The sequence below is a fragment of the Thermodesulfobacteriota bacterium genome (genome assembly GCA_035559815.1).
GTDB lineage: Bacteria > Desulfobacterota_D > UBA1144 > Nemesobacterales > CSP1-2 > DATMAT01.
The window spans coordinates 1-41,881 of the sequence record DATMAT010000031.1; the positions used below are offsets into that span (position 1 = coordinate 1).

The window sequence follows — 41,881 nt, forward strand, 5'->3', positions numbered from 1 at the left end:
TTCTCGTATCTTCAAAATAGCATTAAAAAACCAATCTGCTGAAGAATGATATGTCCATTTTTATCCGGCACATGTTAATCCCTTTACCACTTCTACTTTTTGTTCACTACCTCTACCCGTGCAGCTATCTGTCAAATTGTCATTTCGAATGTTCATATCGATGTCATTCCGAACGAATGTGAGGAATCTTTTGTGTTTTAAGATTTCTCCTTTCAGTCGAAATGACAGGTGGCAGAGTAGGGCTGAACAGTGTGGAAGTCGAGATAAATGCAGTTGAAGTCCAGGTGTCAGAATCCTAATTTGACATTCTTAGTATGTGCTTCTCACCTGTCATCGTTACAAACCCGTGAAGCCACTACCCTTGTCATTACCACATGTTACCCGATTAATACTTTCCGGTACGAGTTTAAATAGGAATCCCCCAATCTGTCATTCCCGCGCAAGCGGGAATCCAGTTTTTCAAAAAATGGGTCCCGATTAAGCTTGTCCCTGCACGTTATCCGATTAATACTTTCGGATACAAGCTTTAGCGGGGAACATTCGGGAATGACGGGTGAGTGAATCACCGATTGGTCCCCTGGTTTAACCGGGGGGACGGGGATGACATGGGGGGAGGAGCCCCGACTTGGTCTCCTGGTTTGACTGGGAGATAATCAATCAGAACCATTTATAGATGAGAATGCTTGAAGTAGTATTTACTCGATATCAATACATCTGCAGCTTGCAGAAAGTTTTTCATTTTTTATACAGTTCTGGTTACAATATTAAATATGTTATTTACGGTCGAAAATTAAAAACACCATGGTTATTTCTCCAAGAATAAAGAGAATATCCTGGGGTAGAATAGAGGTAGAAGGTAACGAGAAGCCATTCAAAGATGCCAAACTCTTTCCCGGAGGCTCCAGGGAATGGGATTGGAACGAAACCGGTACCCGTCATGTGCCGGGCATCCAACCCGCCGATGTAGAAGAATTGCTGGAGCACGGCGCTACTGAAGTGATACTTTCAAAAGGTGTGTACGAGCAACTCCAAGTTTGTCCGGAGACCCTGGAGATGCTCAAGCAAAGAGGTATCACCACACATGTATTGCAAACCGAAGAAGCAGTTAGGCTCTACAACGAGCTAAGGGAAAAGAAGAGAGTAGGTGGGCTATTTCATTCAACATGCTGACGCTTTAGGGGAAAGCTTGAATTATATTGACATACACATTTCCGACGGTTATTTTGTGTATGATATTTCGATACTGGAGATACCGAATGAAACGCACAAATATTGTCATCGATGAGTCATTGGTAAAAAAAGCGCTCAAGGCTACCGGACTCAAGACACGCAGAGAGTTGGTTGATTACGCCTTGCGTGAACTAATCCGTCGAGAATCCCAGAAAGACATTCTGGAATTAAAAGGAAAGGTTACATGGCAAGGTGATATCAAGGCTATGCGTAAAGGCCGAATATCCTAATGACTCTTGTAGATACTACAGTATGGATTGACCTATTCGCAGGCCGTAATACACCTCAGGTGTCTTCTTTTGAGTCATTGATAGTAAATAGAGAAGATATATGTTTATGCGGTGTTATTCTTACCGAGGTACTACAGGGAATCAGAGACGAGAAAGAATATCTAAAGACAGAATCGGTACTTTCAAACCTAATATATCTACCCATGGAACATGGTACGTTTCTTCTTGCCGCTGGCATATATAGGTCACTTCGATCAAAGGGTATCACAATTAGAAATTCCATTGACTGCATGATAGCGGCGGTTTGTATTGAAAATAAAATACCAATTCTACACAACGATAAGGATTTCGATCTGATTGCTAGAGAGTTTGATCTGGAGGTTTTAAAGGTATGATTCAACTAAATCTAATATTTCAACCTCCTATGCCCGAAATCTTGAGTGGCTTGCTCATACTGCTACTATTAGAGCTTCAAAATGTTCTTCCGGAATAGGTAAACCGTCTTCTTCAAGCGCCGAAATATATCCCTGAATCGCTTCTTTGATATTGGCGATAACTTCTTCTTTGCTTTTCCCTTGGCTTACACATCCAGGAAGGCTAGGACACTCCGCTACCCAATAGCCATCTTCACCGGGATAGATGATTGCTTGTCTCTTTGTTCAACTCATTCGGCAAGTCATTTTTAGAACTTAAATGATATCTTGGGTTATTTGTATTCCCCAACAAAAACAGAATATGAGAAAGCTTTTCGTTATTACTTTGTTTATAGTAGGGGTTTGGTTAGTCCTACGGGCTTTTCAGTCCTGGGAAGAGGCGTATTGTTCTAAATTATTTCTTGACAAGGTTTTCCGGGAGATTGTTTCTATGCTAGGTCTTGACTATTCGCCCTATGCTACTAAGGAAAAAATCATCGACGAGAGATTGCTTGGCTTAAGAAATAATATAGCTCATGGTAAATACCTTACGATAGATCTTAGGGATTACTTAGAACTGCATAGCGAAGTTATAACCATGCTGAACACTTTTAGAAATCAGATTGACAACTCAGCCAATACTCAATCTTATCTCCGAAGATGAAAGACTTAGGTAAGGAAATATTGTAAGCCCGTTTTACCAAAAGTATACAAAAGACTTCTACAACTATGACCCCGATTCCACAATCTTGCTCTTTGATAACCCTCCACACATTAGCTAAACTAAAGATTCACAATTCAATCCCAAAAGAGGAAAAGAGATGAGCAAGTATCCGAAAGGACTGGAGATGTTTATTGACTACCGGTTTATAGATGCGGTATTCCAGCGGAGGTCGAGGAGATTCGGGCTGGGGATGGAGATTGACAAAGGGCCTCTCAAGTATCAATCCAAGCATAATTCCGTCCCGCTTACCGAGCTTGAAGAGGCACTGCTGGTCTGGACTGGGCTGGGAATAAAGAGCATAAACCTTTCCGACTTTCCGCCACACGTGGGGCTCGACCTGGAGATGCAATTTACCAGTAAAACCATACCGGCACTCGGCGACGTTCATAGGACGGAGCTATTCTACACGAACGATAACGGCACGTACATGATTAAAATGCACGACAAAAAACCAGACGACTTTAAAGGCCTGGAAGGGTTGAGTCGAGAAGAAAGGGTAGAAAGAATACTGGAGCTATTCAAGGAATCGAGGATAACCCTCGAAGATAAGCGCGCACATCTGCCCAACCGTCCGCCTGGTATCGCCGCACATAATCTATGGAATGTCAATAAACCGGGCACGACCGTGTTCATGCCGGTGACAGACCTCTCCGCTTGCATCATAAACCTCTACTTTTTCTACATGAGACCGGACCACCGGTTTAACTTTGTCGACGAACTCCACGGAATGAGGCCGCCCGGAACTGCCGGATGGCTCAAAAAGGGATTAATAGACGAAGGGAAGAGGATGCCGCTCATCGAGGCGGAATTGAGATTTGCCAATGGCTATATCGCTGAGCAGGCCTTCATGGGCCAGAACATGGTGCTGGCACTACAGGCTCTTGGCCTAGGCGGTTGGCTTTTCAGCGGATTTGCCAGCATGTTCATGCTTGGTGGGACGCCCTTTTTTAGGGGACTGGGCTTTAGGTTTATAACCCCGAAGATTAAGGGTGAAACCGGAAACCCTAATCCGGTGGCGGTGGGTAAAGACGGTCTATTTGAAGCGTTTTGCCCTCCCTACTACAAAGATATGGGTGAGGCGGTGGAAGCGCTTAACGATTTAAAATGGAGCAACTGGGCATCGCATAAAATGCCCTACAAAAATCCGGAAGGGGTGATGCAGGAGATCGAAAGGCCAAGCAAAGAGGAAATCCAAATCGTGAAGGATATCTGCAACTACGTGTATGACACCTACGGTAGATTCCCCGCTTTCTCAGACCCGATGTTCTTGCGGTTCATGGTTCAGGCCCATCATCTCGACCTTGATTTTTATGACCAGTTTTACCCGGAGGGCGCTTATACGGAGAACCACAAAAATCACTTCAAGCTCTGGCACCCGGAAATCCCCGACCCGTTTGAGAAATAAAAGAATTTTCAACCACTAAGGCACCGCGGCACAAAGGAAGAATATGCATCGTAAAAAAGTGGTTTCAAGAAAAAGTTCAGGAATCAGAATACAGGAGTTAAAATGGTTTTTTTTCTGACTCCTAACTTCTCTATTCTATATTTCAACTTCGTGTCTTAGTGTTGTCTGGACAAAGCTCGACACAGGTTTTGTGGTTAAATGTTTTCAAATGAAAAAGGTTTATATAACGGCCAATCTTCCCGGAAAATCAGTGGAGGATTTGAAGAGAGATTACAAAGTGGAGGTATTTTCGGAGGAACGCTCGCCGACTGAGGAGGAGATACTCCGGGGCGCAAGGGATGCTCACGCCTTGGTGGCTATGGTTACAGATAGAATTGATAGCACCGTTATCGACTCATGTCCAAGTCTCTTAGTTATTTCCAATTGCGGTGTTGGATACGAGAACATAGACGTAGACCATGCTACCAAAAGAGGGATCTTGGTGACAAATACGCCTGGGGTTCTCACCGAAACTACTGCAGACTTGGCTTGGGCGTTGATTTTCTCCGTTGCCCGAAGAATTATATCCGGAGATTCGTTTGTGCGGGAAGGTCGGTTTGTAGGCTGGAGGCCAACCCTTTTTTTGGGCGTTGATGTTCATGGAAAAACCCTGGGCATCTACGGCATGGGACGTATCGGCACGGCTATAGCCAGGAGGGCTAAGGGTTTTGACATGCGAGTTATTTACCACAATAGGAAGAGAAACGAAGAATCGGAAAAAGAAAGCGGAGCTATTTACGTTGATTTTCCTACTCTTTTGAGAGAGTCCGATTTTGTGGCCATTGCTGCACCCCTGAACGAAGGTAGCAGAGGTCGTTTTGGGCTCGATGAATTTAGACAAATGAAAAGAACTGCCGTACTGGTGAATGTAGGGCGGGGTCAGATCGTGAAGGAAAAGGAGCTGGCATTGGCCCTTGAGGAGAGAATCATCTGGGGGGCAGGACTCGATGTCTACGAGAGAGAGCCGGCTGTGGAAGAGAAACTTTTGAAACTGCGAAATGTGGTCCTTCTTCCTCATCTGGGGAGTGCTTCCCTTGAAACAAGGGAAAGGATGGCCAGCATGGCTGTAGAAAATGTGGTTCAAGCGCTGAGTGGTGAAGCCCCTCGAAATCTGGTTAACCCCGAGGTTCTTGATACGAGGTAGGGGCAACTCGGCGAGTCGCCTCTACAATTTATTTATCCGGTTGATGAGAGGCTGGGAAGGGGATTCTTGCCGCCGGTCAGCTTTTGCATTGTCTTGAAGACATCGCTTTCCTGAAACTCGGAGGGATTTATGGGGTCTGTGTATTCGTCCTCGAATTGTCGGTCATAAGAAATTATAAAAGCCTTTGCCTTGGCTATCTGGGTCCTCATAGGTTCCTGGTCCAGCTTTCCCAGCACTAGCTCGACGAACTGTTTTCCCTTTTCATCTCCGTAGAGTCTTATAGCCTCTTCCATTATTTTCTGATGTACGTCCGGTTCTACCTTTTTCAGCTCCTCTACGTTCTGCTCTATGGGTTCATATATGGAAATTAGCTTTTTGCACAGCTCCCTTATGGTTTTCATGTTTTCGTGGATCACATCTATTTTCTCCATCACATCGGGGAGGTCCTTCTCGTCGACATCGGAAAGGTCAAAACCTTTGTAGTTGCTGGGGTTATCATAGTCGAAATCATCCCTGGCCATTGTGCGTCCTCCTTATGGAGAATTCACTATACCGTACATTCTAATCATGATGAAAAACATTTCAACTGGTTTTGATTCGACCTTGAAATTATATAGGATCCTGGAAAACATGGTTTTTGGGCGAGGCTGAAGCTAAAAATTATTCCGGACACGTCTGGAATCTCCATTTGGTGGAAATAGGAAGGCTAATATTAAGATAATTAAAATAGACCAGGCCCTGTAGGTCCTTACGACAAAGTTATTGGATGGCTTTTCTCATAGCCTCTACCGGGGCGTCTATTCCCGTCCATATCTTGAAGCTTTCTACTCCTTGATATAAAAGCATACTGAGTCCTCCGGAGACCTTGTGACCAAGCTCCTTTGCTCTTTTGATAAGCTCGGTCTGGCGAGGCTTATAAACTAAGTCATATACCTTCGAGTCTTTGGGCAGGAACTCGAGGGGTATATCGAATAGACTGCTACCCTCCATTCCGGCAGAAGTGGCGTTAACCAGGAGGTTAGTGCTACCCAGACAGCTTTCGACCATCTGCTTATCCTCGGGGGAAATAGCCTCGATCATCGTGTCTTTGAAGTGCTTTTTGAACTCGGATACCAGTTTTTTTGCTTTGTCGAAGGTCCGGTTTATCAGGTAAACATGGGATGCGTCATTCATGCATAGCGCCGAAAGCACAGCTCGCCCCGCTCCCCCGGCTCCCAATACAGTCACACTCAAACCCTTTGGATGAAGCCCTAGATCCTCCTTTATCGCCCTAAGAAATCCTCCCACATCTGTGTTATACCCTTTCAGCTTTCCGTTATCGTTCTTCACTGTATTGACGGCGCCGGTAAGTGCCACCTCGGGAGAGATTTGATCTAGGAAAAAGGTCATGCTTTCCTTGTGGGGAATGGTGATGTTCACCCCGGCGATTCCCAGGGACTTGATTGCGCGAGCGGCAGACTCAAGGTCCTTAGGCTGTATATCGAAAGCAACGTATACGCAGTCTAGATCAAGCGCCTGGAAAGCACAGTTGTGCATTATCGGGGAAAGGCTATGGTTTACCGGATGACCAAAGATACCATAGACCTTGGTAGTTGCTTTTATGCTCAAATATCGTCCCCCTTAGCCTCGAAGTATACCACTAACATTCGAGAAAAGTCTAAGTTTACAGTATCTGAAGCAGGGCTAAAAGATTCGCTGCCTTTCGTATCAGCCCGCAAGGCGGCCTAATTCCAAACCTCAGCGGGCTATAGACCGACCGTGCTCTTTTTATCAAAAATCTCTTTCGCCTTCTCCACGTCCTTTCTAATCTCTGCAACCAGAGCATCGACGCTTTCGAACCGTCTTTCGTCTCTCAATCTTTCTAAGAACTCCAGTCTCATGGTTTTTCCGTAAACGTCGCCACTGAAATCAAGTAGGTGAGTTTCTATGAGTAGCTGGTTAGCATCGAAGGTGGGGCGGATACCGACGTTGGTTATGCTCTTGAAGATTTTCTCGTCAATGTACGCCCAGGTAACGTAAACTCCTCTTTTAGGAAGAAGCTCCCAGTCGGTATCTAGGTTGGCGGTGGGGAAGCCGAGCACCCTTCCCCTCTTTTCTCCCTCTTTTATTCTGCCCTCGATAAAGAAATTTCTGCCAAGGAATCTTCCCGCTTTTTCCACCTTTCCGTTTTCGATCAAATCCCTAATAACGGTGCTGCTGACCGGTTCGTTGTCCAGGGAAACGGGTTCCACTATTTTGGTCTCGAAGCCATGGGTCCTGCCCAGCGATTCCAGCAAATCGATGTTGCCTTCTCTTTTCCTGCCGAAAAAAAAGTCCGGACCCACGAATATAGTCCTAACACGCAACTTTCTTACTAGGGTGTCTCTCACAAAATCCTTGGCGGATATTTGGGCAAACTCTTTGGTGAAATTAAAGCATACGGTTATGTCTACTCCTTCTTTCTCCAGGAGTTTCAGTCTTTCTCTCAGGGGGACTATGAGCGGCATGGCTGTTCCGCGGAGCACCTTCTGGGGATGAGGGTGAAAAGTGACAACACAGGAATGAAGACCCTTTTCCCGGGCCTCATTTTTCAGGAGCCCGATGATTTTCTTATGTCCTACGTGAACCCCATCGAAGATTCCGATGGTTACGGATGTAGGAAATTCAAGCGGTTCTTCGGGGTTGAAAATTATCTTCATATCCTGAGTTTCTTGAATCCTTCGATTGCTTTCTCCTCTCCGAGTACGAAGAGTACATCACCGGCCATGATTTTATCCTCCGGACGCGGGACTATGGAAACCTCTTTTCCTTCCGCGGTTTTTCTGTTTATCCAGACCACGGTTATGCCATACTTTGACCTTATGTGGGCTTCTTGGAGGGTCTTATCACATAGTTCCTTTGGGGCTTTCATTTCCACTAAGGCGTAGCCCTCGTGGAGGTTTATCTGTTCAAAAACATGTGGGGTACTCAATTTGTCTGCCAGTCTCAGGGCTGCTTCCCTTTCTGGGAATATAACTTCTGTTGCCCCAATTTTTTCGACTATTCTAGCGTGGTCCTGAGAAATTGCTTTGACGATTATTCTTGTTATTCCGATGTCGCGTATATGTAAGGTAGCCAGCACGCTTGCATCTATCCTGCTTTCTCCCAGGCTTATTACCGCTGCATCAATCGACCCCAGGCCGATTTGGTCCAGTGCCTCTCTTTCAGAAACATCTGCTACTACCGCTTCGGAAACATAATCCTTGGCCTCAGCAACCCTTTTTTCATCGATGTCGATGGCAATAACTTCCTGGCCTTTTTCAAAAAGTCTTCTTGCCAAATAAGACCCGAAATTGCCCAGCCCGCAAACTAGAAATCTGGCTCTCTTCATCCAACCATGACTCTTTCTTCTGCGTATTTAAAACGAACTGGCTTTTCTCCTCCGACTGCCAGGGCGATGGCAAGTGGTCCCACCCTTCCGATAAGCATAGTGAAGATTACCACAATTTTACCAAAAGTTGAGAGCTTTGCGGTAAGCCCGAGGGAGAGCCCCACTGTTCCAAAAGCAGATACGATTTCAAAAAGCGCATCCATATAGATACCGGGCATTTTAGTATAGGAGATTGCCCAACTTTCTGATGCAGTCAGCACTACTGACATGAAAATTATCACCAGTGAACTTGCCGTGACCACGGCAATACCCTTGGATACAAGGTCTCGGGGTATTGTTCTATTAGAAAGAAAAACCTCTTCTCTTCCCAAGGAGCGGTCTTTGATGAAAGCGAGCAGCACGGCGAGGGTTGAAGTTTTTATACCGCCGCCGCATGAGCCCGGAGATGCACCGATAAACATTAAAATAATCATGATGAAAAGCGTAGAGCTTGAGAATAGGGTGAGGTCTATGGTGTTAAATCCGGTCGTCCTGGCAGTAGCAGATTGAAAAATAGAAATGAGAATTTTCTCTTTTAGCGGCATTTCTTTCAAAGCTCCATTCCATTCAAGCCCCAGGATGGCTACCCCGCCGCCCACTAGGAGAACTACGCTTAGTAAAAGTACGATCCGGGAATGAAGGGAGATTTGCGGAATTTTTTTCAAAAAGTAGAGTCTCAAGTCGCGGACAACCAAAAAACCTATACCGCCGGTCACTAGGACGAAGATCAGAACCAGGTTTACTCCGGTATGATTCTTATATCCGATGAAGCTATCCGGGTAAAAGGAGAAGCCAGCATTGCAGAAAGCAGCCACCGAATGGAAAAGAGCGGTAAAAAAACCACCTTCCGGAATAAACATGAAAAGAAAGAGCGCTCCTACAAGTTCGACCAGTAATGTAAATAGAACAATCTCGAATAACAGTGTTCTGAAGTTGGTCACCCCGAAATGGGCGAAGGAGTCACGTATCACTGCTCTATTCTTCAAGCTCAGTCTGCCGGTGAGTACGGAAGTAAAAACGGCGCCGTAGGTAGCAATACCCAGCCCTCCTACCTGAATCAGTAGAAGAATCACTATCTTCCCAAAATCGGTAAATTTAGTGCCGGTGTCTACCACAATTAGTCCAGTAACACACACTGCAGACGTGGCCGTAAAAAGGGCATCGACGAAGGATATTCCGCCATGGGTGGCGATAGGGAGTTTGAGTAGAACTCCCCCGATGACACATGCGGCGGCGAATGTTAGGACGACAAGCTGTGTGGGATTAAGTTCTTTAAGCCGGTCTTTCTGTTCGGGCATCTAATAAATTGGGGGATATTATACCATTTTCAGTCGTTCAAATGCTTTGGTTTAATGCGGGAAGGTTTATTTAATAATCTTGGATTAGCGGAAATAGATTGTGCTTTCGGAAATTGGGCTTAACGTTGGCGTTACTTTCTCCAGAACGCCGGGGCAAAAAGAACCAGGATGGTGAATAGTTCAAGCCTTCCCAGAAGCATAAGCAGCGAGAGGACGATTTTGGACAAGGAGGTTAGGCCGGCGTAGTTGAGAGTGGGGCCTACTTGCTCCAGCCCTGGTCCTACGTTCCCAATGGTTGCCGCACAGGCCGAAATTGCGGTAACTATAGAGGCCCCTTCAGCCATGATAAGCAAGGTTCCGATTAGAAAGACCACCAAGTAAAGCAAAAAGAATCCGGTTGCACTGGATACCGCTTCTTCGCTGACTGCTTTTTTCCCTAGCCTTATCGGTAGGACCGCCTTTGGATAAATCAACTTGTGAATTTCTCTGTAGCATTTTTTCAAAAGAATCATGATGCGTATGTTTTTGATAGCACCGGAGGTCGACCCGGCACAACCTCCCAGAAACATCAGTATCAGAAGAAGCCATTTGGAGAAGGAAGGCCACAGGTCAAAATTATCCGTGGCAAAGCCGGTGGTGGTTCCTATCGATACTACTTGGAACGAAGCGGCTCTCAGAGCATCGAGAAAGTCCGGATTCATTCTCATCCATAGCTCTAACGTCACGAGGATAATTGCGCCGATGGTTAAAAACAGATAGAACCCAAATTCGGGGTCCCGGATAAGCTTCTTGTAGTCTCCTCTCAAGAGTCCGTAATGAAGGACGAAATTCATCCCGGCGATAAACATAAAAAAAATGACCACAATCTCGATGTAGGGGTTTCCAAAGGCACCGATGCTCAGGTTCTTAGTCGAGTATCCGCCCGTAGACATGGTGGAGAAGGTGTGGACGATGGAATCGTAGACCGACATCCCGGCCAAGAAAAGCAACAAAGCCTGGATGGCCGAAAACAGCAGATACACAACCCACAGTTTTTTTGCCGTCTCCGTAATCCGCGGCGTCAGCTTTTCGGTAGTAGGACCGGGAACCTCCAGGGACATAAGCTGCATCCCGCCCACCGCTAACCGGGGAAGAATGGCGATTCCCAGGATTATGATGCCCATTCCGCCAAGCCATTGGGTGAGGTTTCGCCAGAACAAGATTCCGTGCGGGAATAATTCGATGTCCCTCATGACACTAGCTCCGGTGGTAGTGAATCCGGATACCGATTCAAAAAAGGCGTCAACCGGATTTTCGAAAACGCCGTAGACAACATAAGGAATAGCCCCAAAAATGCTGGCGGACAACCAGCACAGGCTGGCGATGAGAAAGGCCTCCCTTCTCTCCAGTTCCTCGAAATCCTCGGATGTTTTAGTCAGAATCTCCAAGGTCAGTCCAAATACGGAGGTTATAATGGCAGAAATCAGAAAGGTCTCTAGGTCGTCCTCCCCGTAGATGAGGGAACAAACCGCCGGGACCAGCATAAGCAGTCCCAAAAATTTTAGAAAGTGGCCTATGGGATTGAGGGAAAGTTTTATGTTCACTAGCCGAGAATCTTCTCTACGTTTTTTACTGCCTCGGGAAGAGAGAAAACAATTAGCCTGTCCCCTAGAAGCGGTTTGTAGTCTCCCCGGGGTATGATTACTTCGCTCCCACGAGAGACAATTCCGACTATGGCCCCATGTGGAAATCCTGCTTTTTGAAGCGGACAGTCGAGGATTTTTGTATTCTTGGTTACTTCAAATTCCAGCACTTCTGCTTTTCCTTCTTCGACTAGAGCTACGTGAGTAACCCCCCCGATTCTTAGATGGCTCAAAATTTCGTTAGCGGTGGCAAGCCTCACGCTCACCGCCCTGTCCACGCCGATCGCCTCGATTACCTCTATGTACTCGGGCTTGGTGTAGAGAACAGTAGCCTTCTTAGCCCCCAGATTCTTGGCCAGGAGTGCGCTGAATACATTATCCTCGTCATCACCGGTGAGGGCGATGAAGTAATCGGCGGAAGCGACGCCGGCTTCTTTGAGCGTTTCGCTGTCTGTGGCATCGCCATTGAATACTAACACGCTCGGTAGATCTTCGGCGATTCTCCTGGCCTGGTTAGGGTCATTCTCGATTAACCTCACGGAAATCTCATGCTCACAAAGGTTCATCGCCACTTTACTACCGATTTTTCCACCGCCTACTATGACCACCGATTCTACTTTTTCCTCTCTCACTCCAAGAAGTTCCTTGAGTCTTTGAAGGACCGACGGGACTCCAAAGGCAAAAACGTAGTCTCCTGCCTTTAACCTGGTTTCCCCGGTGGGTATGGTAATCTTTCCGTTTCTGGATACTGCCACGAATATCCAGGATTTAGCCGGGCCCAGCTCGGCTAGCTTCTTTCCGATTATCGGGGCGGATTCTTCTATCTTTAGCTTCAGCATCTGAATCTTGCCCATGGCAAACGTTTCCGTCTTCCAGGCGAAAGGTGCACTGATGAGGCCGGTAATTTTCTCGGCAACTATAGACCCGGTATTGACGATTAGTATCTCCGGCCTTTTGAGAAGAGCCGGATACTCCAGGTATCTGGGGTCGTCAATCCGGGCAATGACCCTTTGGATCCCGTGAGAGTGGGAAAAAAGGGCGGAAAGGATATTGGTTCGGTCATCTCCGGAGACGCAAATTACTATATCAGCCTTCTCTATCTCCGCTTCTTTCAAGACGGCCGGGTTGTCTCCGTCGCCCTGAATGGTAAGAACGTCGAGTGTTTCTTTAATCCGCTCGACCGTGTCCCTCTCTTTCTCGATGACCACGATGTCGTGTTCCTGAGAGAGACTTTTTGCCAGAAAGGACCCGATTTGACCGGCTCCTATGATTACAATGCGCATTCAAGAATTCCTGTATTAAATAATGGGTATGGTGTTATGGAGTAGTAAGTTTAACAACTCTATCCCACTTTACAAAATGCTTTCTTTGCCTGGAATGGTTTGAATTCGTTCTATATGGGGCAATAAAAGATCGCCCTCGCTTTCTAGCTCCTAGCCTTGGCGGCGGCCCTAAGCTGAATGAGCTTCAAAACCCCTAGAATTATTATTCCAACTGAAATTAGCTGAGCCTGAGAAAGTCCGGGAATAAAGCTGGGACTGGTATTTCGGATGAATTCTATGAGAAATCTTTCAATTCCCAGTAAGATAAACATGACTGAGGAGAGCCAGCCATTAGGTCTCTCTTTCTTACGAATCTTCCAGATAAAGAGGAATAAACCAATCATTAGGAGGGTGTCATATACCTGGGTGGGATGAACCCTTTCCATGGTTGGGGGCGCACCATGGGGAAAAGCCATAGCCCAGGGCAGGTCTGACGGGGTTCCGTAATCGTCGCCCACCAGAAAGCAGCCGACCCTGCCGACAGCGTATGCCAATATGAGCCCGGGGGCCAGGGAGTCCGTGACTGCCCAGTAGCTTACTTTTTTTTTCCATACAACGAGCCCGATCAGCAAGAGGGCCCCGATCAACCCTCCATAGAAGGTGAGTCCTGAGGAGAGATACTGGACGGGGTCAGCTACCAGTTCGGATAAAGTTACATTCTGTAGGAGGAAAAGGACCTTTCCCCCGCCTATTCCTCCTAATACACAGGCGAGGAGTAGCAAATCAGCCAGGTTCCCGTTTAGTCCCCTCCGCTTGAGTTCTATCTCACCTAACCAGTAACCAACCAGGAAGGCAAGGAGTACCATGACGGAGTAGGAGGAGATTACCACGTCTCCTATTCTAAAAAGCACCGGGTACATATATCTTCTCGACTCCGCTTTTTATTTTGAGGAGTTTAAAGCTAACACGGTTTGAATGGAGCTGCAAATGGATTTGTTTTCTTATGGCTAAAGCCAACCACTCTGATAAACAGCACTTAGTCGGTTCATGTAGACAGCACAGCCTTTCCCGCTTTCGCCATTCCCTATTACCAATCCACATCCATTATGCGGAGCCTAACCTCTTTTTTTCCATTCCAGGTGTTGAACTCCGGAGTGAAAACAACGTCAACCTTATGGGGAAGGGTAACCGGCTCTTTGAGGTTAAACCAGATGGCATCAAAAAATCTCCCATTCTGTCTTAGCTTAAGGCCCAGGTGTTTATCTTTATAGTTTCGTTGGGAAACTACGTCGACCGATTGTGCCAAAAGGAGCGGCTCATGATTTCCAATCCCAAAAGGGGCGAGTAGACCGAGCTCGGAGACCACCGAATCGTTGATATCGGCTAGATTCACCAGACAATCGATCTTGAGCTTCGATACAAAGTCACCGTCTGATTTTTGAACCGCTTTTTCAAACAGGGCCCTTAACTTATCGATGTTTTCCTCTTTGATGGAGATACCTGCGGCCAACTCATGCCCACCGAATTTCTGGAATAGTTCCCCGCACTCGGAAAGCGCCGAATAGATATTTATTCCCTCGACGCTCCTGCCCGACCCTTTGCCGATTCCATCATCGCCGACGGCAATGAGAATGGCCGGCCTTTGGTATCTTTCCACGATTCTCGATGCCACTATGCCTATTACTCCGGGGTGCCAATTTGGAGACGACAGAACCAGGGAGTTAGAATTGAGAAGGCTGGGATTAGACTCGATTTGTGAAACAGCATCGATAAAAATCTCCTCTTCGATATCCTGCCTCTTTGAGTTTTCCTGGTTGAGTTTTTTGGCCAGCTCCCTGGCCCGTTCCAAATCCGAAGCGATCAAAAGCTCAACGGCGGCTCTGGCGCTGTTTAATCTTCCCGAGGCGTTCACCCTGGGGCCGAGTTTGAAGCCGAGATCATAAGAATCTACCGCTTCCTTGATGCCGCTAGCCTCCTTCAGTGCCATAATCCCCGGGCGCTTGGGGTTTAACATCCTCTTTATTCCCTCTTTCACCAGGATGCGGTTTACGTTTGTAAGAGGCGCGCAGTCGGCTACCGTTCCTAGGGCAACTAGGTCTAGGTAATCCCCCAGGTTGGGCTCGGTTCCTTTGAAAAAACCGGAATCCCTGAGGGCTCTTCTCAAAGCTATGGCCAGGTTGTAGACCACTCCGACGCCGGTAACCTCCTTCCCGGGATAGGCACATCCGGATTGGTGCGGATTCAAGACCGAAACGGCGTCGGGAATTAGTTCCGGTGGTTCGTGATGGTCAGTAACGATGAAATCGATTCCTAATTTTTTGGCCTCTTCTACCTCTTTCCAGGCGGTAATGCCACAATCACCCGAGATTATCAAGGAGACCTCTTCCGCCTTGAGTTTGTGAATGGCCTCCGTGTTAACACCATATCCCTCTTTTATCCGGTCCGGGTTATAGTAGGTGACGCTGGCGCCTAGATTACCGAGAAAGGTATATAGTAGAGCGGTAGCGGTAACGCCGTCGACATCGTAGTCTCCATAAATGGCAATCTTCTCTTTTTTCTCTACGGCCGATTTTAATCTTTCTACTGCCTTGTCCATACCCTTCATGAGATAAGGTGAAGGGAGGTCAAAGAGGCTGCTTTTGATGAAGAGCTCTGCCTCCGCTTCGTTCTCTACTCCGCGGTTAATCAAAACCTGAGCGGTGAGAGGAGATATTCCGAGGGTCTTGGTAATTTTCTCTCTGAGCTTGGGATTTTCTTTTTCTAAAACCCAGTTTTTTTTCATTTGTTAATATCTAGCCACGAATATTCACGAATCAGCACTGATGCAACAATCCCAGACTTCGTCGAGAGCTCAATCGAACGATGCATGATCCGTGATTAAAGAAAATTTTCTATCCTGCATCGTGTATCGTGCATCTCGATCGCTTTCATTCGTATCAATTCGTGGTTTACTCGCTTTTCCTCTTCAGGTGGCTCACCAGCCCTCTCAATCCCAGCAGGTAACTATCCACCCCGAATCCGGATATTACCCCAATGGCCACGCCGGAAATAAAAGACTTCTGTCTGAACTCCTCTCGTTTAAAAATGTTTGAAATATGAACCTCCGCTGTGGGTATGCCGGTAGAGGTAATGGCGTCTCTAATGGCGATGCTGGTATGGGTATAAGCGCCTGGATTAATAACTATTCCATTCAATTTTCCCATCCCTTCCTGAATTTTGCTTACTATATCGCCCTCAGAGTTTGACTGGAAGAAATCAATACCAATGCCCAATACCTTTGCCTCTTTCTGGAGAAGGTTGTTGATTTCATCCAGGTTTGTCGTGCCGTATACTTCCGGCTCTCGTTTTCCGAGAAGGTTGAGATTGGGTCCGTGTATTACCAGGATCTTCATTTTTTAGTCCTCGATGATGCATTTAAATCATTAATTAACATAGGCCTGGTGCAAAGACAAACTATGTAAGATGCAAGATTCATGATGCATGATGAAAAGATGTATTTTATATCGTGCATCCTGTATCCTGCATCATTCATTTCTTGTTCACAAAACCGGCTTTTTCACTCAACAAATATGCTTTTGCCCTTTTCAATTTTCTCTCCAAAGAATCATTCGTCCGGTCGCGCTCTAATAGTTTTTCGTAAACCCCCGCGGCATCGGCATAAAACCCCTGGCTCATGTAAAGATCGGCCATGGTTTCGGTGTATATTTCTGCCTGCAGGAGGTTCGGAAAAGACTCTTCACCATCCTGGTCGCCGATGGATTCTGGTTCATCTGTTGATTCTATCTCCCCAGTGAGAGAGATCTCTCGTTCAAGTTCTTCGATGACCAACTTTAATTCATCGTCCCCGGGAATGTAAAACGAAATGGACTGGGCAATACCAAGGGCTTTATGCGGTTCGCCCTCGTCCCGGTAGATTTGTATGAGAATCTTACCCGCCGCCACATTATCCGGGGCGGACTGCAGCACCTCTCCCATCTCCTTTTTGGCTTGGTTTATCATTCCTCGGTCAAGATGTATCTTTCCTAAAAGGAACTTTGCGGTGACGTTGTCCGGGTTCCGTCTCAAACCTTCCACCAGGATATCGGTGGCCCGGTCAAATTGCGACCTTTTTATCAAGATTTCTGCCAGGAAGACGAAGGCGGCAGAGGAGGGATTTTCGATCAAAAGTTTCTCGTACTTTTCTTTGAGATAATTTAATTCTTCTTCGTTAGACTCTCTCACTTTGCTCATAATACCCTTAGTTGATAATAATGTAAATTATGAGTATTAGACAGGAAAGTAATCTAGGGAAAAACTTCTATATTTTTATCATCTCAGGTAATTTTTCTTCTTATCATGCTGATTAGAAAATCAAGTTCCCCTATCCTTAAAAGCTTTGTTAAAGCGAGGTAAGTTGCCATAGAAGCGAAGAACGAGGTAGTGAACACCACGAGTTTCTGAGTGGAAATACCGCTTTGCTCCCATTCAGAAAAAGTAGAAATCTTCCAAGCCAATGCCCCCATTATCAGTGATGCAAATGCAATTTTAATGCAGTATATCAAGGTGTTTTTTAATTCTATCTTTCCCATGCGTTTATTCAGCGCGAAAAACAAAAGAGAAAAGTTAAAGATTGAGGAAACGGAGCTTGCAAGAGCGAGCCCAGTGTGATTGAGTCCAAGCGTAAACCCGAGAATATATCCAAATGCGGCGTTGACTATGAAGGCAAAGAAGGCAAACAGAACTGGGGTCCTAGTATCCTGCATGGCGTAGAAAGCCGGGGCTGTTATCCTTACCCCCGCTACCGCCCAGAGCCCTAGGCTATATCCGAGAAGAGCTTGAGAAGTGAAAATAGTAGCTTCATGCGTGAATTCCCCCCTTTGATAGAGGAGGTTGCATATAGGGACTCTAAGGGCTATAAGCCCGGTAAGAGCAGGAGCTATTAAAAAAAGCATAAATCTTAGTGCGAATGAATAACTTTCCCTAAATCTTTCTACTTCTCCTTTTGATACCTGGGAAGAGAGACTAGGAAGAAGGACCGTGGCGATAGATACGGCGATGATTCCCAGGGGAAATTCCATCAGTCTTTCTGAATAGTAGAGGTAGGAGACGGTTCCCTCCGGAAGGTGTGATCCATACTGTGTGCTTATTAAGATGTTCAGATTATAGACAGCAACTCCAAAAAGTTGAGGGGCCATTAGGAAGGCTATTTTTTTCACTGCCGGATGTCGCAGGTTTTTCGTAAAGCTATGTATAAAACCAGTACTCCTCAGAAAAGGAATCTGGAAAATATATTGTATAGCCCCTCCGATAATAACTCCTATAGCTAGAGAAAAAATCGGAATGCTGAGGCTTTGATGAAGGAGAAAAATTACGGAGATGCTCCCTATATTGAAAGCCACTTGGGCAAAAGCTGGGGCGAAAAAACGTTTTAGCGAATTTAGTATCCCCATGGATAGTGCGGTGAGAGATGCGAAGAAGATATAAGGAAACATTACTCGATTAAGGTCTACTGCGAGGTTAAAAGTCTCACCTTTAAAACCGGATGCAAAAAGTTTGATTATGAATGGAGAGAGCACCACTCCGAGAAAAGAAACCAGGATTAAAACCATGAAAAGAAGCGTGAACGTAGCGTCAGACACCCTTTTAGCTTCTTCTCTACCGTTTTTCTCCAGGTATTCAGTGAATACAGGGATGAAGGATATGGTAAGGGAACCTTCAGCAAGAAGCCTGCGTAGAAGATTCGGAATTCTAAAAGCTACATAGTATGCGTCGGTATCTGCTTTTGCTCCAAAGAAATAGGCTATTACCATGTCCCTTAGGTAGCCGGTTATTCGGCTGAGCAGTGTTATGAATCCTACGACCCCTGCGGAACGAGTGATTTCCTCTTCATGCTTCATCGAGGCGTGTAGTTTATATCAAGACTATAAGCAATCAAGAAAGAGAGAATTTAGCCAGCATGTCTCTTTTGCTGATTTCGCCGTACAATCGGTGAGTTGGATGCATAAACTGGTAAAATATTAATCCGTCCTTGAGTTAAACAGTCGGATTGATAAAGACGGTAGGAATAATATCGCTTAAACAGTGAGTATTGCCTCTAACACGGTGAAGTTGCATTATCTTGCACTAGAAGAGATGGTTAGAATTAAAGCAAATGTAATATGATGTAGGGAACGCATATATTTCGACGGAGTTTATCCTGAGGAATTATGTTAAAAAGGGGTTAAGTATAAACGGTTCCCTTCTTATAATTAACACAATACATAAGGAGGGAACAGTCATGGAGAAAGTCGAAGGGCTCAGTACAGGTATATGTTCCTTACATTTTACTAAGCTCATCGACGAGCACATTCCGTTTCTCAAAATGGCTCTTTGATTTCCCTTTGTCAAAAGGGTTACGATGAACGAGTTGAGTAATCAGAATTAGATAAGTAATAAAGAGGCCAGGTTAATGGAATATTCAATAGCTGAAAGAAAGCCAGGCGTTTGGTTTGTCGATTTGAAGGTAGGGGGCGAGAGGGAATATACCGGAGCATATATCGTTGCCACGGGAAATGAAGTTGCCTTCGTGGAAGTAGGGCCTTCGACCACAGCGGATAGTATGCTTAAGGCGCTCGATGAAATCGGATACCGTCCTGAAAATGTTAAATACCTACTACCCACCCACGTTCATCTGGACCACGCCGGCGCTGCCGGGGCCCTGGTGAAGCATCTTCCGAGCGCTTATGTTATTTCACATAAAAGGGCAGTTCCTCATATGGTTGACCCGGAATCGACGCTGTGGAGGGCAGCGAATAAGGTCCTGGGATTTGTGGCGGAGATCTACGGAAAGCCAGAACCAGTCCCGCCAGAAAAAATTATTCCGGTCGAGGACGAAATCGGAATCTATGTAGGGAAACTCCATTTGAAGATTATTTCAACGCCGGGACATGCCAGCCATCATCTCTCCGTCTTTCTCCTTCAACATAGCATTGTTTTCACCGGGGATGCTGCCGGCATATACGTGCCAAGCCTCGATGTGGTGCTTCCGGCTACGCCGCCGCCTTTTAGACTGGGCCAAGCGCTAAGATCCATCGAGGCTATGATTTCGCTCGGACCCAAGCTGGTTGCTTATACCCATTTCGACCTCTCCGCAGACGGAGAAAGAAACCTGAAGAAGCATTACTATCAACTTATCCATTGGTATGAAACTGCGAAGAAAGCCGTTACGAATGGGATGAATGATCCCGATGACTTTTTTGATCTGATTGCAGAACGGGACTACGACCTGAAGAAGTTCCTTTTAAATTCGCATAATCTGGATGGTCTAAGACGAGGTGTGGAGACTAGTTTAAGAGGATTTATGCTGATGGTGGAGGAGGAAAGAACGGAGGGTCAAGCCCTTGAGAGACAGGTGGAATCGAGCTAGAGAAGGTATTAGAATCAAGGTTGTATAATCAAAAGCCCGATTCTACTTCTTCAAACTCAATCTCCCTCTTCAGGTTTCTTAGGACCTCCCTAGTTTCCTCCACCAGGTCATCGGTGGGAATAATTTTAATTATCCCGAGCTCTACATTCTCGGTCCTAACCCATGCCAGGTGTGAATAGGTTCCGAGGATTGACTGAAGGTAAACTGTGTCGCTAGGGTCAAGAAGCTTTATGTATATGGTAGCCATGCTATAGAATAACTCCCGGCGATAATCAGTCAACACTTTAATTACTAAGGTCTTATAGATGGTTACATTATATACTTAAAGCGAACTGTGTTCATTTCAGGGCAATTTTAGTGACACCATATTTTTTGAATTTCATACCCATAGCCCGGATATCCAAAATTCTATGAGATAATAAAAGGTGCAAAAAGACAGAGTGATTGGGGTGTGATGATTAATGACCAGTCGAAAATCGGGAGGGGAAGCTACGCTTTATTTGTTTTTATTTGGTTACAATCCTGTGAATACGCTTGTCTTAGCCCCCTCCCATATAAAAAATTAAAAAATTTCACAAAGTTACTTGACAAAGTTTACACGTTTTTATATAGTGGTTTAAAGTGGCATAAAGTGGCATAATAAGGCGTCTGAGAGCATGTAATGTTCCGCGGCAGATATGAACACACCATGACCGATAAAGGGCGAATTAGCGTGCCTTCAAAGTTTAGAGAGGTCCTGAAAGAAAAGTACGATGATGAAACCCTGGTGATAACCAACTTTGACAAGTGCTTAGCCGCCTATCCGGTAAAGGAATGGAATGAGATAGAAAAAAAAGCGGCAGAACTACCCCAGTTCAGACAAGAGGTGATTTCTTTCCTTAGATATTTGATGGGTTCGGCCATCGATTGCCAGATAGATGGGTCTGGTAGGGTGCTTATACCTCAAGCTCTAAGAAACCACGCCCAGATTAAACGAGATGTTGTTATGATCGGCATGCTCAGCCGGTTTGAGATATGGTCGAGAGAGCTTTGGGAAGAAGAGGAATCCAAGAAGGCTTACGAGGAGTTCAAGAGGAGTAGGGAAATCTTGGCGGGTCAGCGATTATGAACATTGAGAAGGCGGTGTTGGAGATAAAAAATCCGGTACACAAGCCGGTGATGGTGAAGGAAGCGGTAGAGTTCTTGCGTCCTTATCCTGGTGGTATATACGTAGATGCCACTCTGGGGCTGGGAGGGCATACCGAGGCGATTCTAAAATACTCCGAGTATAGGGCCAAGATCATAGGATTCGATATCGACGATGAATCACTTTCCCTATCCAAAAAAAGACTATCCGGCTCTGCCGGTCAAGTCGTGTTTGTGAACAGGAACTACTCGGAGATCCAAGAGGTGCTCGAGTCGATGGGGGTGGATGAGCTGGACGGAATAGTGGCTGACCTGGGGATGTCTTCATTCCATATAGAGGCAAGCGGTAGAGGATTCAGCTTTCTCAAGGACGAGCCGCTCGACATGAGAATGGATGCCAGATTGAGATTCACCGCTAGCGACTTAGTCAATGAAATGGATGAGGAGGAGATTTCCAGGATTCTTAGCACATACGGCGAAGAGAAATGGTCTAAAAGAATAGCCCGGGAGATACTTAGATTCCGCCGAGGGGCGGCTATAAAAACGTCTGCTCAGCTTGCGGATATAGTTTCCGGTGCCATCCCGAAACAGTTTCATCCCCAAAACATTCACCCGGCAACCAAGACCTTTCAAGCGTTTCGTATAGCAGTCAACAATGAACTGGAAAACCTGGAACGCTTCTTACAAGAGGCCGTTCCCTTGGTTAAGGTCGGCGGAAGAATAGTCATAATCTCTTTTCATTCCCTGGAAGACAGGCTGGTAAAAAACACGTTCAAGAAGCTATCGTCGCCTTGCATTTGCCCCCCCGGTCTGCCCAGATGCGGATGCGGAAGAAAAAGTATCCTCAAGATAATTACCCGTTCCCCGGTCATGGCCGGGGTAGAAGAATTACTGGATAACCCGAGGGCAAGGAGCGCAAAATTAAGAGTAGGAGAGAGGATATAAGCCATGGCCCTGGCCAGGACTATTAGAGTAAGAGGGAATTCAACTTTAGAGAGGGTGGTATTTTCCACGAGGTTTCTGGTGGCGATTATATTGGTCATGGTTCTGGCTATTGCCTACATAACCATCAAGGTCGAGGCGACAAGAATGGGTTATGAGATTTCAGCCAGTAAGAGGGAAGAAGAAAAATTACTCAAAGAAAACCTTCTTCTCACCGCCGAGCTAATGAGGCTGAAATCGCCTCAAAGGGTCGAGGGTCTGGCGCATGAGCTCGGTTTTAAGTTTCCCACTCCGGAAGACCTTATATATATAGAAGAGAATACCTTAATCGGGGAGAGCAAATGACAGGAAGGAAAAGCTCCAAAAAGAGGATATCGTTGGCCAGGGACTTGACGAAACCAATGTGGAAAATCTCGATTGTCGGCGGGATGCTGCTCATACTTTTTACTGCAGTATCGGTCAGGGCTTTAAAGCTCCAGGTGCTCAGCACGGATAAGGCCTTTGAACTGGCCAGAAAGCAACACACCGGCCTTTTCACCCTCCTTCCCCGTCGAGGGAGGATACTGGACATAAATAAGAAGGAACTGGCCATAAACGTAGATGCGGTATCCAGTTATGTGCATCCGGGGAATGTGAAAGACCCGAAGCAGTTTTCTCTAGTGCTTTCAAAGTTGGTAAAGCGCCCCCAAAAAGAAGTACTCAATATGCTGCTTTCCCAAAAACCGTTTGTTTGGATAACCAGGCTGGGCGAGCCGGAGCTGATTTCTAAGCTAAAAAGCGCTAATTTAGACGGTATAGGTTTTGTAGATGAGCCCAAAAGGGTTTATCCGAACGGCCACCTGGCCGGGCAGGTCCTAGGTTTTACCAATATCGACTCAAAGGGGATAGAGGGAATCGAGTATGAATTCGAGAGTTTACTCGCCGGCAGCCCGGGCAGAATTACCGTGAAGAGGGATGCCCGAGGAAGGCATATAATCAGCACTCCCACCGATGTCGAAGCCAGCGTTTCCGGCTACGACATCATCCTCCACCTGGACTCACAAATTCAATACATAGTGGAGAAGGAGCTTAAGGAAGGCATAAAAAAGGCATCGGCAGAAAAAGGGATGGCTCTTCTCATGGACCCGGAGACCGGTGCGATACTGGCAATGGCTTCATATCCTTTTTTCGACCCAAACGAATTCAATAAGTACAGCGGGGACTCCAGGAGGAACCTGCCGATTTGGTACTCGTTCGAGCCGGGTTCGACCATCAAGATGTTTTTGGCCGCTGCCGCCCTGGAGGACAAGAAGGTCAATCTGTCGTCAAAGTTTGATTGCGAGAATGGCAAGAGAAAGGTGGGACCTTACTTTATAAACGATGTTCACCCCTACGGGGTGTTGAATGTGGCCCAAATCGTGGAGTTGTCTAGCAATGTATGCGCCTCTAAGATAGCCGAGACCCTGGGCAAGGACCGGTTCCATGCCTATCTTAGGTCTTTCGGGTTTGGGGAAAAGACAGAAATCGACCTGCCCGGAGAATCAACCGGAAGACTGGCCAGCCCCAAGAAATGGGGGCCGGTTGAACTGGCCACGCTCTCCTTTGGTCAGGGGATCTCGGTTACCGCTATCCAACTGGCGTCGGCACTGTCGGCCATCGCCAACGGAGGCTACCTTTTGAAACCGCGTGTGGTCAAAGAAATAGTGAGTCCGGACGGCAAGGTGGTAAAGGGAAATGAGCCAGAAGTGGTCGGCCGGGTTATATCATACGATACTGCCGAGACCATCAAGGGAATTTTGGAAGGGGTTGTGGAGAATGGCACGGGTAAACAGGCTTCGATTCCCGGCTATCGGGTAGCCGGAAAGACCGGTACGGCCCAGATTCCCAACCCGGAAACCGGAGGGTATTATTCTAACCGCTACCTGTCTTCTTTCATCGGTTTTGCCCCGGTTGATGACCCTAAGATAACACTGGTCATAGTGGTGGAGAACCCTAAAACCAGCAACTACGGCGGGGTTGTAGCCGCTCCGATATTCAGGGCAATTACGGAGAAGGTTCTTTTCTACAAGGGGATTCCTCCTCAAAAAGGCTTCGTAGAAGCAAAGATAATGCCCGATCTTCGCGGTAAGAGCGCAAGGGATATTCTCAGATGGGCGGAAAAAGAGGGGCTCAAGGTTAAGTTAACCGGAAGCGGATATGTCAAGGACCAAAAACCGCGGGCCGGAGAAAGGATAAAGGCGGACACGGTTTGCTCCGTAGAGTTAAGGCAGACGATATAATAAGCTGGTATATAATTTGATCCCTCGGGCCATAGGATAAACCTGTTTTCATGCACGGCTGAGCAGTTAGATGATTTTGAGAGACCTGGTCAAAGGAGCAGAGATAAAGGAGATTCTGGGCGGTGATAATCTGGAAATTTCCGGTATAACTTACAACTCTGAAGAGGTCCGCGACCGGTTTCTCTTCGTCGCTATAAGAGGGGAGAAGGCAGACGGGCATACCTACATAGGCTCGGCTGTAAAAAACGGGGCAGGGGCGATACTGTTGGAGAAGGTTCCAGAGAATAGCTTTGGTAGCGTCTCGATAGTTCGAGTGCCGGATACGAAGTCTGCACTTGCCACTATCTCTGCAAACTACTACCGCCATCCCACAAAGGGGCTTACTCTAGTGGGCGTAACCGGAACTAATGGAAAAACAACTGTAAGTTATCTCTTGGAATCAATTTGGGAGGCGGAAGGAAAAAGCTCAGGGGTGGTGGGAACGATTGAATACCGCTACATGGGAAAGAAAACCCCAGCGCCCATGACTACTCCTGAATCCCTGGACCTGATGAAGTTGTTGAAGGATATGAAAGACTCCGGGACGGAGTATGTGGTGATGGAGGTTTCTTCCCATGCCCTGGATAGAAAAAGGGTGTCAGCCTGCCACTTTGATGCGGCTATATTCACGAACCTTACTCAGGATCATCTCGATTATCATGTAAACATGGAAAATTATTTTGAGGCAAAAAAAAGATTGTTCACGGAGGTTCTAGAGGCAAGCGAGAAGAGGAAGAAGTTTGCTATAATAAATCTCGACGATGCATATGGAGCGAGAATAGCCAAGTGCTCGGCCGGAGAAGTAATATCCTTCTCCACTAAATCTAGCTCTGCGGCTGTTCATGCGGAGAGGGCGACTATCAATGAGCAGGGGATTTGGGCCGATGTAAATACACCCTGGGGAAGAATTGAGCTTCATTCAAAACTCTTTGGTATTCATAACCTCTCTAATATGCTGGCGGCGTCCGCCACTGCGCTTTCTCTGGGAGCATCGCCTTCATCCGTGGAAAGTGGGGTTTCGAGAATAATCTCGGTCCCGGGAAGGCTGGATAGGGTGGAGAATACAAAGGGAATAAACGTGCTCGTAGACTATGCCCACACCCCGGATGCACTCAAGAATGTGTTATCGGCGGTCAGGCCGCTTACGCCCGGTAGCCTCATACTGGTCTTCGGCTGCGGTGGAGATAGAGACCCGCTAAAAAGACCGGTGATGGGAAGAATAGGAAGGGAGCTTTCCGATGTGCTCATTGTAACCTCGGACAACCCGCGCACCGAGTCTCCTGACAGCATTATAGACCAGATAGAAAGAGGGGTTTTTGAAGCGGTCGACGCTCGAAAAAGCTATTTCCGGGTCACGGACAGGCGTCAGGCCATAGAGAAGGCCATTAGAATTGCCCAGAGGGGTGACACGGTGCTCATAGCGGGAAAAGGGCATGAGGATTATCAGATTTTGGGGACAAAAAAAATCCACTTCGATGATAAGGAAGTGGCGAGGGGAATACTATCGGAGATAGATAAGGAAGAATGCTTAAACTAAACTGGGTCTTGAGTTCTATAAATGGAGAACTTGTAGATAGGCAAAATTCTCCATCTCTACCCAAATTGGAGAATTTATCCTTTTCCGGGGTCTCCACCGATTCCAGAAGGATAAGAAAGGACGAACTCTTCTTTGCTCTTAGCGGGGATAACTTTGATGGTCACGACTTTGTCTCCGAGGCTTTAGATAAAGGGGCAAAAGGCGCGGTGGTGGAAAGGATAGTTGGGGGTATAAAGACAAATGGGAAAGTGCTCATAAAAGTTCCCTCTACACTCAGGGCTTTCGGAGACCTCGCCTCGGCGTGGAGAAGGAGCTTCGTTGACCTAAAGCTGGCCGCTATCACCGGCTCTAACGGTAAGACAACCACCAAGGAGATGGCCTGGAGCATCCTCTCGGTCAAATTCTGTGTGCTCAAGAACACGGACAATTTGAACAACCTGGTCGGCCTTCCCATGACCCTACTGAGAATTGCCGAGAGCCACGAGGCCGCCGTGGTAGAACTCGGAATGAATGAGTTTGGCGAGATACAAAGACTGGCGGAGATTGCACTCCCGGACACCGGGGCGATCACCAACATTGGCCGAGCCCATTTGGAGAAGCTAGGGGGAATAGAGGGCGTGGCCAAAGCAAAAGGAGAACTGGTAGAGGCATTCACCGAGCACAACACATTTGTAGTGAATATGGACGACCCCTGGGTTCGAAAAATTGCCGAAGGTGCCAGGTGTAAGAAGATTACATTCGGAGTAAATTCCCCGGGAGTGGACATCTCCGCCAAAAACATTAGCCCGGTTGATTTTTCGGCAATCAGGTTCAATATGATCGTCGGTGAGAGTGACTTCCCGGTGAGAATAAGGGGAATAGGGCTCCATAACGTGATGAATGCGCTCTGCGCCGCGGGAGTGGGTTTGTCTTTAGGGTGTAGCCCTGATGAAATTCAGGCCGGACTGGAAAGATTCACCCCGGCCTACATGAGGCTTGAGGTTATGGATACCCCGTTTGGTTTCAAGATCATAAACGACGCCTACAATGCCAACCCCGACTCGATGAGGAGAGGAATAGAGGAACTGGCCAGGCTCAGGGGAAAAGGCAGGGCAATAGCAGTGCTCGGAGACATGCTGGAACTCGGGGAAATGAGCGAGAACGAGCACGTGGCCTTGGGACAGTTTCTTGCGGAAAAGGAGCTGGACTTCGTTATCACCCGGGGTAGATATGGAACGGATATTCTTCGTGGAGTTGATGGTAAAATCGAAGGAACATTTGTGGAAAGTCATGAGGAGGCGGCAGAGGTGCTTATAAGGATGGCTAAGCCCGGCGACTTGGTGTTGATAAAGGGCTCGCGAGGGATGAGGATGGAAGACATAATTAGGAGGCTTTTTGAGAGGTAGCTCACGATATGCTTTATTTTCTCTACTTGCTGAAAGGGGATTTTATATTATTCAACGTTTTCAAATACATTACGTTTCGCTCTTTTGGAGCGGGTGTAACCGCTTTTTTGATAAGCATCGTCCTGGGAAAGGCATTCATAGATTTTTTGAGTAAAAAGCAGTTCAAGGAGAACATCCGTTCAGACGGTCCTCCTGGTCATCAATCTAAAGCCGGCACTCCAACTATGGGAGGGGTGTTTATAGTTATAGCCATAGCCGCCTCGACACTTCTTTGGGCCAACCTGACCAGTGAAGTGGTATGGTTCGTGCTGGCTTTCACCGTCGGCTATGGAGCGATTGGTTTTACCGATGACTGGTTAAAGCTATCGCGCGGGAGAGGGATGCGGGCAAAGGTCAAGTTCTTCTTGCAGATTGTCCTGGCGGTCATCTTTGTCTTGTTATTGATAATGGAGAAGAAGGGATTCACCATGTCGCTCCGGGTTGACCAGATTGCCTATTACCCGTTTACTTCGGTGGTTTTTCCTTTTTTCAAAAAAGGGGTTTTAATGCTCGGGTGGTTCTACATACCGTTTGCAATTTTGGTCCTGGTAGGTGCATCGAACGCGGTGAACCTTACCGATGGTCTCGATGGTCTGGCTATCGGCGCGATATCCGTTACCGCAGCAACCTACATAGTTTTCGCTTATCTTTCCGGACACGTAGAATTTTCGAGATACCTGCAAATTCCCTATATCTCAGAAGGGGGAGAGCTGGCGGTCTTTCTAGCGGCGGTAGGGGGTGCCTGTCTCGGATTTCTCTGGTACAACTCCCATCCCGCTCAGGTATTCATGGGTGATGTTGGCTCGCTGGCATTGGGGGCGGCTATCGGCTCAGTTGCGCTCATAATTAAGCAGGAAATCCTACTGATCTTGGTGGGTGGTCTTTTCGTTATGGAGACCGTTTCGGTAATTATTCAGGTGCTTTCCTTCAAGCTGACTGGCAAGAGGGTTTTCCGCATGGCTCCGTTGCATCATCATTTTGAGTTGAACGGCTGGCCTGAATCGAAGGTGGTCATAAGGTTCTGGATAATTTCTCTGGTGCTTTCTCTGGTGGCGCTTTCTACCCTGAAGCTCAGATAGACTTTGCTGGTGTTTAGGCCTCCTGATGGGGGCCTTAAAATCTTGACTAAGAGGATAAGGGGAAAACCAAATCCATATAAGTGGGAGCATCTAACCCCGAAGGCGGGAGATGGAGGATATTTATCTAGTCAGGGAGTCGAGTTGAATAAAATATTACGGAGCTCAAAGACGTAGATGGAATTAGATGGAAGAAAAGTAGTGGTTGTTGGTCTGGGCAAAACTGGTATTGAAACCGTCAGATTCTTGCTCAAAAAAGGCGGAGAGATAAGGGCAAGCGACATTAACCATCTGCAAAAGCTCTCCCAGGATGTAAAGGCGTTCATGGAATCTGGGGTAAGAATAGAATCCGGCGGACACCAAGAGGAAACCTTTTTGTGGGCTGACACCATAGTGCTCAGCCCGGGCGTACCATTTAATATTCCACCGGTTAAGAAAGCCTTGGCCAAGGGCATAGAGGTTATGAGCGAATTGGAGCTTGCCTCCAGGTTTATCAAGAAACCGATAATTGGAATAACCGGCTCTAACGGAAAGACCACCACTTCGACCCTCGTGGCCCGGATTCTAGGAGCATCCGGGAAAAGGGTATTTCTTGGCGGAAATATCGGCACCCCTTTAATTCAAATTGCCGGGGAGGATGAAGGATTTGACCTTCTGGTGCTCGAACTAAGCAGCTTCCAGCTTCAAGGCGTGTCCACGTTTAGACCACACATAGGAATACTCCTTAATATATCTCCTAATCATCTCGATCATCATGAGAGTTTTGAAGAGTATGTGAACGCCAAGCTCATGCTCTTTTCTAACCAGGGCCCGGATGACTGGGCAATATATAATCTTGATGACCCGGTGGTAGAGACCAGCTCTTTAAATAAATTAAAGTCCAGAAAGATTCCTTTTGCAAAAACACCTGCCGAGGGCGGGGTATTTTTTGACGGCAACTGTGTCCGGTTCATGGGTGAAATCTACGACATAAAAGGCATGAAACTTCCGGGGATTCATAACGTCGAGAATGCCATGGCTGCCATAGCATCGACCCGGGTCTTAGGGTGCAAGCCGGGGTTGATAGAGCGGGAGATATTGGAATTTGTTCCCCTTCCTCATAGGATTGAATTCGTCCGTGAGGTTAAGGGGGCAAGGTTTTACAACGATTCGAAATCAACCAGCCCTGGAGCCACACTCAAGGCACTGGAAAGTTTTTCTTACCCCATAATTCTCATAGCCGGTGGAAAGGATAAGGGGGTTAGCTATGGGATTCTCCGGGATGAAATCAAGAGAAAGGTAAAGCTACTCATACTTTTTGGTGAGTCCCGGTCGAGAATGAAAAGAGAACTGGGAGAAGTGGTTAACACTGTCCTGGCCAGTTCACTTGATGAGGCAGTAGAATTGGCGGTTAAGAACATGGGTGAAGGGGATACCGTTCTTTTTTCACCCGGTTGTTCCAGCTTCGATATGTTTAGCTCCTACGAAGAAAGAGGAGGGAGATTCAAGCAGATTGTCCAAGATATTTAATTTTGAAGGAAAAGGTTACGACGTAGGAATAATCGTGTCGGTGGTGTTCCTCTCGGCGATGGGTATGTTGATGGTGTATAGCACCAGTTCAATATACGCGCTCGAACAATATGGAGACCCCAGCTATTTCCTGAAACGCCACGCCATATATCTTCTCGTCGGCATGTTCGGCATGTTTATTTTGATGAGCCTAGACTATCAAATCTTGAGGAGGTTCGTCTATCCTGCTTACATATTTGGCCTCATTATTCTGGTATTGGTGCTCATCCCGGGAATAGGCGAGGAGGTTGGTGGAGCAAGGAGATGGATAGACCTAGGCCCGGGTAGTTTTCAGCCCTCAGAGATAGCCAAATTTCTCCTAGTTCTATATCTAGCCCATTCTATCACTAAAAAAAAGGATAAGATGGACAGCTTTTCCGTGGGTTTTATATCGCACCTTCTGATAGCCGGGGCATATATATTGCTAATCCTTCTTGAACCAGACTTTGGCATGGTGGTAATACTCTTTACCATGCTCTTTGGCATGCTTTTTATCGGAGAAGTTAGGGTTGGTTACCTGATAGCTTCGGGGGTGATTTCCGTCATCCTCATGGTCTTGGCGGTGATGGACCAAAGCTACAGAATGAAGCGTATAATATCTTTCCTTAATCCCTGGGAGGATCCCCTGGGTTCCGGATACCAGGCGGTTCAGTCTTTCGTAGCCTTTGGCCTGGGTGGTATAGTAGGTACGGGACTGGGGGACAGCACCCAGAAGTTGTTTTTTCTTCCCCAGGCACATACCGATTTTATTTTTTCCATAATCGGCGAGGAGCTGGGTTTTATCGGTGTGCTCTCGATCATTGTCGCTTTTGGATTTCTGGTGGTCAGGAGTCTCCGGGTAGCACTGAAGGCACCGGACCTTTTCGGTTGCTACCTGGTATTTGGTTGTATAATGCTGGTCGCTCTTCAGGCCGGCATCAATATGGCTGTGGCCGTCGGACTTTTTCCGATCAAGGGACTCACTCTTCCTTTCATAAGCTACGGAGGGACATCGCTGGTGAGCAGTTTGGGGGCGATGGGAATAATACTGAGCGTATCAAGAAAGGGATTAAAATGAAAGTGATAATCGCTGGAGGAGGAAGCGGGGGGCATGTATTTCCAGCGTTCTCCATCGCCGAAGAGATTCGGAGAAGAAATCCAGGACACGCGGTTCTTTTCGTAGGAACAAAACAGGGGTTAGAAAAAAAAACCCATTTGCCCCCGGGTTGTGAGCTGGAGTATATAAGCTCGAGTGGAATAATGGGCAAAGGGGTATCTAAGGGCTTGAAAGCAGCCGTCCTGGCTTTTAAAGGCCTCTTCGAATCTATATCCATAATTAAAAAATTCGGCCCGGATGTAGTATTGGGTGTGGGGGGTTATGTATCCGGTCCGGTAGTTTTCGCCGCATTACTTCTCTCCGTACCCACTGCTATTTGTGAGCAGAACTCAGTACCCGGAGTTACAAATCGTATTCTAGGACGGTTCGCAAAAAAGATATTTGCTTCGTTTGAGGAAAGTGTTAAATTCTTTCCCAGAAAGAAAACTATGGTCGTTGGAAACCCGGTGAGAAGTGAGATATTGCACGGCGGCAAACTAAACACAGCGGGGAAGGGCCTGATTAACATTCTTGTTTTTGGTGGTAGCCAGGGGGCGCGTAGGCTCAATCTTTCGGTGCCTAAGGCATTTGCAATCTTAGGTCGACGTGATGTTGCGATAATTCATCAGACCGGACAAAACGATATGGAGGACGTAAAAAAAACATACGAGTGGTATGGCATCCAAGCGGAGGTAATACCTTTTATCGAGGATATGGCCAAGGCATATGGGCGAGCTGATTTGGTGATTGGAAGGGCTGGCGCGGGCACCATCGCCGAGGTTACAGCGCTGGGAAAACCTTCGATCCTTGTGCCTTATCCCTTTTCGGCGTACAATCATCAGATGGAGAATGCGATGATCATGAAGAACGCCGGAGCAGCAGTGGTTGTCGAAGACGAAGATGCAGTGCCGGAAAAATTGGCTCATGTTCTGAATAACCTGCTGAAAGGCGATATACTTAAAGAGATGGGAATCAAAGCGAGGGAACTGGGCAAGCCGGAAGCGGCAAAAAAAATCGTCGACGAGGTTTATAAACTGGCCGGAGTAAATATTAATCAAGAATGATACTAGAAATTTCAAATCTCAAATCACCAATATCAAACAACATTCAATCCCTGAATTCCGAATGTTCGGTATTTGGAGTTTTATCTGTTTGCAATTTGATATTTGATCATTGGAGCTTGTTCTAGAATGTACGGACGAATTAAGGAAATACATTTCATCGGCATAGGCGGAATAGGGATGAGCGGTATAGCCGAGGTTCTCCTGAACATGGGCTACAGTGTGACTGGCTCCGACCTTAAAAGAACGGAGATAATAGAGAGGTTGGAACGGCTCGGGGCATCGATATATATAGGCCATGCTCCGGAAAATATAAAGGCCCCCGATGTCGTGGTAACTTCTTCTGCTATAAACAAGAATAACCCGGAGGTTCTTCAGGCCAAATCGAAAAAGATACCGATAATTCCCAGGGCGGAGATGCTCGCCGAGCTGATGAGGCTAAAATATGGCATAGCCGTTGCCGGGAGCCATGGGAAGACTACCACCACGTCCATGATCTCCACCGTCCTGGATTATGGGGGCTTTGACCCGACTATCGTGGTCGGGGGTAAAGTGAAAACGCTGGGCAGTAACGCTCATCTTGGAAATGGAAATTTTATGGTGGTAGAGGCTGACGAGAGTGACGGCTCTTTTCTGATGCTTTCACCGGTGATAGCGGTGGTCACAAATATTGATAGAGAACATCTCGATTATTACGAGAATATAATCCATCTCCAGGATGCGTTCTCTGATTTTCTGAATAAGATACCGTTCTACGGGCTGGCCGTTCTCTCTGCAGACTGTCCCCGGGTTAAATCGATCATCCCCAATTTCAGGAAGAGGCTGGTTACATACGGGTTTTCGCCACAAGCGGATTTCCGGGCCGAAGAAGTTATAGTCAATGGATTTGAAACCACTTTCCGGGTTTCGTACCGGGATTCATTCTTAGGCCAAGTTAAGCTCCACGTTCCCGGTAGGCACAATGCGGAGAATGCGCTTGCCTCTTTTGCCGTGGGGATGGAGCTGGGTATGAGCTTCGAGCGCATAAGGGATGGACTGGCCGAGTTTAGAGGGATAGATAGGAGGCTTCAGGTAAAAGGAGAGCAGAAAGGTGTATTAATCATAGACGACTACGGGCATCATCCGGAAGAGATAAGGGTAACTTTAAGAGCGCTCAGAGAATCTTTCTCCAGGAGACTGGTGGTAGTTTTCCAGCCTCATAGATATACCAGAACTCATCTTCTATTCGATGATTTCGTGAAGGTTCTCAAGGAGACCGATGTGCTTTTAATTCTGGATATATATGCGGCAGGCGAAGCACCAATAGCCGATGTAAGTTCGGAGAAGCTGGCCGAAGCTATAAAAAAGGCCGGACATAACGGCGTGTTCTACGTGGGCAAAATGGATGAGGCCGTCGACCATGCTTTGAGAATATTAAGACCGGGGGATATTGTTCTGACCCTCGGTGCAGGAAATGTATGGACTTTGGGGGAGAAGATGATGAAGGAGATTTCATGACCGGGATTGCCGAGGAGTTGAGTAGAATCGGATGTGAATGCGTGTCTGGGTTTTCCATGAGCCGTTATACCTCCATGCGGGTAGGAGGCAACGTGGAATTGATAGTTTATCCCAAGAGCGCAGAAGTCCTGATTAAAGTTCTTAAGATGCTTTCTCTCCTAGGTATAAAGTCTACTGTTCTTGGGGCCGGGTCTAATACGATCATAGACGATGAGGGAATAGAGGGGGTAGTGGTCAGTACGAAAAACATGCGCGGTATTCAAATTCTGGAGAACGGAAAGGTTCTGGCCGAGGCCGGGGCGGTGCTCGGAACTATATTAAACAAAACCATCCGGGTGGGACTTAGCGGGTTTGAGTTTGTGGCCGGTATTCCCGGCACGGTGGGCGGCGGCATCTTCATGAATGCTGGTGCGAACGACGGCGAGATAAAGGATGTAGTAGAAAAGGTCTGGGTCTGGGTAGATGGCAAAGAGATGGTCCTTTTCAGGGACGAGATAGAATTCGAGTATAGAAAGTGCCATATTCCCGAAGGGAGCGTCGTGACCAGGGCGCTTTTCGGACTAAAGCCTGGCCGAAGCGATGAAAGCGAGAAAAGGGTCAAAGAATACCTGGATAAGAGAAGTAAAACACAGCCTATAACCATGTCTAATTCCGGGTCTATATTCAAAAACCCTCCGGAGATTCCCGCCGGTAAGCTTTTAGAAGAGCTGGGGTTCAAAGGATTCTCCATCGGCGGAGCAAGATTTTCCGAGCTTCACGCAAACTTCATCGTCAACTGGAGAAACGCCAAGGCATCCGACGTCATAAGGCTGATAGAATTGGCAAAGAAAGAGGCTTTATCCAGAAGGGGTATAGACTTGGAGACAGAGGTCAAAATTATCAGGAAATAGAAAAGTTGAGACGAGCGCGATTTTATCTTTCCACTCTCTTTTTACTCATATCTGTCTTGGTAATTACCTATTTATCCGCTTCTTATTTTTCCTTCTTTACTATAAAGGAAATCCAGATAACCGGAGCTAAACGAGTTTCCCGAAAAGAGATCATGAAGAGGTCCGGGTTAATAGCTGGGAAAACCAATATTCTCTTTCTCGACAGCAAAGTGATTAAGGAGATCGCCAATAATAATTGGATAACCAGCGTTCGAATAAGAAGGGAGTTGCCCCAAAAAGTGATAATCGAAGTGGAAGAAGCTGAACCATTTTGTATATTCGTGGCCGAAGATAGCTCTCTTTACTATATGACTGAATCAGGAAAAAAATTGGGCACGGCAAATTTTGATCAGGGACTTGATTTTCCCGTTCTTATAGGTGATGGTATATGGAAACCTGACCTGTTGGGTGACGCTTTGACTATCCTCAAACTTTCCCAGAAGAGCAGCGCCCTTAATTGGGTAGAAATCTCGGAAGTAAATCTAGACTCAATTTATGGAATTACCATATTCACTAACGACGGCCGACGTGTAGATTTTGGAATGAACAACATCGAACGCAAGTGGTCGAAGGTGGAAAAAATAATCAAGCATGTACGTAGCATGAACTTAGCTGAGGAATACATAAACATAACTTCGGAAAAAAATGGGATAGTTAGTTTCAAGATCTGATAAGTTGATTCTTAGGAGTTTGGTTGGATGGGTAGAGAACCTAACCTGATTATCGGACTGGATATAGGCACTACCAAGGTGTGTGCGATAGTGGCAGAGGCCAACTCGCCGGACGAGGTGGATGTTATCGGTATAGGCACGCATCCCTCCTATGGTCTTAAAAGGGGGGTGGTTGTTAACATCGAGAATACTGTACAATCCATAAAACAGGCGGTGGAAGAGGCTGAGCACATGGCCGGCTGTGAGATAAGAACGGTTTTTGTGGGTATTGCCGGAGGGCACATAAAAGGGATAAGCGGCCATGGCATGATCACACTCAGAAACCGAGAAGTGGCCAGGCGTGATGTTGACCGTGTTATCGAATCGGCAAACGCCCTCTTAATACCAGCGGATAGGGAAATCATTCACGTCATTCCCCAGGAATTCATAGTGGATGGCCAGGGTGGAATCAAGGACCCGGTGGGGATATACGGGATAAAGTTGGAGACTAAGGTACATATAGTTACCGGGCAGGTTACTGCAGCGCAGAACCTGGTGAAGTGTATACACCGTGCCGGAATGGATGTAGCCGATATCGTCTTGGAACAGTTGGCGTCGAGCGAGGCTGTACTTACTCCGGATGAGAAGGAAATAGGAGTGGTTCTAATTGACTGCGGAGGCGGGACGACGGACATAGCCATATTTTCCGGGGGCAGTATAAGGTATACAGAAAATTTAACACTAGGAGGTGATCACATAGACAGGGATATCTCTCTCGGGTTTTCCACCCCTTTGGCCGAAGCAAGAAAGCTCAAGGAGAAATACGGCGTGGCCCTGGCCGAGCATGTCTATACAGACGAAAAAATCGAGGTGACCAGTGTTGGTGGAAGACGCCCGAGAAATATCAGCCGAAAGGACCTGGCGCTTATAATTGAACCAAGAATGGAGGAAATCTTTAGTCTGGTACGGAGGGAAATAACCAACTCCGGGTATAGGGACCTGGTCCCGGCGGGCGCGGTGATTACCGGTGGCACTGTGATAATGGACGGCACGGTAGAGCTTGCGGAAAAGATACTGGGCATACCGGTAAGAAGGGGAGTTCCCAACGGGATAGGTGGCTTGAGCGATATCATAGCCAACCCGGTTTATTCCACCGGAGTGGGACTCGTTCTTTACGGAGCAAGATATAAGGGAGACAAAAAGATCAGGATCAGAGATGAAAACGTTTTTAAAAAAGTATTCGACAGCATGAAGAACTGGTTTCGAGAGTTTTTTTGAGTTAAAATAGCAATCCTAATAAACAAGGAGGAGGGGTTAACTGTTATGGCAAATTTTGAACTAGAGGATAATTCATTGGAACAAAAAGCAAAAATAAAAGTCATAGGGGTCGGAGGTGCAGGAGGAAACGCAGTTAATACCATGATCGAAAGGGGGCTTTCCGGTGTAGACTTCATCGTCACAAATACGGATGCTCAGGATTTGAAGAAATCGCGTGCTGCGACCAAAATACAAATCGGCTCGCGGTCTACGAAAGGTCTTGGGTCCGGTGGCAACCCCCAATTGGGAAGGGAAGCGGCTATAGAAGACCAGGCCAAGATATCCGAAGCTTTAGAAGGAGCGGACATGGTTTTCATAACTGCTGGAATGGGGGGCGGCACCGGTACTGGTGCTTCGCCGATAGTGGCGCAGGCAACAAAGGAAATGGGCATACTCACAGTCGGAGTCGTAACCAGGCCCTTTAGCTTTGAAGGTCCCAGGAGGAACAAACAAGCACTTAATGGAATCGAGAATCTGGAGAAAGAGGTAGACACCCTCATCATCATACCAAACGACCGTCTGGCCACCGTGCAAAAAATAAGCATTCTCGAGGCCTTTAAAAGGGCAGACGAGGTTCTTCATCAGGCAGTGAGGGGTATCTCGGACATTATTACCGGGACGGGATACATCAACGTGGACTTTGCCGACGTCAAGGCCATCATGGGTGAAAACGGGGGGAAGGCGCTCATGGGAACCGGTTATGCCGAGGGAAACAACCGAGGGATAGAAGCGGCAGAAACGGCGATTACCAGCCCTCTACTCGAGGACGTATCGATCGATGGGGCGAGGGGAATCCTGTTGAATGTAACCGCTTCACCCGACTTTGGGATAGAAGAGCTAAACGACGCCTGCAATTACATCAAGGAACGGGCACACGAAGATGTCAACCTCATCTTCGGCCTGGTGTTTGACGAAGCGATGAAAAATTCGGTACGCATCACGGTGATCGCTACCGGCATTCAGGGTACTAGGGAGAGTATAAACAAGATAGTAACTAAAATCCCCTCGGATGTAGTGGGGGATGAGTTTGAAATACCCGCTTTTATAAGAAGGCGAAATATTAGGGAAGGAAAGTAAAAAATATCATAAAGTAGAGTAGTGAGTGGAAGATCTCCGCTCACTACTCCCTCTTATATAACGTTTCAAGCTTCTACTTACAACTTCACGCCATTCCCAGGTCCAAACAGAGAGAGAAAAGCCTTCAGTAACTAGTTACTAGATAGGAGTTCCCTATCCGCCGCTAAATCTGGTCCGAATACATACCAAGATAAAATGGATGATGGTTAGCAATTATACGTGCTATTTTTATGTTTGTGTATTTAATTGATACAATTTGCTTACTGAGTAACCGTTTCAATCTTCAGTTCGGCCGATAATCTGTCGTGATAATAGCCACTTCCTCGTGGCATCAATTTTGCACGATTTAATGAGAAAATATTCAGGGAGCAGGAAAAATATGAGTGTTATCGATGAGGTTCTTGAGGCTAACCAGGAGTATGCAAAAGGTTTTAAGCTTGGCCACCTTACCATTCCGCCGGTGCGTAAGCTGGCGATTATTGCCTGTATGGATGCTCGGTTAACCGTCGAGGAACTATTGGGCCTTAAAACCGGAGACGCGCACATAATCCGAAACGCCGGGGGGGTCGTCACTGAAGATGCACTAAGGTCGTTGATTATTTCTCACCATCTCCTAGGTACTCACGAGTTTATGATCATAAATCATACCGACTGCGGAATGTTGACTTTCAAAGATGAGGAGCTTAGGGAGAAGCTTGAGCAGGTATCGGAGACTGCTGTCGTATCCCCAAATCATTTTTATACGTTCAATGACTTAGAAAGAAACGTCAGACGTCAAGTACAAAAGGTTAAATCCCATCCCTGGATTCCCAAACGAATCCCGGTAAGGGGTTTCATCTACGACGTAAAAACCGGCAGGCTAGGAGAGGTTCAAGCTTAAGCGTAATCTTCTTGCCTTTTTTTGTGTTGTCTGGAAAATCCATCTTCAAAGGCAAGCTTGATTCGGGGGGCATCGATCCAGAGGCCTTCGAGGTCGTAAAATCTTCTGACCGGGTCATAAAACACATGTATTATGACGTCTGATGTATCTATTAAGACCCACCTGCCTTCGGTATACCCCTCGATCCCCATAATTTTAAGTCCCAGTTCCTTTAGTTTTTTTTCTATATTGTCTACGATTGTTTTTACTCCCCGGTCTGAGTCAGCGCTACAAATTATGAAATAATCGGTGACGTCGGTAAGCGTCTTCATGTCGAGCAATACCGTGTCCTGGGCATTTTTTTCCCAGGCGGCTTGGGCCAGGGCGATGGCTTTTTCTCTAGGCTTTATAGATGTTCCTCCTTTACATAAAGTTTTTTTGCCTGGATATAGGATTCGACCTCACCTGGGACCAGGTACTTTATGGATTTGCATCCTTTGATTAGGTCTCTTATCCGGGATGAGGATACTTGGAATCCGTTTATCTCTACCAGTTGCAGCATCTTGGAGCTTTTATGTAGATAAGTGGTCAAGCCGTTCTCTTTTTTATAATATCGAAATTCGTCTTTTAACGCAAGTGGAAACATCGAGGAGATATCTTCGTAAAAACCGGGCCGGATAATCACTGCAAAATTCGAGGTTTCGAACAGTCTTTTGTAATCTTTCCAGGTGTCTATCTGCGAGAAGAGGTCTGTACCCAGGATAAAATAGAGCTCAATATCGGGGAAAGTAGAAGAAAAGTATTCAAGGGTATCTATGGTGTATGACTGGCCTCCCCGTTTCAACTCGACATCCGAGACCTTAAAAAAGGGGTTTCCCCGGGTGGCTAGCTCGAGCATTTCTAGACGGTCTGCCACGGAGATAATGTCCGAAGCCTCTTTGTGGGGGGGGATGTATGCCGGTATAAAATAAACCAAATCAAACCCAAGAACCTCCCTTATTTCTTCCGCCGCCCGAAGATGGCCTAGGTGTACAGGGTTAAAGGTTCCACCAAAGAGGCCTATCTTCCGGTGATTCTTTTTCATACCCCATAAATTATCACATTATAAATAAAGAAGTAATAGGGTAACCCACCAGGTCGCCCCTACTATTATTCTTTCGAGAGATTTCCCTCGACCACGAATTCTTCTCCTATCTTTTTTAGCTCGATATTACCTAAGGTCAATGCTTCACTCACTTTGCTGATTCCCAGTGGCCCGATCATGCTTATACCGTCGGCTCCTATGATTTTAGGTGCATAGAAGAAGATGATTTTATCCACTATTCCATTCTTCAACGCGGAGGCGGCAACCTCACTGCCGCCTTCGATCAAGATACTGGTGATTTCCATTCCACCTAATTTTTTCACCAGGCTCTTTAGGTCGACGTGCCCTTTGTCGTCACCCTTTATTACCAGAACTCGGGCTCCGAGATTCTCCAATTCCCGGATCTTGGTATCCTTGGAGAGGCTGGTAGTAGCAATAATCGGTGATTCATGTGCCTTAAAAAGAGCTGATTCCGGTGAAATTTTAAGCATGCTGTCTAGAACCACCGGTATCGGCTGGCGGTTATTTTTTTCCTCTAGCCTCACCGTGAGCCGAGGATTATCTTTTGTAACAGTCTCAATCCCGACCAGAATTGCATCGACCTTATTTCTTAGCTCGTGTGCGTATTTCCTTTGGGTTTGGCTGCCAATCCATTTTGAGTCTCCGCTGAAGGTTGCAATCTTCCCGTCTAAGGTTGCGACGAGTTTCAGAATAACGAATGGATCCCCTGTGGTTATATACTTGAAAAAGTGCTGATTAATCTCTTTACACCTTTCTTCGAGCGTGCCAACCACTACTTCTATCCCACTTTTTCTGAGTCTTTCTATTCCTTTTCCCCTTACCTTTGGGTTTAAATCAAGGGTACCTACAACCACCTTGGATATCCCTTTGTCTATGATGGCGTCGACGCAGGGCGGGGTTCTTTTGTCGGGGTGGCAGCAGGGCTCGAGCGTCACGTATAAGGTGGAGCCTTTTAGGTTATGTCCTTTTCGCTCCGCATCTAAAAACGCCTCTACCTCGGCATGAGGAAGCCCGGCCTTTTTGTGGTAGCCCTTTCCCCGGATCTTTCCACCCTTTACTACTACCGCTCCAACCAGCGGGTTTGGGCTGGTCATGCCTTCAGCTTTTTTAGCCAGCCTGACAGCTAGGGACATGAATTTTTCGTCAAGGTTTTTAGGCATGTAGCTTTGGGAATTCGGATTGCGGATGGAAAGGTTAATTCCCAGATTCGCAATCGGCAATCCGAAATTATCTAATGCAGTGTTTCCTTCCCGGTGAGGAATAGTGCCTCCACGAATTCCTCAGCGTTAAATTCCCTCAAGTCCCCCAGGCCCTCTCCAATTCCGATAAACCGGACCGGGATATTTAGCTCGTCGGCAATGGCTACGATCACCCCGCCTTTGGCTGTTCCGTCCAGTTTTGTCAGCACTATTCCGGTCACCTCGATAGCTTCCTTGAACATCTTTGCCTGTTGTATGGCGTTCTGCCCGGTTGTGGCGTCGAGTACAAGAAGTGTCTCGTGGGGCGCGCCGGGGAGCTCTCTTCCTATTACTCGCCTTATCTTTTTAAGCTCGTCCATCAGGTTGGTTTTGGTATGAAGTCTTCCGGCGGTGTCGATTATCAGGACATCGGTTCCTCGGGCGTGTGAGGCTTTTATGGCGTCAAAAGCGACTGCCGATGGGTCTACTCCACTCTGGCCCTTGAGAAAGTCGCTTCCTACCCTCTTAGCCCAGATTTCGAGCTGTTCAACTGCGGCCGCTCTGAATGTATCGGCCGCGGCCACCATGACGTTTTTCCCATCTTTCCTGAATCTATAGGCCAGTTTTCCGATGGTGGTCGTTTTCCCTACCCCGTTTACCCCGGCTACCATGAGCACAAACGGCTTGGTATCTAACGACAGTGGGCTGCCCTCTGCCTTCTTGAGCGTGCTGAGGATTTCATCTTTCAGGGTGGTCTTGATGGCTATAGGGTCACTAAGGGATTTTTTAGTCAGTTTACCTTCTATCTCCTGCCTCAGTTTCATCGTGGTCCCGACCCCTACATCGGACATGATTAAAGCTTCTTCAAAGTCGTCCCAGAGATTATCGTTTATCTCCTTTCTCACAGAAAGCATCTCATCGAGCTTGCCGATGAGGCCGGCCTGGGTCCTGGAAAGTCCGGCCCTGAGCCTGGAAAAAAGCCCTTCCCTAGTCTCTTCTATCTCCTCTTCTAGTTCTTCCAGAGGCTCCACGTTGAGTTCTACAT

General features: G+C 46.9%; 41 protein-coding genes. 23 read left to right on the forward strand and 18 right to left on the reverse strand.

The genetic code is table 11. The annotated features are described in order from the left end of the window. The first annotated feature begins 801 nt into the window (after nucleotides 1–801). From VNN20_08895 to VNN20_08905, 3 genes are all read left to right on the forward strand, one after another. Nucleotides 802–1,170 (forward strand): Mth938-like domain-containing protein, encoded by a 369-nt coding sequence (locus VNN20_08895; GenBank protein ID HWP92298.1) that lies wholly within the window; start codon nucleotides 802–804, stop codon nucleotides 1,168–1,170. An 86-nt stretch (nucleotides 1,171–1,256) separates the two neighbouring features. Then, nucleotides 1,257–1,460, forward strand: coding sequence for a type II toxin-antitoxin system VapB family antitoxin (locus VNN20_08900; GenBank protein HWP92299.1), 204 nt, complete (start codon nucleotides 1,257–1,259; stop codon nucleotides 1,458–1,460). After that, nucleotides 1,460–1,855, forward strand: coding sequence for a PIN domain nuclease (locus VNN20_08905; GenBank protein ID HWP92300.1), 396 nt, complete (start codon nucleotides 1,460–1,462; stop codon nucleotides 1,853–1,855). Before VNN20_08900 ends, VNN20_08905 begins: the two co-directional genes overlap by 1 nt. Nucleotides 1,856–1,909: 54 nt before the next feature. On the opposite strand, the gene VNN20_08910 is transcribed toward VNN20_08905, so the two are convergent. Next, entirely contained in the window at nucleotides 1,910–2,101 is a 192-nt protein-coding gene (locus VNN20_08910; GenBank protein HWP92301.1) for a type II toxin-antitoxin system HicB family antitoxin, read from the reverse strand. Nucleotides 2,102–2,195: 94 nt separating this feature from the next. Here VNN20_08910 and VNN20_08915 point away from each other — a divergent pair, with 94 nt between their 5' ends. The 3 genes from VNN20_08915 to VNN20_08925 all read left to right on the forward strand — a co-directional run bounded on the left by VNN20_08915 (nucleotide 2,196) and on the right by VNN20_08925 (nucleotide 5,185). Beyond that, nucleotides 2,196–2,537, forward strand: coding sequence for an MAE_28990/MAE_18760 family HEPN-like nuclease (locus VNN20_08915; protein ID HWP92302.1), 342 nt, complete (start codon nucleotides 2,196–2,198; stop codon nucleotides 2,535–2,537). Between the two features lie 157 nt (nucleotides 2,538–2,694). Then, on the forward strand, nucleotides 2,695–4,002 hold the full coding sequence (locus VNN20_08920; protein ID HWP92303.1) for a hypothetical protein: 1,308 nt from the start codon (nucleotides 2,695–2,697) through the stop codon (nucleotides 4,000–4,002). A 208-nt stretch (nucleotides 4,003–4,210) separates the two neighbouring features. Then, complete coding sequence (locus tag VNN20_08925; protein ID HWP92304.1) at nucleotides 4,211–5,185, forward strand: D-glycerate dehydrogenase; 975 nt, start codon at nucleotides 4,211–4,213, stop codon at nucleotides 5,183–5,185. A 32-nt stretch (nucleotides 5,186–5,217) separates the two neighbouring features. Here VNN20_08925 and VNN20_08930 read toward each other — a convergent pair whose 3' ends face one another. The 12 genes from VNN20_08930 to murJ form a co-directional block, all read right to left on the reverse strand. Then, on the reverse strand, nucleotides 5,218–5,706 hold the full coding sequence (locus VNN20_08930; GenBank protein HWP92305.1) for a hypothetical protein: 489 nt from the start codon (nucleotides 5,704–5,706) through the stop codon (nucleotides 5,218–5,220). 238 nt (nucleotides 5,707–5,944) lie between these two features. Continuing rightward, on the reverse strand, nucleotides 5,945–6,793 hold the full coding sequence (locus VNN20_08935; GenBank protein ID HWP92306.1) for a shikimate dehydrogenase: 849 nt from the start codon (nucleotides 6,791–6,793) through the stop codon (nucleotides 5,945–5,947). A 137-nt stretch (nucleotides 6,794–6,930) separates the two neighbouring features. Further along, a complete protein-coding gene (locus VNN20_08940) occupies nucleotides 6,931–7,863 on the reverse strand; it encodes a bifunctional riboflavin kinase/FAD synthetase (GenBank protein HWP92307.1) in 933 nt (310 codons plus the stop codon). Continuing rightward, nucleotides 7,860–8,534, reverse strand: coding sequence for a TrkA family potassium uptake protein (locus tag VNN20_08945; protein HWP92308.1), 675 nt, complete (start codon nucleotides 8,532–8,534; stop codon nucleotides 7,860–7,862). The genes VNN20_08940 and VNN20_08945 overlap by 4 nt, the downstream gene beginning before the upstream one ends. Next, the gene (locus VNN20_08950) at nucleotides 8,531–9,871 is read right to left on the reverse strand and encodes a potassium transporter TrkG (protein HWP92309.1); all 1,341 of its coding nucleotides are present in this window, start codon (nucleotides 9,869–9,871) and stop codon (nucleotides 8,531–8,533) included. The genes VNN20_08945 and VNN20_08950 overlap by 4 nt, the downstream gene beginning before the upstream one ends. Before the next feature lie 131 nt (nucleotides 9,872–10,002). Beyond that, nucleotides 10,003–11,454 carry a potassium transporter TrkG gene (locus VNN20_08955; protein HWP92310.1) on the reverse strand — a complete coding sequence of 484 codons (1,452 nt, stop codon included), beginning with the start codon at nucleotides 11,452–11,454 and terminating at the stop codon, nucleotides 10,003–10,005. Beyond that, a complete protein-coding gene (gene trkA, locus VNN20_08960; GenBank protein ID HWP92311.1) occupies nucleotides 11,454–12,776 on the reverse strand; it encodes a Trk system potassium transporter TrkA in 1,323 nt (440 codons plus the stop codon). The genes VNN20_08955 and trkA overlap by 1 nt, the downstream gene beginning before the upstream one ends. 143 nt (nucleotides 12,777–12,919) lie before the next feature. Then, complete coding sequence (locus VNN20_08965; GenBank protein HWP92312.1) at nucleotides 12,920–13,675, reverse strand: prolipoprotein diacylglyceryl transferase; 756 nt, start codon at nucleotides 13,673–13,675, stop codon at nucleotides 12,920–12,922. 167 nt (nucleotides 13,676–13,842) lie between these two features. Continuing rightward, nucleotides 13,843–15,537, reverse strand: coding sequence for a single-stranded-DNA-specific exonuclease RecJ (gene recJ / locus VNN20_08970; protein HWP92313.1), 1,695 nt, complete (start codon nucleotides 15,535–15,537; stop codon nucleotides 13,843–13,845). Between the two features lie 166 nt (nucleotides 15,538–15,703). Next, entirely contained in the window at nucleotides 15,704–16,147 is a 444-nt protein-coding gene (gene aroQ / locus VNN20_08975) for a type II 3-dehydroquinate dehydratase (GenBank protein ID HWP92314.1), read from the reverse strand. 136 nt (nucleotides 16,148–16,283) lie between these two features. Then, nucleotides 16,284–16,985: a tetratricopeptide repeat protein gene (locus tag VNN20_08980; protein ID HWP92315.1), complete on the reverse strand. Its 702-nt coding sequence runs from the start codon at nucleotides 16,983–16,985 to the stop codon at nucleotides 16,284–16,286. An 83-nt stretch (nucleotides 16,986–17,068) separates the two neighbouring features. After that, the gene (gene murJ / locus VNN20_08985; GenBank protein HWP92316.1) at nucleotides 17,069–18,631 is read right to left on the reverse strand and encodes a murein biosynthesis integral membrane protein MurJ; all 1,563 of its coding nucleotides are present in this window, start codon (nucleotides 18,629–18,631) and stop codon (nucleotides 17,069–17,071) included. 551 nt (nucleotides 18,632–19,182) lie between these two features. Here murJ and VNN20_08990 point away from each other — a divergent pair. Then, nucleotides 19,183–20,139: an MBL fold metallo-hydrolase gene (locus VNN20_08990; GenBank protein HWP92317.1), complete on the forward strand. Its 957-nt coding sequence runs from the start codon at nucleotides 19,183–19,185 to the stop codon at nucleotides 20,137–20,139. A gap of 28 nt (nucleotides 20,140–20,167) precedes the next feature. Here the strand turns inward: VNN20_08990 and VNN20_08995 are convergent, their stop codons facing one another. After that, entirely contained in the window at nucleotides 20,168–20,386 is a 219-nt protein-coding gene (locus VNN20_08995) for a DUF4911 domain-containing protein (protein ID HWP92318.1), read from the reverse strand. Between the two features lie 414 nt (nucleotides 20,387–20,800). Between VNN20_08995 and mraZ the strand changes: the two genes are divergently transcribed. From mraZ to VNN20_09075, 16 genes are all read left to right on the forward strand, one after another. Beyond that, the gene (gene mraZ / locus VNN20_09000) at nucleotides 20,801–21,247 is read left to right on the forward strand and encodes a division/cell wall cluster transcriptional repressor MraZ (GenBank protein ID HWP92319.1); all 447 of its coding nucleotides are present in this window, start codon (nucleotides 20,801–20,803) and stop codon (nucleotides 21,245–21,247) included. Further along, complete coding sequence (rsmH, locus tag VNN20_09005) at nucleotides 21,244–22,209, forward strand: 16S rRNA (cytosine(1402)-N(4))-methyltransferase RsmH (protein HWP92320.1); 966 nt, start codon at nucleotides 21,244–21,246, stop codon at nucleotides 22,207–22,209. Before mraZ ends, rsmH begins: the two co-directional genes overlap by 4 nt. Before the next feature lie 3 nt (nucleotides 22,210–22,212). Continuing rightward, nucleotides 22,213–22,551: an FtsL-like putative cell division protein gene (locus VNN20_09010; GenBank protein HWP92321.1), complete on the forward strand. Its 339-nt coding sequence runs from the start codon at nucleotides 22,213–22,215 to the stop codon at nucleotides 22,549–22,551. Next, nucleotides 22,548–24,464 carry a penicillin-binding transpeptidase domain-containing protein gene (locus VNN20_09015; GenBank protein HWP92322.1) on the forward strand — a complete coding sequence of 639 codons (1,917 nt, stop codon included), beginning with the start codon at nucleotides 22,548–22,550 and terminating at the stop codon, nucleotides 24,462–24,464. Before VNN20_09010 ends, VNN20_09015 begins: the two co-directional genes overlap by 4 nt. A gap of 70 nt (nucleotides 24,465–24,534) precedes the next feature. Beyond that, nucleotides 24,535–26,040, forward strand: coding sequence for a UDP-N-acetylmuramoyl-L-alanyl-D-glutamate--2,6-diaminopimelate ligase (locus VNN20_09020; protein ID HWP92323.1), 1,506 nt, complete (start codon nucleotides 24,535–24,537; stop codon nucleotides 26,038–26,040). Beyond that, the gene (murF, locus tag VNN20_09025; GenBank protein HWP92324.1) at nucleotides 26,028–27,425 is read left to right on the forward strand and encodes a UDP-N-acetylmuramoyl-tripeptide--D-alanyl-D-alanine ligase; all 1,398 of its coding nucleotides are present in this window, start codon (nucleotides 26,028–26,030) and stop codon (nucleotides 27,423–27,425) included. Before VNN20_09020 ends, murF begins: the two co-directional genes overlap by 13 nt. Nucleotides 27,426–27,433: 8 nt before the next feature. Next, a complete protein-coding gene (gene mraY / locus VNN20_09030; GenBank protein HWP92325.1) occupies nucleotides 27,434–28,543 on the forward strand; it encodes a phospho-N-acetylmuramoyl-pentapeptide-transferase in 1,110 nt (369 codons plus the stop codon). A 174-nt stretch (nucleotides 28,544–28,717) separates the two neighbouring features. Next, complete coding sequence (gene murD / locus VNN20_09035) at nucleotides 28,718–30,049, forward strand: UDP-N-acetylmuramoyl-L-alanine--D-glutamate ligase (protein ID HWP92326.1); 1,332 nt, start codon at nucleotides 28,718–28,720, stop codon at nucleotides 30,047–30,049. Beyond that, on the forward strand, nucleotides 30,033–31,145 hold the full coding sequence (gene ftsW / locus VNN20_09040; protein ID HWP92327.1) for a putative lipid II flippase FtsW: 1,113 nt from the start codon (nucleotides 30,033–30,035) through the stop codon (nucleotides 31,143–31,145). Before murD ends, ftsW begins: the two co-directional genes overlap by 17 nt. After that, a complete protein-coding gene (murG, locus tag VNN20_09045; GenBank protein ID HWP92328.1) occupies nucleotides 31,142–32,227 on the forward strand; it encodes an undecaprenyldiphospho-muramoylpentapeptide beta-N-acetylglucosaminyltransferase in 1,086 nt (361 codons plus the stop codon). Before ftsW ends, murG begins: the two co-directional genes overlap by 4 nt. A gap of 126 nt (nucleotides 32,228–32,353) precedes the next feature. Then, nucleotides 32,354–33,721 (forward strand): UDP-N-acetylmuramate--L-alanine ligase, encoded by a 1,368-nt coding sequence (murC, locus tag VNN20_09050; GenBank protein ID HWP92329.1) that lies wholly within the window; start codon nucleotides 32,354–32,356, stop codon nucleotides 33,719–33,721. After that, entirely contained in the window at nucleotides 33,682–34,611 is a 930-nt protein-coding gene (gene murB / locus VNN20_09055) for a UDP-N-acetylmuramate dehydrogenase (protein HWP92330.1), read from the forward strand. Before murC ends, murB begins: the two co-directional genes overlap by 40 nt. Before the next feature lie 5 nt (nucleotides 34,612–34,616). Further along, on the forward strand, nucleotides 34,617–35,321 hold the full coding sequence (locus tag VNN20_09060) for an FtsQ-type POTRA domain-containing protein (GenBank protein HWP92331.1): 705 nt from the start codon (nucleotides 34,617–34,619) through the stop codon (nucleotides 35,319–35,321). 27 nt (nucleotides 35,322–35,348) lie between these two features. Next, nucleotides 35,349–36,578: a cell division protein FtsA gene (gene ftsA, locus VNN20_09065; GenBank protein ID HWP92332.1), complete on the forward strand. Its 1,230-nt coding sequence runs from the start codon at nucleotides 35,349–35,351 to the stop codon at nucleotides 36,576–36,578. A 45-nt stretch (nucleotides 36,579–36,623) separates the two neighbouring features. Then, the gene (ftsZ, locus tag VNN20_09070) at nucleotides 36,624–37,694 is read left to right on the forward strand and encodes a cell division protein FtsZ (protein ID HWP92333.1); all 1,071 of its coding nucleotides are present in this window, start codon (nucleotides 36,624–36,626) and stop codon (nucleotides 37,692–37,694) included. Nucleotides 37,695–38,073: 379 nt separating this feature from the next. Then, the gene (locus tag VNN20_09075; protein HWP92334.1) at nucleotides 38,074–38,574 is read left to right on the forward strand and encodes a carbonic anhydrase; all 501 of its coding nucleotides are present in this window, start codon (nucleotides 38,074–38,076) and stop codon (nucleotides 38,572–38,574) included. On the opposite strand, the gene rsfS is transcribed toward VNN20_09075, so the two are convergent. The 4 genes from rsfS to ftsY form a co-directional block, all read right to left on the reverse strand. Further along, nucleotides 38,571–39,008 (reverse strand): ribosome silencing factor, encoded by a 438-nt coding sequence (gene rsfS / locus VNN20_09080; GenBank protein ID HWP92335.1) that lies wholly within the window; start codon nucleotides 39,006–39,008, stop codon nucleotides 38,571–38,573. The genes VNN20_09075 and rsfS overlap by 4 nt on opposite strands. Beyond that, a complete protein-coding gene (nadD, locus tag VNN20_09085) occupies nucleotides 38,960–39,637 on the reverse strand; it encodes a nicotinate-nucleotide adenylyltransferase (protein ID HWP92336.1) in 678 nt (225 codons plus the stop codon). The genes rsfS and nadD overlap by 49 nt, the downstream gene beginning before the upstream one ends. Nucleotides 39,638–39,702: 65 nt before the next feature. Continuing rightward, nucleotides 39,703–40,818: a bifunctional diaminohydroxyphosphoribosylaminopyrimidine deaminase/5-amino-6-(5-phosphoribosylamino)uracil reductase RibD gene (gene ribD, locus VNN20_09090; protein ID HWP92337.1), complete on the reverse strand. Its 1,116-nt coding sequence runs from the start codon at nucleotides 40,816–40,818 to the stop codon at nucleotides 39,703–39,705. Nucleotides 40,819–40,889: 71 nt separating this feature from the next. Further along, nucleotides 40,890–41,881: signal recognition particle-docking protein FtsY (gene ftsY, locus VNN20_09095; GenBank protein HWP92338.1), on the reverse strand; the 992-nt coding region annotated here is incomplete at its 5' end.

Excerpts from the sequence above, each read along its gene's own strand:
- VNN20_08895 (HWP92298.1), top strand. The coding sequence starts at position 802 with ATGGTTATTTCTCCAAGAATAAAGAGAATATCCTGGGGTAGAATAGAG.
- VNN20_08900 (HWP92299.1), top strand. The coding sequence starts at position 1,257 with ATGAAACGCACAAATATTGTCATCGATGAGTCATTGGTAAAAAAAGCG.
- VNN20_08905 (HWP92300.1), top strand. The coding sequence starts at position 1,460 with ATGACTCTTGTAGATACTACAGTATGGATTGACCTATTCGCAGGCCGT.
- VNN20_08915 (HWP92302.1), top strand. The coding sequence starts at position 2,196 with ATGAGAAAGCTTTTCGTTATTACTTTGTTTATAGTAGGGGTTTGGTTA.
- VNN20_08920 (HWP92303.1), top strand. The coding sequence starts at position 2,695 with ATGAGCAAGTATCCGAAAGGACTGGAGATGTTTATTGACTACCGGTTT.
- VNN20_08925 (HWP92304.1), top strand. The coding sequence starts at position 4,211 with ATGAAAAAGGTTTATATAACGGCCAATCTTCCCGGAAAATCAGTGGAG.
- VNN20_08930 (HWP92305.1), bottom strand. The coding sequence starts at position 5,706 with ATGGCCAGGGATGATTTCGACTATGATAACCCCAGCAACTACAAAGGT.
- VNN20_08940 (HWP92307.1), bottom strand. The coding sequence starts at position 7,863 with ATGAAGATAATTTTCAACCCCGAAGAACCGCTTGAATTTCCTACATCC.
- VNN20_08945 (HWP92308.1), bottom strand. The coding sequence starts at position 8,534 with ATGAAGAGAGCCAGATTTCTAGTTTGCGGGCTGGGCAATTTCGGGTCT.
- VNN20_08950 (HWP92309.1), bottom strand. The coding sequence starts at position 9,871 with ATGCCCGAACAGAAAGACCGGCTTAAAGAACTTAATCCCACACAGCTT.
- trkA (HWP92311.1), bottom strand. The coding sequence starts at position 12,776 with ATGCGCATTGTAATCATAGGAGCCGGTCAAATCGGGTCCTTTCTGGCA.
- VNN20_08965 (HWP92312.1), bottom strand. The coding sequence starts at position 13,675 with ATGTACCCGGTGCTTTTTAGAATAGGAGACGTGGTAATCTCCTCCTAC.
- recJ (HWP92313.1), bottom strand. The coding sequence starts at position 15,537 with ATGAAAAAAAACTGGGTTTTAGAAAAAGAAAATCCCAAGCTCAGAGAG.
- aroQ (HWP92314.1), bottom strand. The coding sequence starts at position 16,147 with ATGAAGATCCTGGTAATACACGGACCCAATCTCAACCTTCTCGGAAAA.
- VNN20_08980 (HWP92315.1), bottom strand. The coding sequence starts at position 16,985 with ATGAGCAAAGTGAGAGAGTCTAACGAAGAAGAATTAAATTATCTCAAA.
- murJ (HWP92316.1), bottom strand. The coding sequence starts at position 18,631 with ATGAAGCATGAAGAGGAAATCACTCGTTCCGCAGGGGTCGTAGGATTC.
- VNN20_08990 (HWP92317.1), top strand. The coding sequence starts at position 19,183 with ATGGAATATTCAATAGCTGAAAGAAAGCCAGGCGTTTGGTTTGTCGAT.
- VNN20_08995 (HWP92318.1), bottom strand. The coding sequence starts at position 20,386 with ATGGCTACCATATACATAAAGCTTCTTGACCCTAGCGACACAGTTTAC.
- mraZ (HWP92319.1), top strand. The coding sequence starts at position 20,801 with ATGTTCCGCGGCAGATATGAACACACCATGACCGATAAAGGGCGAATT.
- rsmH (HWP92320.1), top strand. The coding sequence starts at position 21,244 with ATGAACATTGAGAAGGCGGTGTTGGAGATAAAAAATCCGGTACACAAG.
- VNN20_09010 (HWP92321.1), top strand. The coding sequence starts at position 22,213 with ATGGCCCTGGCCAGGACTATTAGAGTAAGAGGGAATTCAACTTTAGAG.
- VNN20_09015 (HWP92322.1), top strand. The coding sequence starts at position 22,548 with ATGACAGGAAGGAAAAGCTCCAAAAAGAGGATATCGTTGGCCAGGGAC.
- VNN20_09020 (HWP92323.1), top strand. The coding sequence starts at position 24,535 with ATGATTTTGAGAGACCTGGTCAAAGGAGCAGAGATAAAGGAGATTCTG.
- murF (HWP92324.1), top strand. The coding sequence starts at position 26,028 with ATGCTTAAACTAAACTGGGTCTTGAGTTCTATAAATGGAGAACTTGTA.
- mraY (HWP92325.1), top strand. The coding sequence starts at position 27,434 with ATGCTTTATTTTCTCTACTTGCTGAAAGGGGATTTTATATTATTCAAC.
- murD (HWP92326.1), top strand. The coding sequence starts at position 28,718 with ATGGAATTAGATGGAAGAAAAGTAGTGGTTGTTGGTCTGGGCAAAACT.
- murG (HWP92328.1), top strand. The coding sequence starts at position 31,142 with ATGAAAGTGATAATCGCTGGAGGAGGAAGCGGGGGGCATGTATTTCCA.
- murC (HWP92329.1), top strand. The coding sequence starts at position 32,354 with ATGTACGGACGAATTAAGGAAATACATTTCATCGGCATAGGCGGAATA.
- murB (HWP92330.1), top strand. The coding sequence starts at position 33,682 with ATGGACTTTGGGGGAGAAGATGATGAAGGAGATTTCATGACCGGGATT.
- ftsA (HWP92332.1), top strand. The coding sequence starts at position 35,349 with ATGGGTAGAGAACCTAACCTGATTATCGGACTGGATATAGGCACTACC.
- ftsZ (HWP92333.1), top strand. The coding sequence starts at position 36,624 with ATGGCAAATTTTGAACTAGAGGATAATTCATTGGAACAAAAAGCAAAA.
- VNN20_09075 (HWP92334.1), top strand. The coding sequence starts at position 38,074 with ATGAGTGTTATCGATGAGGTTCTTGAGGCTAACCAGGAGTATGCAAAA.
- nadD (HWP92336.1), bottom strand. The coding sequence starts at position 39,637 with ATGAAAAAGAATCACCGGAAGATAGGCCTCTTTGGTGGAACCTTTAAC.
- ribD (HWP92337.1), bottom strand. The coding sequence starts at position 40,818 with ATGCCTAAAAACCTTGACGAAAAATTCATGTCCCTAGCTGTCAGGCTG.